Here is a 46,384-nt window from a genome sequence, read left to right on the forward strand (position 1 = left end):
TACCGAACCGCTCATATACACGGTGGAGCATGTTAGGATTCAGATCCGCCACTACAACGTTCATCGGCCGCTCCAGCAGAAAATCGGTAAAACGCCCGTAGCCAGACGGGACATCCAGAACGTTATCGTTTATCGCGTAGATCTCTTCGATAAAATTGGTAACGATTCGGTATTCAAGGCTGTGAACCAGACGCTGATCTAACCCCTTATAACGGGTTTTTTCGTACTGTCGGATGTTACTTAGAGAATCTTTTTTTCTCCCCATAGTTTTAATATTACACAATTTTTAAGCCCACTACAAACAGAACTACCGCTGTCACGTGAAATATTGATTTGTCTCACGGGTTATTTACATCATCTGGCTTGGTGTTTTCCTGTTTATGCTATATACTATGCAATTATGCGTAAAAATGTTTTTATCAGTTGTCTGTTTGTTCTGCTTGTTCTGGGCCTTTTTTCCCGCGCAGCCGGACAGGAATTTCACACCGGTGAGAAGCTCACCTTCGCGCTGAATTACGGGTTCATCAACGCCGGAACTTCTACTATGGAAGTGGCCGGACTCGATACAGTACACGGGCAAACCACCTATCGTCTGGAATCCCGCACCAAATCCAATAATTTCGTTGATGCATTTTACAAAGTACGGGATCAGCTCACCAGCTGGATAGATACCTCAACATTTGCCACAATTCAGTTCGAGAAGTCTTTAAACGAGGGAAGTTATAATAAAGACTACTCCGTCTGGTTTGACTACGACAAAATGATGGCTTATTCCAGTGAAGATACACTGGCCATCGAAACGTACATGCAGGACGTCCTCTCACTGTTCTATTATATCCGGTCACTGGAGTTGAGTGTCGGCGATACCATCAGAATGTCCAGTTATGATAACGACAAGGTGTCCCCGTTTCTTCTGGGCGTGAAGCGAACGGAATCGGTGAGAGTTCCAGCCGGAGATTTTGACTGCTACGTGGTGGAACCGTTCGTAGAGTCGGATTTTCTATTTAAGTACGAGGGGAAACTTCAGATTTGGTTGTCCCGGGAAAAGGGACATATTCCCGTTTTGATGCGGAGCAAAGCGACAATCGGATCGATGATTTTGAAGTTGGAAAAGTATAAGCCCGGGAATGGGGACTGAGACATTATGCACTGGAATGAATCACTACGGTGAATCCCAGGCTGTAAAAGTGAGTCTCGTAATTTGATTGCGAAGCGTGCGTATAATTTACACTGTCTACGACTTTTGGAATTGATCTACTTTACGGATTTCTCAAAAATCTCGAACACAACTCCATCCCCTTGGTCCCCTCCATTTTCAAAAGAGGAAGGGGAAAGCATCACTAAGTGTCAGAGAGTTCTTTTTCCCTCTCTTCAGAAGAGAGGGAAATCAAAAAGGAGAGTTGTGTTGTCAATATAATGGTAGAAAATATGCGCTGAATCGGAAGAAAATTTACTCTACGTAATATTCAAAATCGCGAATACCGTATCTCAACATCCATTTCGTCCAATACTTCCTCAAGGTTTACCAGGAAATCCCGGATATCCGTATGATCGATGGCGCCGAGCACTGAGAGCCGAAAGGTGTCTTTATCCGATACTTTGCCGGGGTAAATGGTAAATCCCCGCTCGTATAGCCGGTCGTGCAGGTCGTTGAAATCATAGTTGGGATGGTCCGGCTCGTAGATAGTGGTGAGAATTCGTGAGTGCTTTACATCATCACCAAGCAGAAACCGGAAACCCAATTTAGTGAGTCCATCGATGAGCGTCTTGTAGCTCTTACTGTACCGGTCCCAACGATTGGATTCGCCCTCCTCGAAATATTCGTCGATGGCCTGGCGCAAAGCGTAAGTCACCTGCACCGGCGGCGTGAAGCGCATCTGCCCGGTGCGCTCGAAGTAGTCGTACTGCTTGTAGAGATCCAGATAAAATGTCCGGCCCTTGAACTTGCTCAACTTTTCCAATGATATATTTTTGCAGATGACGAATGCCAGTCCGGCCATCCCCTGGATGCACTTGTTGGAGGTGGACATGAGGAAATCCACCGGCGTCTCCCGGAGATCGATGGGAATCCCCGCATAGCTGGAAATGGTATCCGCAAGCGTGGTCAGATTGTACTTTTTCGATATTGCCAGAAACGGCTCCAGCGGATTCAGGATCCCGGTGGTGGTTTCGTGATGCACCATGGCGATATGACTGATGGTTCGATCATTGGAGAGCATCTGATCCACAACCCGCCAGTCCAGCGCCGTACCCCATTCCACCTCGTAGACGGAGGTTGCGATATCGTAAGTCTTGGTAATTTGCTGCATCCGCTTGCCATACGCACCGTTGATGAGCAGGAGTATTTTTCCGTCCGGCGGAACGACCGACGCCAGCGTCGCATCCATCGCCGATGTTCCTGAGCCGCCGAACAGCACAGACGCATAATCGGTGCCGCCGTGAACAATTTTTACAAGGTCTTCACGGATACCGTCCATGACCACCTGAAATTCCGTTTCCCTGGGACAGATATCCGGAACCACCTGCGCCTGCTTCACGGTATCGGTTGTGGTTGCCGGTCCGGGGTTTAACAAAATGTTGCGTTTGATTTTTTTCATAGAAAAAGTAGTATAGTGTTTAGGTGTTCAAGTGTTCAAGTTGAAAAAATGTGTTTCTGTGTTACAGTGTTTCTGTGTTACAGTGTTATTGTGTTATGGTTGAAAGCGTCATGCGTCCGGAGTCTTGGGTCAATTATTACGGTTTTTTTGTTCGTTGTTTGTAGTTTGTTGTTAGTTGAAATATACGCAATAAAAACCCTTTCTAAGGTTACCGATCCTTTCCTGCAGCAAACCAAAAACGACAAACAACCAACGGTTTTAAATGGTTTTTTAAAAAGGTATAGCAGAGTTATTCAACAAATTGGGCGACTTCGACCTCGGTTCCATGACCAATAGCTCGTTCGGCATGGTTTAGTACCTGCTCTGTAGTCTCATCATCTAAGTAAAACTCACCACAGTTGTCGCAAATCTGTGCAGGAACATTTCTAAGAACGATAACCGTTCCTTTTCGTTCAAGGGTAACGGTTGTTTTACCCCATTCCGTATCACCTTCCTTATGAAAAATTTTAGTAAATAATATTACCTATTATCACCGTTCATGAATCACCGGAAAAATCTCCTCCCGGGCACGCCGGAGGTTTTCAGCCTTGTCGATCTCGATCCACGCCAGTTCCGGGAGTTTCAGGCATTGCAGCGGCCGCTCGTTCTGTGCTACCCGGACGATGACCTCCTCGTAGTGCAAGTTCTCTTCGCCTAATTCATAATCGTATTCCGCATATTCCCAAACCTTTTGCAGGTAGGGATACGAGAGTTTAGTGATGCCAACCAGCTCACCGATGGCTTGATCTTTCTCCGGGATATCTTTTCCGAGATTTGTCAGGTGATTCTTCTCATCCACGGTGATGTATACTTCGTCCCCGGAGCCGGAGAGTGGTGCCACCAACATTACGTCTTTCGACTTTTCTTCCAGAATCTCCGAAATCGCGCGCTCCTCGTAGAGCAGATCGGATTCCAGAAGAAGAATTTCTCCATTGATCAGGTTTTTCGTCTGAGAGAGGGAATACATGCTCCCGGTCTCTTGATACCGGGGATTGTGGGCATATTCGATGTTCAGCTTCCCATTGAAGGATTCACCAATTTCAATATGAAACCGTTCCTGCAGGAAGCCGGTGACGATGACCACATCGGTGATGCCGGATTCTGCCAGGTTTTCCAGGGAATAGTGGATCAGCGGTTTTTCGTCCACCGGCAGAAATGCTTTCGGTAGCTCCTCGGTAATGGGATGAAGCCGTGTGCCCATTCCGGCAGCAAGGATGACGGCTTTCACGAGAGGCGCTCCAGGTGCTCCATGAATTTGCGTTTGATCTCCAGCGGCTCCTCCGGCCGGCTCAGATTCGCCCGTGATCCGGTGCGGATTTTTACGACCAGCATGACAGGACCGTCGACTTTGGCAAATTCCGGAAATACGGCGCTCAGTTCATCTTTGGAATGAACGATCAATGCACCTTTATATCCGCAGGATTTTGCAAGGGACCGGAAATCCACGGCGCCGGAGTTGTTGATCTGTCCGCCGGTGGACTCGTGTGCGTGATTATCGAACAGAATGTGGTGAAAGTTCGCCGGCTGCTGTGTGCCGATGGTGGCCAGTGCCCCCATCTGCATTAGCAGAGCGCCGTCGCCATCCATGGTAAAAACTTTGGAAGTCGGTTTTTGCAGAGCAATGCCAAGAGCAATGGACGGCGCGCATCCCATCCCGCCTGGATTATAGAATCGGTTTTGGGCGGTGCGTCCGAGATCCTGGCAGGCCTCGTGGAGTTCGCGGGAGGTTTTCCCGGTGGTGGAGACCAGGATATCCTCGTCTGTGATATGCTCCAGGATGGCAAAGATAGCCTCCTCGCGGGACATGAGGTCCGACTCCCGCTTCGGTTTGGCTTCCAGCGGTTCAAATACGCCTTTCCGGATTACGAGAGCGTAAGGGAGATTTTCAGTTTTCATATAATTCACAGCTTCCCTGACCTGTTCCCGGGCTTCGTTCGTATCTTCGGATAAAATGGCGTGGCGGACGTCCAGCAGGTCGAGCAGGTCGGTCATAATCCGGCCGATCTGGCGGTGCTGATGCGCTTCCGGCTTCCCCGGTTCCCCGCGCCAACCGATCATGAGGAGCGCCGGAATCCGGTAGATGTCCGGCCCACACAGCGAGGTGAGCGGATTGACCGTTTTCCCGAATCCGGAATTCTGCATATAGATAACCGGATATTTCCCGGTGGCCAGGTGATAGCCGGCTGCGACAGCCGTGGCTTCGCACTCGTTTACCGTTGGCACGTTCGTAAATTCCGGGTGGTCTTCTTCCAGAAAACTCATCCAGGATTTGTAGGTGCTGTCCGGTACGCCGGTGAAAAACGTCAGTTCGTTGTCCCGGCAGATGTCAGCAAAATTTGAACACTGGAGCATTAAATAATGATTCCCTTGAAATGAGTAGAGACGTGCCATGGCACGTCTCTACAATTTAATAAAACTATACTCCCGTAAGCATCACTTCCGCCGCCTTCTTATCCTCGGGGTTGTGAATCTCCAGCCAGCCCTTGTTGACTTCAAGAAAATGAACATCGTAACCGCGATCAATCATCTCCTGGAGCATATCCGTCATGGACGCCTTTTTGAAGCTCTCCGCTTCGTGGAATTTTCCTGTGTTATCCTTGCAGTCGTGATACACCGTCTTCAGATGTTCCGCACCGTCCTCTGAGAAATACGCGATGCCAGTGTATTCGCCCTCGGCCTGCTCCATGTCCAGCTGCTTGCCGATACGCAGAACCTTTTGATCAATTGGACTAATTAAGCGACGCGGCGAATCGTCGTATGAGGATTTGGCCACCACCAGATCCAGCACCTTGTCCTGCATATGTTTGTGATATTTGTATGTGCCGTCGATGGCGATAACGATATCAAGATTCGTGTCCACGAGGTTTTTGATAATAAATTCGTTGAAGAGCACGTCGGAGTTCACAAACAGCAATTTCCCGGAGATAGCCTCTTCCGCATGAAAGAGAGAGTCCACCGAAAAGCCGGTATCGTAATCGGGATTGTCGTAATAGGAGATATTCAGATCGGGAAATTCGTCCCGCTTGTAGCCCCGGATCACCGCAGTTTTCTCCACGCCACAGCGCTTCAGGGTTTCCATCTGATGTTCCAGAACGGTCTTGCTGTTCACGGAAATCAGCGCCTTGGGATCGTCGAAATCCCGGCTTTTTCCGGCAGCCGGAATGATAGCGGTCAGTCCGGCCTTTTGTGAAAAGGCGGCATCCTTTTCCTTCACATCGGTAAATCCCACCAGATTGAAGATCTCCTTCACCGGCGTGCAGTACGGATCGGCTTCCAGCGATCGCTTATTAATCAGGATGTTCTTGGCCACGTTTTCCATGGCTTTTACCGACGATCGGAGCATATGATTCGCGTGGATGATCACGTTAAAACCGCGTTCGACCAATTCCTGTTCCGGTACGTGGTTGTAGGCAGTGGGAACGCACACCAGCGGCTTGCGTTCACCGAGTTCACTGCTGAGTTTGTCGTATTCTTCTGAAAACCGGAATACGTCCGCCGGATCTTTGACTTTCGAATGAATCATAATGCCGTCGGCTCCGGCCTGCAGGTACTGTTTCGCCCGGCGGACCGCATCTTTGACTCCGTGGCCGGCGATCAGGCTTTCCAGCCGGGCGATAATCATGAAGTCATCCGTGGACTGAATGGCTTTCCCGCGCCGGATTTTAGTGGCGAAGGTCTCCGGATCTTCCAGGTCCTGCTTGGCGTCTCCGGACAGGGAATTCCGCTTGGGAAAGACTTTGTCCTCGATGATGACCGCGGAGATACCGAGCGCCTCGAACCGCTTCACCATATACTCGAAGTGGGAAGCGTCTCCGCCGGTGTCGCCGTCCACGATGAGCGGCTTGTTGGTCACGTCCAGGATCTGGGTGATGTTCATCAGCCGGGAGTCGATTCCGACGATTTCCGCATCCGGATAGCCCTTGCTGGCGGTGTCCGTCAGGCTGCTCTCCCAGAGCCCGTCGAACTCCTCCCGGTAGGTTTCGTCGTCCTCTTCGACTTCGATAAACGAGTTGTTTCCAATGAGTGCGCTGATGCCGTTGTGAGCTTCGATGATGCGAACGAACCCCTTTTCAGCGATTAGCTCCTTCAGTCTGCTCCGACGTTTTTCAGGGGTGATGATGTTACGGAGAGTCAATGCGGTATCCTTTTATCTGGTCTGACCAATTGACGGACAAATGTAACATTATCGGTTGAACAAAAAAAGAAGACAGATTGAAAAACACCGATGGAACACGGGATGACCATAACATAATATGAATAAACTGTCCACTGATAACGATCGGACCGGAAATAATTGAGCTGCCCCGGCAGGGGCTCCTTCCGGAGCGAAGACACGCGAAGGGGCACAAATATAAAATAGAGAGAACATTTATCAGTCCCGAAGGGACGACAAGATGAATAGCACCGGGCTCTCCTAAGGGAAAGGTGCTTGACAGTTTATCCTCGGAGATTACTTCACGAGATTCCTCGACTCCCCCAGCAGGTCGGGGTCGCTCGGAATGACTGGAGGTATCGATACCGTTACAACTCATCCTCTTATTCTTCCGCTACCCGAAAACAACTCGGAATTTCCGATTGCTGCGAGCGGGTGAGACGTATCTCCGAAGCATGTGAACATCCGTACTCCTTCCTCTTCCGAAGAGGATGGAGTGGTGTCTTATTGCTTTCCTCCATTAGATACTTAGCCTCACAATCTCATTGCGAGGTGAACTAGGATTTACCGTCGCCGATTCCCGTCTTGACGGGATCGGTGACGGTGATCCGGGAAAATGGATATGAGTGGATAAAAGACAAACAACTAATCAAAACCACTAAAGCGGTTACTACCAACAGCGGGGAATCAATTACTCCTCTACCGCATCCTCCGGCGTTACATGATTCGCAAACTGCATATCATAGAGCCTGCGGTACACGCCATCTTTGGCAAGCAGTGTCTGGTGATCGCCGGTTTCCACAATGCGGCCGGCTTCCATGACCACGATCTTGTCGGCGTGGGTGACCGTTGAAAGCCGGTGCGCGATCACCAATGTAGTGCGATCCTGCATCAGCTGATCGATGGCATTCTGCACCAGCTGCTCGGATTCGGTGTCCAGGGAAGAGGTGGCTTCGTCCAGGATCAGGATGGGGGGATTTTTCAGCAGCGCCCGGGCGATGGAGATACGCTGGCGCTGTCCGCCGGAAAGTTTAATGCCCCGGTCTCCGATGTTGGTTTGGTATCCTTCCGGGAGATTTTCGATAAAGTCGTGAGCATTGGCTGCCCTGGCGGCCTCTTTGATGTCATCCAGGGAGACCTCCTCCAACCCATAGCCGATGTTATAGGCAATGGTATCGTTAAACAGGATTGTCTCCTGGGTCACAATCCCCAGCGACTGACGCAACGATTGAAGATCGTATTCCCGGACGTCAATGCCATCTATGGTAATTTGGCCCTTCTCCACGTCGTAAAAGCGCGGCACCAGATCCACCATCGTCGATTTCCCCGCGCCAGAAGGTCCTACGAACGCCACGATGTCGCCTTTATTTACTTCCAGGTTAATATCCTGCAGCACCCATTCGTCATCGTATTTGAAAGAGATATCGTCGTACACAATGGCCTCGGAGAACTCCGTAAACTTCACGGCGTCTTCCGGCTCGGTGATCTCCGGTTCCCGGTCCAGGATACCAAAGATGCGCTCCGCCGCGGCCATCCCGGACTGAATAACGTTATTAACGCCGCTCATGGCCTTCAACGGCTGGAGCAGCGCGAATAGAAGGATTATAAACCGGATGAAGTCCTCGGCGGTGAGGGCTTGCGCCTCCAGTACCTGGAGGCCGCCATACCAGAGAAGTACGACGCCGATGGTCACACCCAGGATCTCGTTCAGCGGTGAACTGACGACCGAGAGGCGCTGGTGCCGGAACGCTAATTCAAAATGGCGATGAGTTGCGCTTTTGAAGCGCTTATTTTCGTAATCCTCGGTGGCAAATGCCTTCACTATCCGGATGTTGTTCAGCATTTCGTGCAGGATACCCATGACTTCCGCAATCTGCTGGTACGTGCGGCTGCTCTTGCGTCGGAGCGACTGGCCGATCTTCGTGATCAGGATGGCGCTGATTGGCAGGATGATGATCGCCATGAGCGTAAGCTGCCAGCTGATAATAAACAGCAGCGTAACCATCACAATAATGTTAATCGGCTCCACCAGCAGTTTCCGGAAACTCTGGCTGACGGCGCTCTTCATTTCGTTTACGTCATTGATCAAGATCGATGAGATATTCCCCGCCCGGTGCTTGTCAAAAAAGGACATAGAGAGAGTATGGAGTTTAGTATACAATTGGTCTCGTACGTCCCGTATGATGCGAAAATTGACGAACCCGATCCCCAATCCCTGCAAATAGTAAAAGATATTTTTCAGGATGAAGGTAGCCAGGATGACAAAGCAGAGCACCTTCAGCGTATCGATGGGATCATCCCTGTAAATCAGCTTTTTAGTGTACTGTTTCAGGTGCTGGTTCAGGTTAAGTTCGGCGGGTTGTGTGTTATCGACGACCTCTTCTGCCACCGGCCGGTCCTCGAATATGGTATTGACCAGAGAAGCGGTCAGCCAGACCGAAGCGGAGTTAAACAGCACATAAAAAATGGAAGCCGTTGTGGCCAAAAGCATAATGGCCAAATACGGCTTGACAAAAGAGAGGATACGAAGATATAGTTTCATACGGCGCTACTGGAGGGTGCGCCAGATGGAGAATTCGGAAATGGCGCCTTCCCGGAGAACCACCGGTTCTTTTTCTGAGACGTCAATTATGGTGGAAGCGATACCGCCGGGACTCGGGCCTTCGGTGATAATATAGGCGATACCCTCGCCAAAATACTCTTCAATCATCCCCGGATTTTTTGCGGCAGGTTGGTTGGAGAGGTTAGCGCTCGTGGTGATAATCGGCTGACTGAAATCGTCTAGCAGCTCCAGGCAGACCGGATGATTGGGTACCCGGACGCCAATGGTGCCGTTGGTATACCGCGTCATGACCTTCGGGAGTTTATCGCCAGCGTTCATGATGAGTGTGATCGGCCCGGGGTAATACTTCTCGGCAAGTTTTTCTGCCGCCGGATTGATGGACCGCACCCAGTCACGCCAACTATCTTGCGGTACCATGATGCTCATAGGTCGGTGTTTGCTCCGGTTTTTCAATACATAAAGTTTATCGATAGCGTCCTCATTCAGCGCATCAACGCCGAGTCCGAACAGCGTGTCTGTCGGATAGGCGATAATTTCGCCATCATGGAGAAATTGCACTGCCTGTTGAATTGTTTCGTTGCTCATCCTGCTGCTCCTGCCAAAGATGGTGCCACAGAATCTGTGGCGGATTGTTTGGCCGGTTGAGTTTTCCACCGGCGGTGAAACCAAAAGTATTGCTCCGGATGCTGGCTCACGTGAAATTGCAGCCGTTTCATATACTGCTGAAGAATGTAATTGACCGCATTGCCATTTGTAATCCCGGAATATGTCAGTTCTTCAAAGATAAAATGGTAGGTTTTGTCAGGCCTCATGATAGGAAACACCAAAATCACCGGCGCTTTCACCCGATGGGCAAATACGGCGGCTCCCCTCGGGGTGGAGCTCGGAATATCGAAAAAGTCCACAAAGGCACCACGCTTCCGGGCATCCTGGTCGGCGAGCATCATCAGCACTTTGCCATCCTGAAGGACAGAAAGGAATGAGGCTGTGGACTCGAAAATAGACATCATATTCAGATTGCCGACTTTGCGTTTCGTCGTAATAAAATCGCTGACAAAGGGGTTGTTTTGCGGGCGTTCCAAGGCCACGCTTTGAAAATCTTGCTGAAAACCCAGCCAGCGCCCGAAGATTTCCCAGTTGCCGAAATGTCCCAACAGAAGGACGGCACCGGAATCGTCTGCAATGGCGTTTTCGAGCAATTCCCGGTTTTCCATGGTAACCATTTTTCGCATTTCCGAAGCCGAATAGCGATCCTGTCGGACGAAATCAGCGATCATGCGTCCAAAGTGTCGGTAGGTATTGATTGTTAGCTTGTTAATTTCACGGGGGGATTTGTGGGGGAATGCTCTGCGCAGATTGGATTCAACCACGCTCCGGCGAATGGGAAGTATGTGCGCCACAATCCATCCCAGGGCACTGCCCAGCGCCAGAGAAATCTGCCTGGGGAGATAGTACCACGGGACAACGATGAAGAGTAATCCCCAGTATTCCAGCTTATATCGAATTGTGTTAGATGTCTTCATCGGTGTCATTATGCTTAAGTCGAAAAATCTTACTCAGTTGACCTTCTAAAATCAAGGGTTTTCTCCAATATAGTTGGTGACGGAGAGCTGATGGAAATTCCCGGTTCTGACGGATATATTTAAAAAAAGAATGAGGGAGGTTCACATGTCAGGAGTCTACAAAAAGATTAATCTAGTCGGAACGAGTACTGACAGCTACGAAGAGGCAATTGCGACCGCCATCAATCGCGCGGAGCAGACCCTGAATGACCTGGAGTGGTTCGAAGTCGAGGAATTCCGTGGCGGCATCTCTGCCGACGGTGACCTGGAATACCAGGCGGTCATCCGGGCAGCCTTTAAACTGAAGTAATTCCAGGAAAAGCAGTTCAGTTCCGTCGCCCCTCTGATTATATTCGGAGGGGCATTTTTATAACGAAAAATACATACCAATTCCAATGAAGTTGAGACACCTGCGATGGAAAACGTACTGAAACGCATCACCTTCCCGATTATTAACGCCTGGGGCCAACGAAAGCTGGACAATCAGAATTTCTCCAAAGAACCGATCCTGGTCGGCGGCTGTGCCCGGTCGGGGACAACGCTGCTTATTTCGATCCTATCGGCGCACCCCTCCATATTTACTTTTCCCAAAGAATTGATGGCGTTCATCAAGTGGAATAACCGGGAGTCGGAGAATCCGGCTCCCAGACGAATCGACCGGCTCCACCGACAGGTTATTATCACAAATTTTCCGGAGGAAGCCAAGCGCTGGTGCGAAAAGTCGGCGCAGAACTGCCGTCACTTCGGGCAAATCCTCAATTATTTCAATGAGCAGGTCAAACTGATCCATATTGTTCGGGACGGCAGAGATGTCATCACCTCCCGGCATCCGGATAAGCCGGACAACTTCTGGGTGGAACCAGAGCGCTGGGTCTACGATGTGCAAAGCGGACTGGAGTTCGTCGATCATCCGAACCTGGTCACCGTGAAATATGAGGATATCGTCCAGAATTACGACGACACCGTACGCAATTTATTCGATTTTCTCGGGGAGGAATACCACGAAAACCTGCAGGAATATCATAAACACGCGGACATCAAAAAGGCGCGGGGCTGGTTCCATCCGGTAAAAGAGGTACACGGTAACTCTATTGGCCGCTGGCAGAAGGAGGAGTACCGAGAGCGGTACGAACTAGCCAGGGAAATACCAGGATTTTTGGAAACGCTTGAGAGGGCGGGTTACGATACTGGGGCCGAATAGGCCGATATTTTTCTTAATCTTACTCTTACTCCTAATCGTAATCCAAAATTTTACATAATACATATTGCGGAAAAATCATGGAGAAGGGATATGAAGTTTGGTCTCCCGCTTAAAGTCCGCGATGTGGGTTTAAGTGGGGGATTATCAGTGATTCGCTTCCGGGATCGTTGGCAATTCATATACAAAATAATGAAAACCGCCATCAATCCCGTCAAGACGGGTATCGGCGGCGGGAGCATCGAATTACCTCGCCTTGGAATGAGATTCCAAGGCTCCGATATTGATCCTCGCAATCTTATTGCGAGGCGAGGCCGAATTCCAAAAAAGTGATTAAAGGGAAAGTCATCCCGAACGATGTACCGAGGCGTCAGGACGGAGTCGTCCCAAAGGGATCCCTTCGGGGAGGGAATTTGCCAGTTTATACCGGAGGTTACTTCACGAGATTCCCCCGCTCGTCTCTGGAGAGGCTCGATCGGAATGATTGACGTTCTGTCGGAAACCGCCCAGATACTCGCACGAGATTTCCGACTTCATGCGTCGCCGCCGATTTTTTTCGTTCCTACAGCCTTGGAATCTCATTCCAAGGCGAAACCGTCTTTAACAAATTATATATGGAATCAAAACCGCCACCGACGCTGTTAGCGGTCGGCGGCGGGAAAATATAAAAAAAGGGCGCCGGTTTTCCGGCGCCCTCTGCATGAGGCGTGGTGTAAATCGTAAACTACACGATACCACTCATGTCATAACTTTGCAGCGCCTTGATATAGTTGGCGCGCTCGAAGTCGGCCGGATTTTTCACCGATTTGTGGCTCATGCTTCCCTGTAACTGCCTTACAGACTCGTATTCGTATACTTCCATCCAGTGTTCCATGTCCACTAAAACGCTCTTGATCCGGGAAATCCCGTGCTTCAGCAGTGCCGAAGCCATCATGGCCACGTTAGCGCCAACCATCAATACTTTGATGGCGTCTTCGGCGGTGTGAATCCCGCCGGTTGCCGCCAGATCCAGCTTTACCTGGTCGCGGAGAATACCGATCCAGCGCAGCGGCAGCCGGAGATCCATGGGAGAACTCAGGAGTACATTCGGCCTGATGTCCAGTTTTTCCAGGTCAATGTCCGGCTGGTAGAACCGGTTAAAGAGTACGAGTGAATCCGCGCCGCCCATGTCCAGGCGGTGTGCCATCTCTGCCATAGAACTAAAGAATGGCGAAAGTTTCACCGCCACAGGAATGTCTACGTTGTGCTTTACCTCTTGCAGAATATCGATATAGTTGTCTTCGATATCCTGAGCGCTGACTTCCGGATCCGTGGCGAGAAAATATATGTTCAGTTCCAGCGCGTCGGCGCCGGCTTCTTCCATCTCCTGGGCATATTTCAGCCAGCCGCCCTTGGTGACGCCGTTCAGGCTGGCGATGATAGGAATATCCACGGCTTCTTTGGCTTTGCGGATGTGCTCCAGATAGGTATCCGGTCCGGTGAGGTAATTCTCATGTTCCGGATAGTACGAGAGTGCTTCGGAGAAGACTTCCGTGCCCCGTGTGGTGTGGAAGTGCAGTTCCAGTTCCTCGTGTTCGATCTCTTCCTCGAACAGGGAATACAGCACGACCGCCGCCGCTCCATTGTCTTCCATGGCCTTGATATTATCGATCTTTTCAGAGAGTGGCGAGGCTGAGGGCACAATGGGATTTTTAAGGTCAAGTCCAAGATATGATGTCGTGAGATCCATACGATTACTTCCTTTCTTCCTTGATCACACACCGTACGGCGGCTCGCAGAGAGCCGTCGTACGGATATGTTTGATTCGTTTCGACAGTGGTGGAATTACCAGAGAGCAAAACCAGTTACTCTCCTGACCCGTTACTGTAATCGTAAGAGGCCATCTGTTCGTACGATTCCCACTGTTTTTTCACATCTTCCTGCGCCTCTTCCATCAGGCGTTCGGCGCGTTCCGGATCCACCTTCTTCAGGATCTTGTAGCGCGTTTCGTTGTACGCGTAATCCTTCAGCGGAATCTTCGGAGCCTTACTGTCCATCTGTAACGGGTTCTTGCCCTGTTCCTTGAGGCGCGGATCAAACCGGAACAGTGGCCAGTAGCCGCTCTCCACAGCCAATTCCTGCTGCTCGGCGCCCTTTGCAAGATCGTAGCCGTGTTCGATACACGGGCTGTAGGCGATGATGAGCGACGGGCCTTCGTAAGCTTCCGCTTCCAGTAAGGCCTTGACTGTCTGGGCATCTTTGGCCCCCATGGCGATTTTGGCAACGTAGACGTTACCGTAGCTCATGGCCATCTTGCCGAGATCCTTCTTGGCGGCAGGTTTTCCGGCAGCCGCAAACTTGGCTACAGCCCCTCGCGGTGTGGCTTTGGACATCTGTCCACCGGTGTTGGAGTAGACTTCCGTATCCAACACCATAACGTTGACGTCACGACCGGAGGCTAACACATGATCCAGGCCGCCATAGCCGATGTCGTACGCCCAGCCGTCGCCGCCCATAATCCAGACGCTCTTCCTCGCCAGAGTATCGGCAACTTCTTTCAGGTTCCGGACGTCGATGGTTTCATCCATCTCGTCCAGTTTTGCCTTGAGCTGCTCAATGCGCTTCCGTTGCTCGCTCAGTCCCTCTTCATCCCGCTGGTCGGCTTCCAGAATATCGCTTACCAGGTCGGAACCGAGTTCAGGCTCCATCTTCTTCAGTAGTTCCGCACCGAATTCCTGCTGTTTATCCAGCGCAATCCGGAATCCGAATCCGAACTCCGCATTATCTTCAAACAGGGAGTTGGACCAGGTGGGTCCCCGGCCATCCTTGTTTTTCGCCCACGGTGTGGTCGGCAGATTTCCTCCAAAGATGGAGGAACAGCCCGTTGCATTTGCTACAATCATTCGGTCGCCAAACAACTGGCTGGCCAGTTTTACGTATGGTGTTTCACCACATCCGGCACATGCGCCAGAGAATTCAAACAGCGGTTCCAGATACTGCGATTCTTTCACCGTCTGGATCTTGAGTTTGCTGCGATCGTATTCAGGCAGCTCGAGGAAGAAGTCCCAGTTTTCAGCTTCCTGCTCGCGAATCGGCGGCTGTGGTTCCATATTAATGGCTTTGAGTCCGGTCTGCTCCTTATTCTTGGCAGGACAGACTTCTACACAGAGCCCGCAACCGGTACAATCTTCCGGGGCGACCTGGAGTGCATATTTGTAATCGTCAGGATAACTACGTCCGCGGACGTCAACGGATTTGAATGTTTCCGGGGCGTTCTCGAGTGCGCTTTCCGGGAAGACCTTCGGTCGGATGGTGGCGTGCGGACAGACGATTGCACATTTGTTACACTGGATACAGACTTCTTCGTCCCATACCGGGATTTCCAGCGCAATATTGCGTTTTTCCCATTTGGTAGTACCAGTCGGGAAAGTTCCGCCGGCCGGAAAAGCACTGACCGGAATGGAATCGCCTTCTTTGGCCAGAATTTTGGCTTCGACCTCGCGGACGAATTCCGGCGCCTCCGGCGAGACCGTCGGCGGCATTTCCTTTACGCTGGTGACTTCGGACGGGACATCCACCTGGTGCATGTTTTCGACCGCCTTATCCACGGCGTTGAAGTTCATGGAAACGATCTTTTCGCCCTTCTTGCCATAGGTTTTCTTAATGAAGTCCTTAATCTTCTGGATGGCTTCATCCTCTGGCAGAATTTCCGAGAGGGCGAAGAAACAGGTCTGCATAATTGTGTTAATGCGAGTCCCGAGTCCGATTTCCTTGGCGATCCGGTACGCATCGATCACGTAGAAGTCCAGCTCTTTTTCGATGATCTGCTCCTGGACCTTCTTCGGCAATTCGTCCCAGACTTCCTCAGGGCCGTACTGGCTGTTTAACAGGAAGGTGGCGCCTTTCTGTGCGGATTTCAGTATGTCGTACTGATTCAGGAACGTCCACTGATGACAGCCGACGAAATTCGCCTGCTTAATCAGGTAGGTCGACCGGATCGGCTCCGGACTAAACCGGAGATGGGAGACTGTCTGCGCCCCGGCCTTCTTGGAATCGTACACGAAGTAACCCTGTACGTAATTGTCAGTAGTTTCTCCAATGATTTTGATACTGTTCTTGTTCGCGCTAACAGTACCGTCGGAACCGAGTCCGTAGAACATGCTCCGGTGTACCTGTTCGGATTCAGTGGAGAAATCTTCGTCCCAGTCCAGGCTGGTGTTGGTGACGTCGTCATAGATTCCAACGGTGAAATGGTTCTTCGGTACGTCTTTTTTCATCTCGTCAAAGACGCCCTTGATCATTGCCGGGTTAAACTCTTTGGAAGAGAGCCCATAGCGGCCACCAACGACCTTCGGCATGCTGCCAGCCCAGCCGTTACCACTCATCACGGATTCGGCGATAGCGTTGACTGTATCGAGATACAGCGGTTCACCGCCGGCACCCGGCTCTTTGGTGCGATCCAGCGCCGCAATGACTTTCGCCGATTTCGGCATCGCTTTGTTAAAATGATCTCCGGAGAAGGGCCGGTAAAGCCGGACTTTCAGCAGACCGACTGATTCGCCCTGGTCGGCGAGATATTCCACGGTCTCCTGGACAGCCTCGCTGCCGCTACCCATCAGGGTAATAACCCGATCGGCTTCCGGATCACCCACGTAATCAAACAGCTTATACTGCCGGCCGGTGAGTCCGGCGAACTTGTCCATATATTTCTGGACGATTTCCGGTGTCTTCATATAGTACGGATTCACTGTCTCCCTGGCCTGGAAGTAGTGATCCGGATTCTGGGCAGTTCCTCTGAGCACCGGATTATCCGGCGACATAGCCCGTTCCCGGTGTGCCTTCACCAGCTCCGGATCGATCATTTCCTGCATTACTTCATTTGGAATCAGTTCGATCTTCTGGATTTCATGGGAGCTGCGAAACCCATCGAAAAAGTGGACAAACGGTACCCGGGCTTCCAGTGTGGCCGCCTGGGCGATCAGTGCGTTATCCATAACTTCCTGGATGGAATTCGATGGCAGCAGTGCGAAACCTGTCGTTCGTGCGGTCATCACATCGCTGTGCTCAGCAAAAATCGTGAGTGCGTGGGTAGAAACCTGCCTGGCAGCCACGTGAAAAACGGTGGACGTTAATTCGCCTGCTATTTTGAACATGTTCGGCAGCATCAGCATCAGGCCCTGCGATGCGGTAAATGTTGTGGTCAGTGCACCCCGTTGCAGTGAACCGTGAACGGCACCCGATGCGCCACCTTCACTCTGTAGTTCGATGACCAGGGGCTTGGTACCCCAGATATTTTTCTGCCCCCTGGCTGACCACTCATCGGCGAGTTCCCCCATAGGGGATGAGGGAGTGATGGGATAGATAGCACAGACTTCGTTGGTTCGGTGCGCGACGTATGCCGCGGCTTCGTTCCCGTCGATAGTCGCCATCTGTCCGTTATACTTTTTGTTATTCATACAATCTCTCCGTCTATCGTGTGATTCAATTTACACTCACATTCATGCGCAACTACTGTTACAGATTCCGTGCCAGATAGCGGGAGCCCTGTGTATCAAGGGCTAACAGAAATAAAGGTGATGAAAATTCTCACATTAAAGAAACTCCGACTGCAAAATCGGGAAATGAGTATCAAAGATTAGAAATTTGCATAGAAGTTTTATCTGATTTGATAAAGTTCCACCATTTTTCACCGACATTAATTTATAAACGCCACTTTTTTTGTGAGATTAATGGAAAGGTCGGTGGAAATCGGGAAAAATGGTATTTTTGGAGGAAAGAGAAAAGCCATTTCTCCAGGTTTACGTAAATACCTTATCCAGGATCCAAAAAGATTTTCTACTGGGAAATTCTATAAAAAATTGGAGAGAATATTTGTTACGAAAACACCAGTCGTAAATGTCAGAAGAGAAACTTCATCTCCAACACTCTTTGCCCGTTTTTTCTTGATAAAAAACGGGCAGAAAAAATCAAGGAAACTCAGAACTCGCACTCATATTATTATGAAAGGGTCTTTCACAATAGTTTACGGAAAACACCGTAAGGTTTTGCGGTATTTATTCGGGTGCTCAGACACTGAGTTTCCGAGCAAGAAAAGAGTATGTTGTTACCTGTGGCATTGATCCCCCCCCCCTTTTTTTCCGGAAGTGTTCCCCAAGGGATATCAAGGAAAAACGGGCAATAAAGGTTGGGAATACTGGCCTTGGAAAGTGAGGAATAGATATGATTATATGTGAAAGAATTCGAGACACAAGACTAACAATACAGGATATAAAACGCCGGACACTCACCGCATAATTTCATTATACACCCGATCTACTTCCCGGCGCAGATCTTCTTCGGTCCCGTTATTATCGATGATAAAATCCGCCAGTTCCATCTTCTCTTCCTCCGGCATCTGGAGGTCAAGGCGTCGGATGATCTCATCGCGGGAGAGAGTGCCGCGTTTTTGAGCGCGCTCCAGGCGGAGTTTCAACCGAGTATAGACTAAAATATTATAGTCGTTGTGCATATCCATGCCGGACTCGAACAGCAGCGGAGCGTCGACTACGTAGAGATCCACGTTCCCGCGCTGCCGGACTTGTTCAATCTGTTCATCGTTGGCCCGGAAGACATAGGGATGAATTATCGCGTTCAACATCTCCTGGTTCGCCTGATTGGAAAAGCCGATCCGCGCCAGTTTGGATTTGACGATATTACCGGCATCGTCGATAATATCGTCCATGAATTCGTCAATCAGCTCCTGCTGGAGCTCTTCATTGGAATCGATAAGTTCCTTGGCAACCGTATCCGCATCAAAGATATACGCGCCCCGGTCTTTCAGCATCTGTGAGACCGTGCTTTTGCCGCTGCCGATCCCGCCGGTGACTCCCACGATAAACATTGCTGGGTTCCTTTGCGATCTTTGTTAGATTATATTTTTTATACCCGGTGAGACAAATATCGCCGATGTTATGACTCCAGGTCCTCCCGGATGCGCTCCTGGACTTCGTTTATGGAACCGGAACCGTCCAGACGCGACAACACGCCCTTGCCAGAATAGTAATCGATAAGCGGTTCTGTCTGGTTCTTATAAATCTCGATACGATTGTGGATGGTTTCCGGCTTATCATCATCGCGCTGAATCAATTCACCACCACATTTGTCGCAGACGCCCTTTTCGCTGGGCGGATTGGTTTTCAAATTATAGATGGCGCCGCAATCAATGCAGCTCCGGCGGCTGGATAACCGGTCAACAATGACGCTTTCGTCCAGATCTAATACGACAACCTCATCCAGCGCCAGATCGTGTCGATCCAGAATGCAGTCCAATCCTTCCGCCTGGGGAATCGTACGGGGAAAACCATCCAGGATAAATCCGTCATCGTGCTGGTCCTGCGTCACAGTTTCTTCAATCAGTTCCAGTACCAGGGCATCCGGGACCAGTTCACCGTTGTCCATATACTTCTTGGCTTTTTCTCCCAGACATGAACCTTCGGCAACGGCTTCCCGGAGGATATCACCGGTGGAAATTTGGGGAATTTCGTATTTCTCGGCCAGCATTTTAGCCTGGGTGCCTTTACCGACACCAGGGGGCCCAATTAAAACTAATCGCATAACATTACTCCAATTAAGAATTCATCATTAGGCTATCATATTTGTTATGCAATCATTATTCCAGCGATGGTGGCTGTCATCCAGGATGCTAACGCTCCGCCAAACATGGCTTTCAGGCCGACCTTCGCTAAATCGGAACGACGATTCGGCGCAATTGCGGAAATTCCGCCGATTTGAATTCCAATAGATGAGAAATTCGCAAAACCGCATATGGCATATGTCGCTATGATTTCTGCCCGTGGACTCAGTGCTTCAGCGCTGATCTCTTCCGCGAGGGTGGCGAACGCCACAAATTCATTCAACGAAATTTTGATGCCCAGTAGATTGCCTACCTCGTCTGCGTACTCCCAGCTCACGCCCATAATCCAGGCAATCGGCCGGAGGATGGTGCCAAAGAGTGTTTTCAGGCTTCCGGGGAAGATACCGGCGAATTCACCGTTGTTCGGCGAAAAGCCGACGCTGCTGTACTTAAGGTATTCCCCGTTTAGCAGATTCCCATCAATGAGTTTATCCGCCCAGTTCAGGATAATATCGATAAACCCGATGAGCGCGATGAACGCGATGAGCATGGCACCCACATTCACGGCGAGTTTCAGTCCGTCGGATACGCCACTGGTAGCGGCATCCAGGAGATTCGCCGAGTCGGAGACCTGCGGCATCTCGATTTCGCCGGCAGTATCCGAGTGCTCCGTTTCAGGGTAAATAATCTTTCCGATGACCAGTGCTGCCGGTGCCGACATTACGCTGGCCGCAATCAGATGACCGGCATCAACACCGAGTCGAATATAACCGGCGAGTACACCACCTGCAATCGTAGCAAACCCGCCAACCATAATGGTCAGAAGTTCGGACATGGTCATCTTGTCTAAAAACGGTTTAATCAACAGCGGTGCTTCCGTTTGACCCACGAAAATATTGGCGGAACAGCTCAGGGTTTCGGCGCCGCTGGTACCCAGGGTCCAACGCATGAACCGCGCCATGGCCTTCACGATAATTTGCATGATTCCCAGGTGATAAAGAATGGCCATGAACGCCGCAAAGAAAATGATAGTCGGCAGTACCCCGAAGGCAAACTGGAAGCCCCAGGTCTCCTGAAACTTTTGGCTGACAATATCGCCGAACAGGAACGCGGAGCCGAGATCTGTCAGTCCGAGAAATGCATCCACCTTTTCGCTGAGCGCCTGGAAAATGACCCGGCCGTAAATCTGTTCGTGAATCAGAATGCCTAAGGTTGATGTAAGCAGTCCGCCGACGGCATAGGGTTGAAATCGGTACTGTTTTGTGTAACTATTTACTGCAATCCAGAGAACAATGGCAACCAAAAGCCAGACAGTGACACCCGGCCCCTGGAGGAAATAAAAGAGCGCCGTGGCCATACCGCTGCCAACGGTTATTAGGCCTGCTATCTTTAATTGATCCAACAGGTCGGATTCTTCCGGACTCCGGCTGATAAATACGTAGAACAGTATCCAGGTGAAGAAGATGAACAGACCGATGAACGAGACGATACTCTTGGTCAAAATAATGGTGGCAAACAATATCTGAAGACCAACCCCCCAGAAAATGACGCGCCACGGGATGATCCTTTTATTGTTGGACATCAGATACCCCACAAACATCAGTGCAATCAATCCGAAAAAGCTGACAAAGCGCATGGAAACCTCTCAACGACAGTGTTAGAGTGTTTAGGTAACGACGTATTATAGTATTATTGTGTTAAAGTATTATGGTTAAAACCGGTCAGACCTCTGGTGTCCACAGTCCTGTGTTGCGTGTATCGCACTTGTTGGTAGTGACCGTTTTAGCGGTTTTCGTCCCTTCTTTACCGACAATACAACTCCACTCCCTGGCCCTTCCTCCTTTGTCCCTGCTTACAACCCCATCGCGGACTTTAATCGGGAGACCTAACCTCGTCTACTTATTTCCTTATGCAATATACCTATTTTTTTCCGGTCTCACGTCTCCTCCGCCGCGACGGACTACAGTCTCCATCCGTTTTTTCCCTTCTCCGTTTTAATACGCAGTCCGTAATGTGCAATACATCATCCGTTTCTTGGGGGTTCGTAACACCGGCGGCATCGTGCTTCATATACGTCCGACGCACCGACCACCACCCGTTCCTGGGATTCCGTGAGCCGCTGGGTGAAACTGGCGGGATTTCCGCACTTCATACAGATCGCCAGCGTCTTGGTGATGTATTCTGCGACCGCCAGCAATTGCGGCATCGGCTCGAACGGAACGCCCCGGTAATCCGTGTCCAGTCCCGCAACGATGACCCGTTTCCGGGCGTTGGCCAGTTCCTGGCAGACCTCAATTAAATTTTCATTGAAGAACTGGGCCTCGTCGATGCCGAGCACCTGGGCATCCTGGGCAAGATCCAAAATCTCTTCGGCATCGTCAACAGTGTGGCTGGCAATACGCTGCTGGTTGTGGCTCACGACGTAATCATCGGCGTATCGGTTATCGACGAGCGGCTTGAAGATCTCCACGGCCTGCTTGGCAATCTGCGCCCGGCGCAGGCGCCGAATCAGCTCTTCTGTCTTACCGGAGAACATGGAGCCACAGATGACTTCAATCCAGCCGGATTCGTACGGAACGATTGTGGGTGGGGTCATTTCTCTCCCTGAAATTAATTGTCCATTTGATCGATCAGTGCGGTGATTTTGGTTTTTAGCAGGTCGATGGCGACGGTATTGTGACCCCCTTCCGGGATAATAATATCCGCGAATCGCTTGGTCGGTTCCACGAACTGGAGGTGCATGGGACGAACGCTTCGCTGGTATTGCTCGATGACCGACTCCATACTGCGGCCGCGCTCCCGGATATCCCGCTGGAGACGTCGGATAAAACGGATATCGTCATCAGTTTCTACGAACGCTTTGATGTCCATCATCTCCCGGAGCTCGGGATCGGCCAGAACGAGGATACCTTCCAATACAATAATATGGTGGCCAGAGATGGTGCGGGTCCGGTCGCTTCGTGTGTGGGTCTTGTAATCGTAGACCGGAATCTCGACGGTTTTACCATTTAGAAGATCCGCCATGTTTTGCTTCATCAGGTCCCAGTCGAAGGCTTCCGGATGGTCGAAGTTGCGTTCATCTCTGGCCGACTTCGGAATATCAGCGAGATCCTTGTAGTAGGCATCCTGTTCAAGGATTGAGACTTTGGAGGAATCGATCTGCCGAAACAGGTTTTTAGCTACCAGGGTCTTCCCTGACCCGGAACCGCCCGCCAAACCGAACAGGATCGCTTTTTTCATGATCTTTCATCACCTCCCGGTAGGTGTGACGCATCAAACGGATGCGGAAAGAAATCGCTCATGGTGTGTTCCTTGAGATGCTCATTGTCGTCGACAAGATAGACCGGAATATCTCCGGCGAACTCCCAGAGAATTTGTCGGCAGGCGCCGCACGGGGAGGCGCCGTTTTCCGTGGCTATTGCAATGGCGGCGAATTGTCGGTGCGACTGTGCCAGGGCGGAAAAGATGGCCACGCGTTCCGCGCAAAGCGTCAGTCCGTAGGTACTGCTTTCGATATTTCCGGCTGTGATCACTTCCCCGGAATCAGCCAGGAGGGCAGCGCCAACCTGATATCCGGAGTAGGGGGCTATGGCTTGTGCCCGGGCTGTGATGGCTTCTCTGGCCAGGACATCTTTGGAAACGGAGGTATCAGTCATCGACTAATCGGAAAATTCAATTCGTATGTGATAGAGTAAATTAAAAAATACGATACCGGCAACGAATCCACCGATATGAGCAAACCAGGCCACGCCACCGCCGCTGGCTCCGATAGAGCCCAGCCCGGAGAAAATCTGCATAGCGAACCAGACGCCCAGTACCAGTTTGGCCGGCACCCAGATCACCTGGATAAAAAAGAATAAAAAGAGTACCGCGACCCGGGCGTTGGGAAAGCGCAGGTAGTAAGCGCCTAAAACACCTGAGATTGCACCGCTGGCGCCGATGATGGGGATGGTCGAGTTCCAGTCGATGGCAATCTGGGTAAGTGAAGCGCCAATTCCGCACAACAGATAAAAGAGCAGAAATTTCGTGTGGCCCAGTTCGGATTCGATGTTGTCGGCAAAAATCCAGAGATAAAGCAGATTGCCGCCCAGGTGAAAAAGCCCGCCGTGCATAAAAATAGAGCTGAAGAACGGGACGATGGAGCCAACCATGCCAAGTTCGTCGAACAAAAATCCCGGTATCAGTGCAAAATGGGTCATCATATACTGATACGCGGCTCGTCCGCCTGCCGCCGACATCAGCGACTGGATCAAAAATACCGCGATATTCAGTCCGACCAGACCGTATGTCACATACGGCGTCCTACGGACCGGATTGTCGTCTTTAAACGGGATCAGCATCGATTAGCGGACTGTAAAAGTATATGATTGCTCATTTTTGTTGCCGGCTGCATCAACGGCAGATACTTGGATTGTGTGTTTTCCGCTCGCCAGAGGATGACGTAACCGGTAGGTCAATATCTTCGTTATCGGATTGAATTCAAATATAACCGCCTCCCCGTCGACAAGCAATTGGATACTCCTGCTTCCAGGGATACCGGCCTCTGCATCCCGCAGCGTCATTTCGATGCGGTCCAGGGAAGAGGCGGCCAAAGATTTGCTGGATGTCGGTGTGTTAAGATAGATTTCCGGGGGCAGACTGTCCCGGCGAAGGGTAAACGCCTCCAGGCTCAGAATTTCACCAATTAACATGCTGTCGGCGGAGAATTCAGCGGGCAGATAATTCCACTTCTCGCCGTCTTCGGAGTAATAGATGCCCAGTTGATGTTTAGGGAAGGACACCTTTGGCGTCCGAATGCGAATTTGGGCAGTGTTCCGAAACGGAACTGTTCTGGGGCCGAAAGCCCAAATCGGCGAATGGAATTCTTCGTTCGGTGCATCCTGGTTGTGATACCAGACCAGTGCCGGATAGTAGAGGGAATTCTTTTGGGCGTGGAGTTCGATGGCGCCGTCCTTGCTCCGCAATACCGATTCATTTCTCTGCCTGAAGACGGTGTGATTATCCTCCAGCATTTCAAGTACCTGCGTCGGGGTACCGAGGACATATGTCCCGTTCATGAGGATATCTGTAGGAATTGGTTTCGTGTACCAATCTTTCAGGTCGGCTGTCAGGAATTTGATAGTGGTATCGGATTTCTGAGTGATAATGTTTAGCTCCAATGGTTCGAACAACGGTTGAAATGTTTTGACCCGGACTATCATCCCTCTGGGCGTGTAAATCCAGTCAAGTGTATGCGGAATTGCCGTGGTATCGGCACGGGGAGCGAACGGGTATAACATATCTTTGCCTGGTGTAGGATTCTCAATCCGGAGGACAGCTGGGTTGCCTTCATTCGCGGGGACAGCATTTATTCTCAACGTGTCATTCATGAAGGACGTAGTATCTGTTTCAAGCGATGCTAAATGGCCATCCTCGGTGACCTGGTGTAACTTGACTGCAGGGAGCAAACCCGGATCGGCCGGAAAAATTCTTGCCTGGATCCCGCCGTCAATCGGCTTCCACCAGACGGTGTAGTTATCTCTGGGAATGACTGTGACCGGAATTTCCACGGTTGATTCATTGCCATTAAAATCTCTGAGTTTGAGCGTCAGCCGGTGGTCGCCTGGAGGCAATTGGAGGTGTCCGTCTAGCTCATCCCGATAGAAAGGTAATCTTTGAGTATATTCCGTTTTGTATAATCGCTGAAACCGGCCGATATCCTCCCTGTCCAGGGCGTAGTTTCGTTCGATCATAATCAGGGGGGAGACGTTGAAACTGAACTGATCGTACTGGAATCGGAAGAGAAGGGAATCATTCTTGAGGACTTCTGCCGAGTAAATGCTGTATTTATTATAGACAGCGCTGACGCCATCGTAGGCCTGGATCTCCAAGCCAAATGTGCCGGAGACGGTGACTTTCTCTGTGAGGTAGCGGGTATTGTCGATCTGCTTGAGCCGGGGCATCTGAATAAATGGTGTCCCGTTGACGGTTGCCTCGTTCTCCAGGGGAGTGACAACAATTTGCTGAGGCGTCGGGGCGATAGCATCCTCAATGGAGAGGCCCAGGCTCAGAGGGTTTATTGGTTCATTATCCGCACTCCGGATCTCAAAGTGAAGGTGTGGATACCGCGTCCCGGTATTGCCGGTATAGGCAATAATATCACCCTTTTTTACGGGAAACCGGTCAGATTGCGGGAAGAAATCGGTATTATAAGATCCCGTTTCCATTTGGCGTTGATATACGGCATCTTCAATAAAACCCTCGAATCTGTCCAGATGAGCATACACCGCGATCCGGCCGTCGGACAACTTTTGATACAGAACTTTTCCGTATCCGGTGTTGGACGTTCGAATACGCCAAAGGTAGCCATCATCGACGGCAAAAACCTTATACCCGGCCGTGTTCCATGACTTAATGTCGAGGCCGGCGTGAAAATGTCGGCTCCGGTATTCGCCAAAACTTGAGGTTAAATAGGGGCTGGCATCTGTTGGCCAGAGATAAGATTGGGCACCGAGCAAGCTCGGGAGCGTGAGGAGTAAGAAAGCAATTATTCGGGACATCTATAATTCCTGAGATCGTCTGCACATTAAACGGAGGGAAATATAGCTGTCCGGAAATGCAGTCGCAACCCTCTTTAAAGGATAAAATTTTTTTAGAGCGTTAAATGAGGTTTACATGCGTAATATAAAATTTACAGCATCGCCTGAGCAAGCTACTGCTTCCTAGTTACATCATTGAAATACTAACGAGTGCGTAACTCAGCCCCAAGCCGATAATAAAAACGACAAGATATACCCAGGGGTTATCCTGACGGAAAAACGGTTTATCCTTGTTATGCGGCTTATAGCCATATTCGTTAACTTTTTTCCGGTTGAATAAGTTGTAAAATAATTCCAAAACAGATTCTGCCTCGTTTCGATGATTGATATAAGCTTAGACTCTTTGATAAATTCAAATACTATGCCACCAGTTCCTGAATAAGTAAGAATTCGGCATTGGTTGGAATGTTTGTATAACATGAGTTTAATATTCATAAATGAATAGTATGTAACTATTTATAAGTTATATGGGTTCCATGTTTTACATCATTGATACGCTCACCAGTGCGTAACTCAGCGTGAGGCCAACTACAAGAACGAAGACATATAGCCATGGATTATCCTGGCGAAAGAACGACTTCCGCTTCTTGTGCGGATTGTATCCGTACTCGTTTACCTTTGGTCGGGAGAATATCTTTAAAATTGCCTGAAACATACTAGTACCTCCTGCTTGGCTTACTGTTGCTTCCTACTCATTTTACTGTGTTACTTTGATTGACAGTCAATGATACATCCAATTTTCATGCCAAATTTAGAAAAATGCCATAGAAGTCTGTGAGCAGTTATCAGTTTTCTGATTGAATGCAATTTGGATATAGTCTACAGTGAATGAATAGTTCAAGCGTATTCGGTAATGTTTTATATGATTTATTTTGTGCTCTCATATTGTCACCTCAACTGCAATTAAGGAAATCTCGGCGCACCTGCCGTGATAGTTATCACTGGCGATTTTGTCGGAAATTTTTACCAAATCAAAAGAGATAGGGGGAAAAAATGTATTTAATTATCACGATTGCTGTTGTCGGATTGTTAGGGTTTTTGCTGTATTTTGTTGAGCATCGGTATTCGGAATTCAAATAATATCCGAATGGTCTCTGTGTACATCTTCCGGGGATTTGGTAATTCTCCGGGCAATTCTCCCAAATGATTCTCTTCCCGTTCCCAAGAGATATTCACAATTTGTTCAGAAGTGTTTAAACTGTGATTCTATCAACAGGATGTTGTCAATATTGAAGGTGAATAACAAAAATTGTTGAGGTAAAAACGGATGAGTTTGAAAAAGCAGTATTTAAAAACGAAGCCGGTGTGTAAGGTGACCTTTCGGTTACCGGCAGAAGCCGCGGAAAATGCCAATTCTGTATCTTTGGTTGGAGATTTTTATGATTGGGACCCCTCCAAAACCCCTATGAAAAAGTTAAAAAACGGGAGCTATAAGGCTGTTCTGGATTTAGATCCGGATCAGAATTATGAATTTAGGTATCTGATTAACGGCGACGAATGGGAAAATGACTGGGAAGCAGACGACTACGTTGGAAATCCGTACGGCGCCGGTGAGAATTCGGTGGTTTCAGTTTAAAGGTTAATTCGGGAACGATTTCGGCAACTGGTACCGTGCCAATTCCCGTTGTAGTTCTCTGGAAAATTTCGGGTGGGATACTCCCTCATCCCCGGTTATGTGACATGGAGTTCCCGCCATGAGCGAATTGACTGCAGGTAGATCTTAACCAGCAGATCACTGGGAACAGATAAATTCTTCATGAATGAATCCTCAGTTGTATTGTTAAAATGTGTCGGAGTATACATCACTGATATAATGGAGATTTAACCAGCATGTAAAAACTCCGTAAGGCCCACATCCGTTTAAATTAGAGAATTGATGTTTTGATTTGGAAGCGACGGGATATTACTTTACCAGCGATACTTACAATACTCTAAAAGCGATTATAATTCAGAATTACAAAACAATACCCGCATATGAATTCTAAAGAAAAAATCTTTGTTCTGGATACCAACGTCATCCTCCACGATAGCGGCTGCATTTATCACTTCCAGGAGCACAATGTTGTCATTCCCATCACGGTATTGGAAGAACTGGATTCATTCAAAAAAGGAAATGAAACACTAAACTTTCACGCCCGGGAGTTTGTCCGCGAACTGGACTCCCTGAGTGGTGATCATCTGTTCAACGGCGGGGTAAATATCGGCCCGGAGAAGGGGAATATCAGTATCTTCCTGGAGAAGGAATTCCACGATGATCTCAAGTTCAATTTTTCGCCCCGGAAACCGGATCATCACATTTTGAATACGGCGTACCAGTTGGCGGAGGACCATCAGGAGAAGGAGATCATCCTGGTCTCCAAAGATGTGAATCTCCGGATGAAAGCCAAATCGCTGGGACTCATGGCGCAGGATTATATGACGGATCAGGTCAAAGATATTTCTGCATTGTACACCGGGCTCAGGGTGGAGGAAAATCTGCCGGAAAACGTCATCGAACAGATGTATCAGGTACCATTCGAGGTGGAGGCGAGCGCGCTGCCGGTAAAGAATCCTCTCAATCCAAACGAATATCTGATTATGCGGAACGGCCGGAAATCAGCACTTGGAGTGTACAATCCATTTACGCTCAACGTCCACCGGGTGGAAAAGACCTCAGTCTACGGCATTACTCCGCGAAATGCCGAGCAGACCTTTGCGCTGAACGCGTTGATGAACACAGACATTCCACTGGTCAGTATCTCCGGTAAGGCCGGTACCGGGAAAACTTTGCTGGCGCTGGCAGCAGCGCTGGAGAGACGGAAGAACTACCGGCAGATTTATCTTGCCCGCCCCATTGTTCCACTCAGTAATAAAGACATTGGCTTCCTGCCCGGGGATATCCAGTCCAAACTCGATCCGTACATGCAGCCGCTCTATGATAATCTGGGTGTCATCCAGAACCAGTTCCCGAACTCCAATTCCAGGAATCGCCGCATTAAGGAGATGCTGGAGGAAGAAAAACTGGTTATCTCGCCCCTCTCGTATATCCGCGGCCGGAGCCTGGTGAATATCTATTTTATCGTGGATGAGGCACAAAATTTAACCCCGCACGAGATTAAGACGATTATCACCCGCGCCGGCGAGGGCACCAAGGTGATTTTCACCGGCGATATTTATCAGATCGATCACCCGTATCTGGACAGCCAGTCCAACGGTCTCAGCTATCTTATTGATAAAATGCAGGGCCAAAAGATCTACGCTCACATCAATCTGGAAAAGGGTGAACGGTCCGAGCTGGCGGAATTGGCGAGTAATCTGCTGTAAAACTGTCCGGGAATACCAGGGATTCCGTTAAAAAGGAAGCGGTAAAACGCAACTGTACTTCGATGAATAAGTGAACATTTTTTCAGTATTTGAGAAATTTTACAAAGAAATTGTGCAGTCGGAGAAATTAAGGAGCGATTACTGTCTATTCCGATATTTTCAAAGAAATGTGATGAAAATTCTCACTAATAAAAAAAACGACTATTGAACCTTTTGGGTATTTTCAGCAATCTTAATGATTTTCAATTGCACTAGATTGGAATCACTTCCTCATGGCAAATCTGACAGGATCTACAGGTTGGACAGGATAAAAATAATCCCGGGACAGATTTAGGTTACGCTTTTGGCAATTTTTTGTTTGTAATCCGGTAAAGCCTGTACCTCCTGTCGAGTCTTTGAAAGCATCAAACCATTCATCATCTCACCAACATCTCTAGAAGTTTATCGCGTGAAAGCTTGGTGGCGATCCGGCAAGCTGATCGCGGGACTCTACAAAACCGAATTCAGCGGATTAAGGAAACGGATTTAGCACCAAAGAATTCTTTATAGTATACTATTCGCTGACACCGTTCGATGTTAGACAGGGGAATCAAAATCGCACCAAGAGAAAGGAACTGCTCCCTATGGGTATCGCTGGAGACATAGTCATTATTGTGATTGCCGGGTTTTTCGGCGGCATCCTGATGCGGCTTTTGAAGCAGCCGTTTGTGCTGGGATACATTCTTGCAGGTATTATTATCGGTCCGTATACCGGCCTGTTCACCATTACCAATATTCACGAAATCGAGATGCTCGCAGAGATAGGCGTCGCACTCCTGCTGTTCGCTCTGGGGCTGGAATTCTCGTTGAAGGAACTTAAACCAGTACGCTCAATTGCTCTGGCCGGTACCCCGATTCAGATCCTGCTGACTATCGCGTTTGGATATGGTGTAGGTCGGGTTATCGGGTTGGACTGGCACGCGTCTATATGGCTGGGCGCATTGCTCTCCCTGTCAAGTACCATGGTCGTGCTCAAAACGCTGATGAGTCAGGGATATATGGGTACCCTCTCCAGCCGGGTGATGATCGGGATGCTGCTGGTTCAGGATCTGGCAATTGTTCCGATGATTATCATTTTACCGCAGCTCCATGACCCGCAGGGAGGACTAGCTACTATTGGCTTTGCGGCGCTCAAGGCAGGGCTGTTTCTCCTGGGCATGATTTTTCTTGGCACGAAGCTCATTCCAGTAATTTTGCGGCGGGTTGTCCGCTGGGAATCCCGGGAACTGTTTCTGCTGACCATCACTGCCATTGGACTCGGTGTAGGCTATGGGACATACCGGTTCGGGCTCTCCTTTGCACTCGGCGCCTTCGTAGCCGGACTGGTGATCAGCGAATCAGAATACAGTCACCAGGCGCTATCCGATATTATTCCGCTCCGGGACCTCTTCGGTCTCCTGTTTTTTACCTCGGTGGGCATGCTGCTCGATCCCCGGTTTCTCATGGCCAACATCGACAGCGTGCTGTTATTACTCTTTCTGGCCATGGGAATGAAAAGCCTGATTTTCGGTACCGTGAGCTGGGCGTTTGGGTATCGCCGGGTCGTACCGCTTGCCGTGGGATTTGGGTTGGCGCAGATTGGAGAGTTCTCTTTTGTCCTTGCCCGGGTTGGACTTCAAACCGGCTCAATCGACCAGGATCTCTACTCGCTCGTGCTGTCTACAGCGATTATCTCGATGTTTTTTACGCCATTTGTCTCACAGCTGGTCTCGCCGATGTACCGGATACTGCAGCGGTTTCAATCGTCAGAACCCGCGTACCAATTCGATTTGCCGGAGGGGGAATTTACCGATCATGTGATCATTGCCGGGGGCGGCCACATTGGCGAAAATATCGGCCGAATTTTGCGGAAACTGGGGTTACAGTTTGTGATAATTGAGTTCGACATCAACCGCGCAGACCGAATGCGTAAAGATGGGCTGTCAGTCATGTACGGTGATGCCTCAGAGTCAGTTGTACTTGAGGCCGCGGGACTTCGCGACGCCGCACTTTTGATTGCCACTATGCCTGCGGCGATTGAGATCAACAGTATCGTTGCGCATGCCACTGTCCTGAATCCCGACGTGGATATCGTGGCGCGTGCTGATACGCTGGAGCACTTGCAATACCTCCAAAAGCAAGGGATATTCGAAGTCGTGCAACCGGAGTTTGAAGCCAGCCTGGAGATGACCCGACAGGCATTGACCCATCTGAATGTGCCGGAGGAGGAGATCAGTCAGTTTATCCAGGAGACCCACGTGGAATTCTATAAACAACTCCAGGAGGCGGCATCTCCGGAATAGTACGATGAGTGGGCAACCGGGTTCCCCGGAGTTACTTATGAATCGGAATCGTGATTGAGTAAGTAATCTACTGCCTCTTTTTCACTGGTAAATTTTGTTACGTTGAAGCCTGCGTTGCGGGAGACGGTTTCGATGAAATCGTGAGAATCGTCATCCGGATGAGTTAGCAGTGCAACGACAGCCGATTCATCTATAGTCGGATTGTCCAGCATATCCTTGTGGGCGAATTTATATGATTTCAGGACCGGATCTTCGTTTCTGGCCTCCCGGACATCCACTAAATAGCGATGAATCCCTTCCTTCCGACCAAGAGCGTGGGCTTTCATATTCTGCTCCATTCCCAGCTCCCTTGTCATCGTACCCTGAACAGTGAGGATGATGTATTGGCCATTTTCGGATACATATATAGTATAACTCATTAAGTGCCTCCAGCCAGAAAGTAGTATCGACCCTACAAGTGTGGGTCCTCCATCAACGATGTAATAATTAATTAGGTTTTATCCCGCCATCCAGAAAACCATTCCGTCACGGCGGGACTGATGAATGGTTTTTTGGGCGGGATTCCGCCCAGACTCCGCTCAGTGACGGAGTCAAAGCGGGAACCCCGGCTGTAAAGCCGGAGGGCTCCATATTACGGCAAATATTAAATAAATCAAGATATTTGAGCGTTTATAGGCATATTTAGGTTCCGGAGTAAACCAGGTGCTCAACTGTCCGCTGTCGATCTGTAAATTTTGCTACGTTCAATTTGGCATTGCGTGCGACGGTCTCAATAAAATTTTTGCCGTGATTGTCAGGGCTAACCAGTAACACCACTAATATTACTGACACAAAAATATTATAAGTAGGACTGAACCTGGTTGGGAAAACTTTATCCCATTATTGCAGGATTCTCATTTCCAGGTAAATTTGCCCAGGGTGCCCAGGAGTCCTGCAACGGTGACGATCACCGGCTGACCGAAGAACACAGAGAGAAATCCTCGCCAGAGAGATTTATCTTGCAGAGTACGGGTAATCTGTTTGGCCATGAGCAGATCGGCAATCAGCTTCACTCCCCAGATGGCTGCGGCGACCGGCCAGGAGACCAAAAACGGCGCGGCCACAAATGCTACCAGTGAAAGGTAGAGTAGCACCAAATACCCACGAATCCAACGTTTGGGGTAGACAATTCCTGTTGAGGCCCAGCGAGCCCGCTGGTTTATCATCCCCCGGAGGTTGTCCACCGGTGCAGTATAGACAAAGCTTTTCGGTGTAACCAACGGTTTAATCAGCCACTTTGTGTATTTATCGATTCGCTGGAGCAGGAGATCATCAGTTCCGGCCCGGATGTGAAGATGGCCGTTATACCCGTTGGCATCTTCGTACGCCTGGCGCCGGAAGGCCATATTCGCTCCGGAGCAGGTCACAGCGGTTCCGTTGGCGGCCATTGCTGCGGAGACGAGATTCAGTGTGCCGGTGTCCAGTGCCTGATAATGATCCAGCGGATGACCGTTTCCCTGGAAAACCGTCATCCCGAAAACCACGCCCGTACCTGGTTCAAAGGAGGATGCCATTTCCCGGACCCAATCCGGATTATTCCGGGTATCGGCATCCGTCGTCATCAGGATGTCTCCCCGGCTGGCTTCTACACCCAGCGCAATGGCACCCTTTTTATCCGCGGAGCCGGTTTGACTCGGGACGACATTCATGGCGGTGACGTTGGGATGCTTCTCTGCATATCCGGAAATAATTTGGCTGGTCTGATCGCTGGAGCGATCATTCACTAAAATGATTTCGTACAGCTCCGAGGGATAATCCTGCATGAGTAAATGATCGATGCAAGTAATCAGATTGGACTCTTCATTCCGGGCGGGTACTATGACGCTGACAGATGGCAGCGAGGCGGTTCCATGCATCTTACCGTTTAGGCGGACAGCTTTTCGAACACCCATCATATAATAGATAGCATTCAGCACGTAAAAAATCGCCAGGGCCAGAAACAGTACGGTCACCTTCGGGAGGACTCCTTTTTGTTTGACGCAAACAAATTATCGAATGCAATAATAAGAAACATTTATCAAATACCCCTATTGATTTCCACAATTATAAAACGAATATTTGTTTTGACGCACATTATGATCCGGCAGATGCATGCTATAGACAGAAAAATGTATCAAAAAAACACACTGGGAAAGTTATTTGTCCTCACTACTGATTGCAACCTGTAAACCTGGCCAGACCACCCCGATAACTTAATAGGGGTAAAGAATAAAACTGCAGGGCGGTTTAAATCGCATTATTGATTCCCGCCAATCCGAATCGTATAATTCACCGAGCTACTTTATACTGACCCTTTAGCCTGAATTCGGGACATGAGTTTCCAGAGATGGCATTCCTCCAGAATATTGACATTTCCATAGTATCCCAGTGGATTGTGGGAGCGGCCGGAGCAGTGTATACCGGATTTTTGCTTTTTATAATTACGGGAGTTCTGCGGACCAAAAATACGAAAGCGCAGGCGCAGCCGAGCGTGTCTGTTATTGTGCCGGCACACAATGAAGAAGCAGAGATTGGTAAATGTTTACAGGCATTACTCGCCCAGGATTACCCGGAGGAGTTAACCGAATTAGTTATTGTAGTCGATCGATCCATAGATGAGACCCGTGAGATCGCAGAGACGTTCCGCGAGCATGATGATCGCGTTCAAATAATTACAATCGATCATGTGCCGGATGGATACAGTCCGAAAAAGTATGCGCTGAGCCGTGGAATTGAAGAAAGCACCGGAGAAATCATTTTAACTACAGATGCCGACTGCCGGTCCGGTAAGGATTGGATTACCGGAATGGTGTCCCATTTCACTGAAGATACAGGGTTTGTTGCGGGAATTGTCTATACAAAACCCGTAGGTGGACCAGCGAGTTATCTTGCGGGAATAGATGGGGTAGTTACTAGTATAATCGGAGCGGGCACCACCGGCTGGAATCGCGGAATAGCCTGCCGGGGCGGGAACTTCGCTTATCGACGCTCAGTGTATGAGGAAGTAAACGGATTTCAGGGGGTAGGGATTCAACAAGTCCTGTCCGGCGATGATGATCTGTTCCTCCAAAAGGCGAAACGCAAAACAAGGTACGGCTTCCGGTTTTCTACCTTACCGGAAACGGTAGTACAGGAGGATATTCCGGACAATCTCGGGGATATCTACAGACGCAGACGCAGACATATTGATGCTTCGAAGCATTTTAACCGAAATGTACAGGTTGGATATCTTGCGTATAACGTTGCCAATATACTGATTATCGCCGGAGCCCTTGCCATGGTCTGGACTCGGATGCTCTTCCCGGTTGCTCTTTGGGCTTTTCTGGTGAAATTCTTGCTAGATACGACCGCTGGATATTTGATCCTGAAGCCTGTCCGAGAATTTCGGATACTGGCTATTCTACCGGTATGGGAGTTCTATAATGTGTTCAAAGAACTTTTCATTAGTCCGCTGGGATTGTTCGGTAAGATTCGCTGGTAAGGAATCAGACTATGAATAAGTTACGGAACCATGAACAACGCGTTGGCTGGATTACCCGCATAAAGTCAAGACTGAAGAGCCTTTTGCGCTTCCAGCCGTTTCGATACTTTCGGGTATCCCGGAAACAATGGAATGAACAATACCGTGAGGGAGAATGGGAATATCTCTGCAGTCCGGAACAATCAGCGCACTACGCGGTAATTGCCGAATTCGTTCATTGGTATGCGCCTGATGGTAGCGTGTTAGATGTCGGATGCGGTGAAGGCATTTTGCAACCAACTTTGGCTCGCTACGGCTACAGTACATACGTGGGAATCGATATTTCCGATGCGGCAATCAGGAAAGCAGAGGAGAGAGAAAACGCCGCCACTTCCTTCAAAGTCTCCGCAGCGAATGAATATGTACCTGAGCAACAATTTGATGCTATTCTCTTCAATGAAGTATTGTATTATTTTAAGAATCCGGAAGAGATAGCCGAGCGCTACGCCTCCTACCTTCTTGAAGATGGAGTAATCATTGTGTCAATGTGGAAGTCTCACGGAACGGGACGTATTTGGAACATACTCGATTCGCGCTTTACGGTGCTCCAGGAGGTTGAACTCAACCCCGGGAATGCGTTGGCCCGGACGGTGAAAGTACTGCGCGGAAAGGGCAACTAGTTTTTTGTTTGAATGGGGATAATTTGAACTTGCCTTAATCAGCATTCACATTTTTTCGTTGTGCATAATCTTTACCTGACCAAATTTTACCAAAAAATATTTCGTGGGTCAGGCCAAAAATAACATGGCCCAGAATTACAAGGACAATTCCCGTCCAGAAACCGGGATCCAGGGCGACTACTGCCGCGGAGAACCAGAGCGTATGCTTGGTGAATTTCGCTACGTGCCAGGCGTCGCCAAATGTGATTGCAATCCAGTCGATCCAGCTGCGAAACGGCTCCGGGCCAATCCCGGGCGGTATTCGCATCTCCAGCCTAATACCCCGGCGTTTCAGCATCCGAGTGAGCCATGCTTCCGAGCGGAACATGATGGTATCCTGGATGTCATCACCGAGTGCGGTACCCAGTGACCAGAGCGTGAATACCACACCCCATCTGAGATCGTAGGTGTAGATACCGGCGCCGAGTCCGAGTAGCAAAACGCCGTGGATCAGGAAGAACAGTCGTCTCGATAAAGGTTTGGATTCGCTCATTGTGTCTCCCGGGAGGTTAGAAAAGACAATAAAATAGGTGCATCCAGGATGAATACCAAATATCTGATCCGGGATGTCCCCACTTCATAATTGCATCGGAATATATTACTTTCCCCAAAATGATCATAAGGCACATGGTTCAAAGTAACACCGGACGATGAAAGACATGAAAGAAAATATTGAGGGGCAGGCTGAGCAAACTTCCGGTAAAAGTAAGACGCCGGAAACTGCGACGGCAGTCCGGAGTGGCCGGAGGTGGTTTTGGTGGATTCTGAAGTTGGTAGTCGGAATCATCCTCCTCGCAATCATCATAAATTTCGTCCGAAAAGAGGAAAATCTCTGGGCGGGATTTCTTGATGCCGATCTGCGCTGGATCGGTCTCGGGCTTTTCGGTGTATTACTCCATTTTTTTCTGTTTTACGTCCGGTGGCGATTTACGCTGAATACAATATTTATATTGTCGGCAACACCCCGCCAGATTTGGCGCTCGCTGTTCGGGGGCATTAGCCTTGGGTTGATTACTCCGGGCAGTTTGGGGGAACTTGCCAGAGGTATCTTTTTTCCCAGGGAAGAGTTTTGGCGGGTATCCGGCGCCAGTGTCATTGATAAATTATATGCAAATCTCACCAGCCTTTTCCTAGGGAGTATCGGGATACTGGTGTTGGGAATGGATGTACTTTCCCTCTCAGGCAGTTGGAATTATTTGTTTGTTGGTTTAATGGCGGCTCTGATAATCGCTGGGATAGTTTTTCTGTTGAGGCCCAGAATTTTGGCTGCCTCATTACGCTACCTGAGTCGATATCTGCCGGATTCCATCAGCAGGAAACTCAGTACCTTTAGCGAATACCTGCAACGACTCGGTCCTGGTACCAGCTGGAAACTGGTGGCCGTCTCAGTGGCGATTAATGTAGGCATCTTTCTGGAACTGTACTGTTTTCTGAGAGCATATACTCCTGCACCCTTCTGGCAGACATTCTTCGCCTTCGAAGGCTCGTATCTGGCGTCGACGCTCCTGCCATTAACGCTTGGAAACCTTGGCGTGCACGAAGGCTTCCGTATTCTGTTCTTTTCCGCAGTCGGGGTGGCTGCTGCTCCCACACTTCAGGCCTCCATGATTATCTTTGCGGTGAACGTATTGATTCCCGCCGGGGTCGGTTTTTTCTTTTTGCCAGACGGAAGGCGGAATTTTGGGATCCAGCGGCGCACTGTGCCCTCACAAACCGTAGGGCGCCAGAGATGAAATTCAGAAATCCCATAATCAGGCCGCCGGCTTGGATCCGGAGGATGTACACGCAGAGCTTGTGGCGTTCCGACGCTCAGGAATCCGTGGCGGTGACCTTTGATGACGGTCCGGGACGAATTACCCGGCAACTTCTGGACTGGGCGACGCAACGAGAGGCGCAGTTCGCATTTTTCCTGATGCCGGAAAACTTGTCCGGCCATGAACCTCTGGTCCGGCAAATGACTGCGGAAGGACATATTGTTGGCACCCATTTCCTTCATCACCGTTCTTACCTTTTCAGTCACAAATCCGGGTTTCAGTCGGACTTACGCCAGTCCGGTGAATTAATTTCCACGAGAGCTGATTCACCTGTCAAGATATGCCGGCCGCCCTATGGTCGCATCTTTCCGTGGCAACAAAAGTGGATTCGGGAATTAGGTATGACGCCGGTTATGTGGACGCATAATACGGCCGACTACCGCCCGCAATCTTTGGAGGAAACATGTGCTCAGCTACGAGCCTATCTCCGGCCCGGCGATATTGTGGTGATGCATGACGGGCGAAAGTATCATCCGGAAGCGCTTAGTATTCTGGATTTTATCATCGACGAAATGCATCTGAAAATCCGGTTTCCATTGGGATGCCCCTGAGGCACTTAGTGAGTATTGCACCGCGTGAGATTACCTCCAGATAAATTCAATATTTTTTTATATTAAGTAGCAATCATCCCGGTCTCGCCTGAGTACTCGCCCTCCGGGATGATTCTCCACAATTCCTGCGAATAAAAAAGGAGCAATCCAATGGCAAAAAATGAGTACATAAATATCGGCGTAAAGGAACAAAAGGTAAGATTAGTCCTCGGCATCCTCATGGGTATTGTGGTGGTAGTAATGGCCGTAATGATGGCGCGAAACAATCTGACGGGAATCTGGGGCGGTATCCTGTTTATTCTCACCTATCAGGCTGTCCGGTTTTACTTCGACTATCGCACGGGGACCTGTCCGTTGAAAGCCGAGTTGGGACAGGAAAAGCTAGAGGGCTGGATGACCACCATCGGCGATCCGATTTCCGATCAGGAGAAGAGTAAGCGCATTCGTACCAAGTCCCGGAAGGCGTTCGCATGGTCGTTCGGAGCTGCGGTTGTGGTAACGGCCGTCGTGTTGTTTATTTAAGAATCCTCTTAGTAAATGATCGTTTAAAACTTTGCCCAGCCTTTAAACAGTAGACACTCAATTCCATGGAGGATTGCTTACAATGAAAATTCAAAAAATGGCGCCCGAGGACTGGCCGGACGTTGAACGCATTTATCTGCAGGGCATCAAGACAGGAAACGCCACTTTCGAACAGGAGAGCTCTGGCTGGGAGGAGTGGGACAAAACGCACCGTGAAGACTGCCGGCTTGTGGCAAAAATCGACGGTGATATTGTCGGATGGGCGGCACTGTCAGATATCTCTGACCGGTGCGTGTACGCCGGGGTAAGTGAGGTAAGTATTTACGTGGACCCGAATTACCAGGGAAAGGGGATCGGCAGCCGGCTGATGGAGAAATTAATTACGGAATCCGAGTCCGCCGGCATCTGGACGCTCCAGGCGGGTATCTTCCCGGAGAATAGAGCGAGTATTCGCCTCCACAAGAAACACGGATTCCGGGAATTCGGCACCCGGGAAAAGCTCGGCAAGCTGGACGGCGAATGGCGGGATGTGGTGCTGCTGGAACGCCGAAGTTTAGTGGTTGGGACAGACTGACGGACCAGTTGGTAGTAACCGCTTTAGCGGTTGTTCAGTAGAAACTGTGTTCTTGTGTTAGAGTGTTATTGTTGTTTTGCCCCGCAGGGGCGGTCGATGTTAGCCTAGGGTGACGCCCTGGGAAAAAAACCAGATCCAAACCAGAGAGCCCTTTAAGGGTGAAAGATTGAGTCAAAGTATTATTTGATGGGCAGGAAAAGCGAAAAGAACAAAATCGCCCATCCCCATTCCGGGGAGGAGATCCTGGAGCAGCTCCGGCGGTTCGGCTCCGACGTCAACCGGAAACACGAAATGACCTTCTGGCTCTATTACCCTTCCGAAGATCTGGCAAGCCGGGCGGCGGTTAAAGCGAAATCGAGTGGTCTGCACCCCGAGATTGCTCCGCCCATTGAAAATTCTCCCCATGACAGTTGGCTCTGTCTGCTATACTGTCCGCATGTGCCGGACGAACTTATTCTGGACGGCGTCATTGAGTTCTGCGAACAGTTGGCGGAGGAATTTAGTGGCACATACGACGGATGGGAGGCCCGGCTGGAACTGCCGGATGGGGCGGATCCTGATATTCCGCCATTTGAAAATACGTAGCCCCGAATTATCATTGAATAAGTCGACAGGATGTATAACGGTGATGAAAAATACCCGAACGCGATAAATCGCGTCCACAAACTGGATTCGTAAAAAAATATTTCCGTTTGGAAACACTCTCCACTCCTGTTATAATAAGAGCGAATTATCTTATTAACGAACGGAGCAAAAGAATGATTGCCCCAAACGATGGTCTTTACAATTGGATGGCTAAGTACCCATCCCGCCATATTCTCTCATCTCATCCTTCCGTTCTTTCTTCCCGATGTTGTTGCTGTAAATAACTTCTTTCGTTTAACACTTTATCCTGACATCGCTGGCTAAATAAGTCCGAACAGAGGACCGATTCGTTAGTGGCCGCGATATCTGTGAAACCGGCAGGTTGCGGTCAGCCTGATTTGTAACAAGGCATGTGTCAGGAAGAATACTTTTCCCGAAAATTTATCGCACAGAAAAGGAACAACAAATGACAGGCATATACCACATACCGGAACGAGTGTACAGAGAAACCGAGCAGCATTCCAAAGATGTTACGGCGTATTTGGCTGGTGACCTTTCTGAGGAGATGTTCAAATCCCGCCGGGTACCGAGAGGTATTTACGGTCAGCGTCAGGACGGATTGTATATGGTGCGTGTGCGCGTCGCCGGCGCCACACTCACCGCGCCTCAGTTAAGACGACTGGCCGGACTCAGCCGGAATTATGGGAGCGGCAAACTGCACCTCACCACCAGGCAGGACGTCCAGCTCCACGAGGTGTACATTCGGGAGACACCTGAAGTGCTGGACAAATTGCTGGAGGTCGGACTGACCCCGGCCGGAGGCGGTGGCAATACTATCCGTAATGTTACCTCCTGCGCCCACGGTGGCTTAACTGCGGACGAGGTCTTCGATCCACGGCCATACGCAGTGGCGGTGACCAACTACTTCCTGCAGTTCGACAGCTCGTATCACATGCCCCGGAAGTTGAAAATTGCATTTTCCGGCTGCGGGGAAGATTGCGCCCTGGCCGGCATCAACGATTTAGGCTTTATCGCACGTGAGCAGGACGGTCAGCGCGGTTTCCGGGTATTCGTCGGCGGCGGACTTGGCGCCAACTCCCGATCCGCTGACCTTTTCCGTGACTTTGTGCCGGCGTCCGAGGTTCTCCGGATTGTGGAAGCGGTGAAACGCCTGTTCGACCGGCACGGCGACCGGCGGAACCGTCACCGGGCGCGGCTTCGATACGCCGTGGAACGGCTGGGCGTCGAAGCATTCCAGCAGGAGCTTGAGAAGGAGTGGGAACAGGCCCGCATAGATGGAATCCCCGACTTGAGTGTGCCGGATTTGTCTGAAAGGTTACCATCCGAGAGCAACGGAATTACCGGTGGAGAACCGACAGAAGGCAAATTCCATCAGTGGAAAGAACGAGTTGTCCATCCCCAGCGACAGGACGGATATTCCCGGGCGGAAATCATGCTCATTCGTGGCGATATTTCTTCCGGGGATGCAATCCGCCTGGCGGATCTGGCAGAACGATACGGAAGCGGTGAGCTCCGGACCGATCAGCGCCAGAATCTGTTCCTGCCGTGGATTCCGGATGAGTTTCTTGGGGAAGTCTATCGACAACTATCCAAATCTGACGGTGAACTGACCGGAGATTCAGCTGCTCCGTGGATGATCGCCTGCAAGGGCGCCGCCACCTGCCGGCTAGGACTCTGCCGCTCCCAGGATCTGATGGCGGCCATTAGCGATGAGGCTGAAGCGTCCGATCTCGATACTAATATTTTTTCGTCACTGAAAATCCACATCAGTGGATGCCCGAACAACTGCGGCCAGCACTCCATCGCCGACCTGGGATTCTTCGGCGGCGCCCGTCGGCAAGATGGACAGAGCTATCCCATGTACCACCTGGTAGCCGGCGCAGAACGGAATTCTGATGGAACTACTCTGTCGGAAATACACGACTCGATACCGGCAAAGAATGTCCCGGAGTTCGTAGTTACGCTCCTGCGTGATTACCAGGAGAACGGATTCGGCGAAATTGGCTTTTCCGAGTACTGGCAGCGGCGCGGCGAGCAGTACGCACTGAAGCGACTTCCTGAATTTCAGGATGTCCCAGACTATTCAGCCGATCCCAAGTTTTATCGGGATTGGGGACTGCTGGAGGACTTTTCCCTGGCAGATCGCGGTGAAGGCGAATGCGGCGCTGGCGTCATCGAGATGGTCGCCGCCGAACTGAAGCGATCGGAAAAGCTGTGGCGGAGAGCCACCAGAGCACGGGACGGTTCCGAAGAGCAGCAGGACTTCCTGATGAAATCGGTGGTTGCCGGCGCAGGTGGGCTACTGTTGACCCGGGGAAAGGAGAAACAAGATCCGGTAGAAGTGCTGGGAAAATTCACGGATGTTTTCATCCGGTCAGGACTCACAGACCCAAAATACGAAGCATTACTGGTTCAGTTCGGCGGTTTGCTCCACGGTGAACGCGATATCCCGCAGGCGGATCCGGAAACAGTTCGGGACTTTCTGGATCACCTGCAGGCCCTGTTCGATCGGATGGACGCCTCGCTCAACTTCAGGGATTAGGTAGCCCTACCCTTCCCTGCGAAATTAGTTGACAGGGGTTCTTAAATCAGATATATTTATCTGATTTAAGAAATTCAATAAACAATGCAAATTGAAACAGAAAGGGAGACAACACTGTCTCTTGCTGTTAAACGAGTAAACGATAACACGAGGTAATTATGTATACAATAGAGAAGGAACAGGGTAATACGGCGTTAGAAAAACGAACAGTCGGAGAGATCGTCGCCGACGATTATCGTACCGCTGAAGTGTTCCAGCGACACCGCATCGATTTTTGTTGTGGCGGAAACAAACCGCTGCGTGAGGCTTGCGAAGAGAAAAATGTAAATGTTCAGACTGTCGTTGGGGATTTGGAGCAAATTCATGACTCAGGCGGGGTGACGGAAAATTATAACGAATGGGCTCCCGACTTCCTGGCCGATTATATCGTAAATCAGCACCACGCCTATGCCAGGCAAGTTATTCCACAGCTGAATGCCTTCGCGGAAAAGGTGGCTCGGGTTCATGGTGACCGGCATCCGGAGACCCGGGAAATCGCTGAAATCTGGCTTGAAACGGGCGGGAATATGATTACCCATATGCAGCGCGAGGAACTGGTGCTGTTTCCATACATAAAGCGGCTTAGCAGTGCTGACGGTGAGGGATCCAAAGCAAAATCTCCCACATTTGATTCGGCAGAAAAATTTATTGCAGAGCTGGAGGACGATCACAATGTCGTCGGAGACAGTCTGGCGAAGCTCAAAAGTCTCAGCAGCGGGTTTACGCCTCCGCAGGGTGCCTGCAATACTTACCGGGGACTGTACGCCTCGTTGCAGGAATTCGCCGCTAAAACCAAAGAACATATTCACCTGGAGAATAACATCCTCTTTCCCAAGGCGATTCGGTTCGCTAATGCATCCTCGGAAGCAGTTATGGAATAGTCGGTTATTTTCGAATTTTGTGCCGATGGGGCGACCATACCTCGAAAGTTTAGGATAATATCCGGCCAGAAGTGACAATTTGAGTTAGAGAACCTCCAGATTAAAGGAATTAACAGAGCCTGGCTGAATAGAGGTAGTCGCCCCGCTTGGTGTGTTTTCTGCAATTTTATCTCTATATTTAAATTATCCAATGAGATATGGGAAAATTGCAAAACTTTCATATTTCTATTTTCCCCCATAACACATTCCACAGTAATCCGTCTGTACAGGTGAGACAATGAACCAGACCGTCGACGATCTGTCCAACGAGGCCCTGAGCGCGCTGGTAGATGAGGCGAAGCGAGGGACAGATGGAGCGCAGTCGCGGTTGATTTCATTGTCCTACACGAAAATCTACCGGTATATCTATTACCGGGTGAACCAGAAGGAAGACGCGGAGGATTTGACCAATGATGTCTTTGTCCGGATGCTGGATTCGCTGGAGCAGCAACGCGGTTCGTTCCTGGCGTGGCTCTACCAGATCGCCAAGAACCGGATCGTGGATTACTACCGCAAGCAGGATGTCCGCAGCGACACCAGCGACGTCGGGGAAACCATCGAATACTTCGAGAGTGAAGGGAAACCGATAGACAAGATGTTTATGCGGAAGGAGCTGCAGAAAGGCATCAACCAACTGACCGAAGATCAGCAGGACGTGATAATCCTGCGGTTCATCGAGGGCTACCAGGCGAATGAGGTAGCGGACCAACTGGACAAGTCGCCGACGGCAGTGCGACAGCTCCAGTACCGGGCGCTGAACCAGCTTCGGAAGATGATCCCGGAAAAAGAATAGCACGCAGATGACGCTGATGAAGCAGATAACCACAGATGAAAAACAAAATATTGAACATCGAAATAACTGTAATTACCGCAGAGACGCAAAGGACGCAGAGAAAACAATATTAACACCAAGTGAAAAGCACTGTAAAAATTTCAACATACAACGAACGACATACAACGAACAAAAACCGAGTAAGATTAGGATTAAGATTAAGAAAAGAAAACCCGGATACTTGAACACATGAACACTGGAACACTCTCACACTATGAATAATGAATTCAACACCATCCTGGACTACTGCATCGACGAGATGCGTACCGGGCAATCCATCGATGATCTGGTCAATCAGTTTCCAGAATATGCCGATGAATTGCGGCCGATGCTGGAGATGTCAGAGCACCTTGGCGAGTTGGAGGCCCCGGAACCGTCGGCGGAGACCATCAATAATGCGCTCTTCGAGATCGGTCAACGGGCTGGACAACAGCAGCAGGAGCCGGACACCTCCGGCCTCTTTCTGCCGGCATTCGTGCGGCAGCCGTGGGTGCGGCGAACCGTCAGTGCTGTGCTGGTGGTTGTTGTGCTCTTTATCGGGCTCTCCACCGCCTCGGCGGACAGCGTCCCCGGTGACCTCCTGTATCCGATCAAACAACTGACAGAGTCCATTCAAATAGCGTTCACGTTCAACGAAGAGGATGCAGCCGAACTGCGGTTAACCTTCTCCGAAAAACGGCTGGAGGAACTGTCGCAGGTCTACCGGGAAACCGGGGAAGTCAACGAGCCACTGATTCAGGCCATGCTGGCCGACGCCGGGAACGCGATCGAACGTGCGATGGCAACCGGCGATACGCTCTCGTTTCTGCGAACCAAGGCCCAACATCTGAACGAAACCCAGCACGAGTTCCTGCAGCACCTCCAACCGCGCGTCCGGAGACAGGCGCGACAAACCGTGGATCGGGCCATCGAAATCTGCGGCCAGCGCCGCGGCCGGATGCAGCAGATGATGCAGCGCATGATGGACGGCGACATGCCCATGCATCAGGGGCAGGGCAGTGGACATATGAACGGAATGATGGAACGACAGTAACCGAAAACAACAGTGTTCAAGTGTTCCGGTGTTCCGGTAACGACGCTTTACTGTGACAGAGCATTATCATTACTCATTTACTCCTCATTTATTTATCATTTTTTTGGCGACGAACCACACACAACGAACCACCAACATTTACCGCGAAAGCGGTTACGACCAACGACTCCGTCGGTTTGACTCGAACACTTTAACACCTGCCCCGAAGGGATCCCGTTGGGGAACACTCTCACACTGTCTTTCCCCCCATAACACTTTCCGATCTGGTTCGTCTGTGATTAGTGAAAGAAAGAAAAATGAGCAATGAACCAAACACACGGAGGCTTCAAATGAAACGCACAGCACTTATACTGATAATCGCAGGCGCACTGGCCACGCCGTTTTTTCTGGGCACCGGATTCGCCCAGGGATGGGGCGGCATGCACGGGAACACCGCCGGTAACGGGTACGGCATGATGAACGGTGGACATATGGGCGGCCACATGAACGCTGGTCACATGATGAACGGTATGCAGGGTAATCGACAAAACGTGCCCGAACAGTACCGGCTGAGTGAGAAACAACAGACCAAGATCGACGATATCCGGGACGCGTATCAGGAGGAACTTACCCCATTAATCAAGCAACTGCGCGATGCACGACGGGAATACGCCACGGCGCTCAATTCCAAAGATATCGATGCGAATCGGGTGGAACAACTCCGGGCGGACGTGAACAGCATCCAGGACAAGATCCAGGAGCAACGCGTGGAATCCCGGAAGCAGGTCAACACGGTACTGACCGACGATCAGCTGGCCTATTATGGGAATCATCACGGATTTCTGATGGGATCCGAATGGCAGAATATGC

At 50.1% G+C, this 46,384-nt stretch carries 42 protein-coding genes (1 of these 42 running past the window's edge); 19 read left to right on the plus strand and 23 right to left on the minus strand.

Annotation, left to right across the window (positions count from 1 at the left end):
- A protein-coding gene (locus K9N57_10570; protein MCF7804624.1) for a class I SAM-dependent methyltransferase crosses the window boundary here: on the minus strand, positions 1-265 show its start. 350 nt of this gene lie to the left of the window's left edge; the window shows 265 of its 615 coding nt (coding positions 1-265); it begins with the start codon at positions 263-265; the stop codon falls past the left edge of the window.
- A gap of 135 nt (positions 266-400) precedes the next feature.
- Between K9N57_10570 and K9N57_10575 the strand changes: the two genes are divergently transcribed.
- Positions 401-1,138 (plus strand): DUF3108 domain-containing protein, encoded by a 738-nt coding sequence (locus K9N57_10575; protein MCF7804625.1) that lies wholly within the window; start codon positions 401-403, stop codon positions 1,136-1,138.
- 328 nt (positions 1,139-1,466) lie between these two features.
- Here K9N57_10575 and K9N57_10580 read toward each other — a convergent pair whose 3' ends face one another.
- The 8 genes from K9N57_10580 to K9N57_10615 all read right to left on the minus strand — a co-directional run bounded on the left by K9N57_10580 (position 1,467) and on the right by K9N57_10615 (position 10,875).
- A complete protein-coding gene (locus tag K9N57_10580) occupies positions 1,467-2,597 on the minus strand; it encodes a 2-aminoethylphosphonate--pyruvate transaminase (protein ID MCF7804626.1) in 1,131 nt (376 codons plus the stop codon).
- Between the two features lie 289 nt (positions 2,598-2,886).
- Complete coding sequence (locus tag K9N57_10585; GenBank protein MCF7804627.1) at positions 2,887-3,102, minus strand: type II toxin-antitoxin system MqsA family antitoxin; 216 nt, start codon at positions 3,100-3,102, stop codon at positions 2,887-2,889.
- 24 nt (positions 3,103-3,126) lie between these two features.
- Positions 3,127-3,864: a phosphocholine cytidylyltransferase family protein gene (locus K9N57_10590; protein MCF7804628.1), complete on the minus strand. Its 738-nt coding sequence runs from the start codon at positions 3,862-3,864 to the stop codon at positions 3,127-3,129.
- Entirely contained in the window at positions 3,861-5,027 is a 1,167-nt protein-coding gene (gene aepY, locus K9N57_10595) for a phosphonopyruvate decarboxylase (GenBank protein MCF7804629.1), read from the minus strand. Before aepY ends, K9N57_10590 begins: the two co-directional genes overlap by 4 nt.
- A 25-nt stretch (positions 5,028-5,052) precedes the next feature.
- The gene (gene aepX / locus K9N57_10600) at positions 5,053-6,771 is read right to left on the minus strand and encodes a phosphoenolpyruvate mutase (GenBank protein MCF7804630.1); all 1,719 of its coding nucleotides are present in this window, start codon (positions 6,769-6,771) and stop codon (positions 5,053-5,055) included.
- Between the two features lie 709 nt (positions 6,772-7,480).
- On the minus strand, positions 7,481-9,331 hold the full coding sequence (locus K9N57_10605) for an ABC transporter ATP-binding protein/permease (GenBank protein ID MCF7804631.1): 1,851 nt from the start codon (positions 9,329-9,331) through the stop codon (positions 7,481-7,483).
- A 6-nt stretch (positions 9,332-9,337) separates the two neighbouring features.
- Positions 9,338-9,937 (minus strand): threonylcarbamoyl-AMP synthase, encoded by a 600-nt coding sequence (locus K9N57_10610; GenBank protein ID MCF7804632.1) that lies wholly within the window; start codon positions 9,935-9,937, stop codon positions 9,338-9,340.
- Complete coding sequence (locus K9N57_10615) at positions 9,934-10,875, minus strand: hypothetical protein (GenBank protein ID MCF7804633.1); 942 nt, start codon at positions 10,873-10,875, stop codon at positions 9,934-9,936. The genes K9N57_10610 and K9N57_10615 overlap by 4 nt, the downstream gene beginning before the upstream one ends.
- 145 nt (positions 10,876-11,020) lie before the next feature.
- Here K9N57_10615 and K9N57_10620 point away from each other — a divergent pair, with 145 nt between their 5' ends.
- The 3 genes from K9N57_10620 (at position 11,021) to K9N57_10630 (ending at position 12,445) form a co-directional block, all read left to right on the plus strand.
- Entirely contained in the window at positions 11,021-11,224 is a 204-nt protein-coding gene (locus K9N57_10620; protein MCF7804634.1) for a dodecin family protein, read from the plus strand.
- 105 nt (positions 11,225-11,329) lie between these two features.
- A complete protein-coding gene (locus tag K9N57_10625; protein MCF7804635.1) occupies positions 11,330-12,115 on the plus strand; it encodes a sulfotransferase in 786 nt (261 codons plus the stop codon).
- Between the two features lie 90 nt (positions 12,116-12,205).
- Positions 12,206-12,445, plus strand: a complete 240-nt coding sequence (locus tag K9N57_10630) for a hypothetical protein (GenBank protein ID MCF7804636.1) — start codon at positions 12,206-12,208, stop codon at positions 12,443-12,445.
- A gap of 391 nt (positions 12,446-12,836) precedes the next feature.
- Here K9N57_10630 and K9N57_10635 read toward each other — a convergent pair whose 3' ends face one another.
- The 11 genes from K9N57_10635 to K9N57_10685 form a co-directional block, all read right to left on the minus strand.
- On the minus strand, positions 12,837-13,841 hold the full coding sequence (locus K9N57_10635; GenBank protein ID MCF7804637.1) for a dihydroorotate dehydrogenase-like protein: 1,005 nt from the start codon (positions 13,839-13,841) through the stop codon (positions 12,837-12,839).
- A gap of 115 nt (positions 13,842-13,956) precedes the next feature.
- Positions 13,957-17,547, minus strand: coding sequence for a pyruvate:ferredoxin (flavodoxin) oxidoreductase (gene nifJ, locus K9N57_10640; GenBank protein MCF7804638.1), 3,591 nt, complete (start codon positions 17,545-17,547; stop codon positions 13,957-13,959).
- An 827-nt stretch (positions 17,548-18,374) separates the two neighbouring features.
- The gene (gene coaE, locus K9N57_10645) at positions 18,375-18,971 is read right to left on the minus strand and encodes a dephospho-CoA kinase (protein ID MCF7804639.1); all 597 of its coding nucleotides are present in this window, start codon (positions 18,969-18,971) and stop codon (positions 18,375-18,377) included.
- A gap of 68 nt (positions 18,972-19,039) precedes the next feature.
- Entirely contained in the window at positions 19,040-19,684 is a 645-nt protein-coding gene (locus tag K9N57_10650; GenBank protein MCF7804640.1) for an adenylate kinase, read from the minus strand.
- A 44-nt stretch (positions 19,685-19,728) separates the two neighbouring features.
- Entirely contained in the window at positions 19,729-21,339 is a 1,611-nt protein-coding gene (locus K9N57_10655; protein ID MCF7804641.1) for a NupC/NupG family nucleoside CNT transporter, read from the minus strand.
- A 387-nt stretch (positions 21,340-21,726) separates the two neighbouring features.
- Complete coding sequence (locus tag K9N57_10660; protein ID MCF7804642.1) at positions 21,727-22,299, minus strand: thymidine kinase; 573 nt, start codon at positions 22,297-22,299, stop codon at positions 21,727-21,729.
- Between the two features lie 14 nt (positions 22,300-22,313).
- Entirely contained in the window at positions 22,314-22,943 is a 630-nt protein-coding gene (udk, locus tag K9N57_10665; GenBank protein MCF7804643.1) for a uridine kinase, read from the minus strand.
- Positions 22,940-23,359, minus strand: a complete 420-nt coding sequence (gene cdd, locus K9N57_10670) for a cytidine deaminase (GenBank protein ID MCF7804644.1) — start codon at positions 23,357-23,359, stop codon at positions 22,940-22,942. Before cdd ends, udk begins: the two co-directional genes overlap by 4 nt.
- A 3-nt stretch (positions 23,360-23,362) precedes the next feature.
- Positions 23,363-24,043: a rhomboid family intramembrane serine protease gene (locus tag K9N57_10675; GenBank protein ID MCF7804645.1), complete on the minus strand. Its 681-nt coding sequence runs from the start codon at positions 24,041-24,043 to the stop codon at positions 23,363-23,365.
- Positions 24,044-24,046: 3 nt separating this feature from the next.
- On the minus strand, positions 24,047-26,242 hold the full coding sequence (locus K9N57_10680) for a hypothetical protein (GenBank protein MCF7804646.1): 2,196 nt from the start codon (positions 26,240-26,242) through the stop codon (positions 24,047-24,049).
- A 520-nt stretch (positions 26,243-26,762) separates the two neighbouring features.
- Positions 26,763-26,936 carry a hypothetical protein gene (locus K9N57_10685; protein ID MCF7804647.1) on the minus strand — a complete coding sequence of 58 codons (174 nt, stop codon included), beginning with the start codon at positions 26,934-26,936 and terminating at the stop codon, positions 26,763-26,765.
- Between the two features lie 612 nt (positions 26,937-27,548).
- Here K9N57_10685 and K9N57_10690 point away from each other — a divergent pair.
- From K9N57_10690 to K9N57_10700, 3 genes are all read left to right on the plus strand, one after another.
- Positions 27,549-27,857: an isoamylase early set domain-containing protein gene (locus K9N57_10690; protein ID MCF7804648.1), complete on the plus strand. Its 309-nt coding sequence runs from the start codon at positions 27,549-27,551 to the stop codon at positions 27,855-27,857.
- Positions 27,858-28,255: 398 nt separating this feature from the next.
- On the plus strand, positions 28,256-29,584 hold the full coding sequence (locus K9N57_10695) for a PhoH family protein (GenBank protein MCF7804649.1): 1,329 nt from the start codon (positions 28,256-28,258) through the stop codon (positions 29,582-29,584).
- Between the two features lie 623 nt (positions 29,585-30,207).
- Complete coding sequence (locus K9N57_10700; protein MCF7804650.1) at positions 30,208-31,905, plus strand: cation:proton antiporter; 1,698 nt, start codon at positions 30,208-30,210, stop codon at positions 31,903-31,905.
- A 35-nt stretch (positions 31,906-31,940) separates the two neighbouring features.
- Here the strand turns inward: K9N57_10700 and K9N57_10705 are convergent, their stop codons facing one another.
- Entirely contained in the window at positions 31,941-32,324 is a 384-nt protein-coding gene (locus K9N57_10705; GenBank protein MCF7804651.1) for a hypothetical protein, read from the minus strand.
- Positions 32,325-32,798: 474 nt separating this feature from the next.
- Positions 32,799-33,896 carry a glycosyltransferase gene (locus K9N57_10710; protein MCF7804652.1) on the minus strand — a complete coding sequence of 366 codons (1,098 nt, stop codon included), beginning with the start codon at positions 33,894-33,896 and terminating at the stop codon, positions 32,799-32,801.
- Between the two features lie 374 nt (positions 33,897-34,270).
- Between K9N57_10710 and K9N57_10715 the strand changes: the two genes are divergently transcribed.
- The gene (locus K9N57_10715; protein MCF7804653.1) at positions 34,271-35,404 is read left to right on the plus strand and encodes a glycosyltransferase; all 1,134 of its coding nucleotides are present in this window, start codon (positions 34,271-34,273) and stop codon (positions 35,402-35,404) included.
- A gap of 11 nt (positions 35,405-35,415) precedes the next feature.
- Complete coding sequence (locus tag K9N57_10720; GenBank protein ID MCF7804654.1) at positions 35,416-36,063, plus strand: class I SAM-dependent methyltransferase; 648 nt, start codon at positions 35,416-35,418, stop codon at positions 36,061-36,063.
- Between the two features lie 34 nt (positions 36,064-36,097).
- On the opposite strand, the gene K9N57_10725 is transcribed toward K9N57_10720, so the two are convergent.
- Positions 36,098-36,595 (minus strand): hypothetical protein, encoded by a 498-nt coding sequence (locus K9N57_10725; GenBank protein MCF7804655.1) that lies wholly within the window; start codon positions 36,593-36,595, stop codon positions 36,098-36,100.
- Between the two features lie 166 nt (positions 36,596-36,761).
- On the opposite strand from K9N57_10725, the gene K9N57_10730 reads away from it, so the two are divergent.
- From K9N57_10730 to K9N57_10775, 10 genes are all read left to right on the plus strand, one after another.
- Positions 36,762-37,835 carry a flippase-like domain-containing protein gene (locus tag K9N57_10730; GenBank protein ID MCF7804656.1) on the plus strand — a complete coding sequence of 358 codons (1,074 nt, stop codon included), beginning with the start codon at positions 36,762-36,764 and terminating at the stop codon, positions 37,833-37,835.
- 44 nt (positions 37,836-37,879) lie between these two features.
- Positions 37,880-38,467, plus strand: a complete 588-nt coding sequence (locus K9N57_10735; GenBank protein ID MCF7804657.1) for a polysaccharide deacetylase family protein — start codon at positions 37,880-37,882, stop codon at positions 38,465-38,467.
- 150 nt (positions 38,468-38,617) lie between these two features.
- Positions 38,618-38,989, plus strand: coding sequence for a hypothetical protein (locus tag K9N57_10740; protein MCF7804658.1), 372 nt, complete (start codon positions 38,618-38,620; stop codon positions 38,987-38,989).
- 82 nt (positions 38,990-39,071) lie between these two features.
- Positions 39,072-39,563: a GNAT family N-acetyltransferase gene (locus K9N57_10745; GenBank protein ID MCF7804659.1), complete on the plus strand. Its 492-nt coding sequence runs from the start codon at positions 39,072-39,074 to the stop codon at positions 39,561-39,563.
- A gap of 186 nt (positions 39,564-39,749) precedes the next feature.
- A complete protein-coding gene (locus tag K9N57_10750) occupies positions 39,750-40,148 on the plus strand; it encodes a ribonuclease E inhibitor RraB (GenBank protein MCF7804660.1) in 399 nt (132 codons plus the stop codon).
- Positions 40,149-40,614: 466 nt separating this feature from the next.
- Positions 40,615-42,711 (plus strand): nitrite/sulfite reductase, encoded by a 2,097-nt coding sequence (locus tag K9N57_10755; GenBank protein MCF7804661.1) that lies wholly within the window; start codon positions 40,615-40,617, stop codon positions 42,709-42,711.
- Between the two features lie 158 nt (positions 42,712-42,869).
- Complete coding sequence (ric, locus tag K9N57_10760) at positions 42,870-43,631, plus strand: iron-sulfur cluster repair di-iron protein (protein MCF7804662.1); 762 nt, start codon at positions 42,870-42,872, stop codon at positions 43,629-43,631.
- Positions 43,632-43,908: 277 nt separating this feature from the next.
- Positions 43,909-44,463 carry a sigma-70 family RNA polymerase sigma factor gene (locus tag K9N57_10765; protein ID MCF7804663.1) on the plus strand — a complete coding sequence of 185 codons (555 nt, stop codon included), beginning with the start codon at positions 43,909-43,911 and terminating at the stop codon, positions 44,461-44,463.
- A 253-nt stretch (positions 44,464-44,716) separates the two neighbouring features.
- Positions 44,717-45,535 carry a DUF5667 domain-containing protein gene (locus K9N57_10770; GenBank protein MCF7804664.1) on the plus strand — a complete coding sequence of 273 codons (819 nt, stop codon included), beginning with the start codon at positions 44,717-44,719 and terminating at the stop codon, positions 45,533-45,535.
- Between the two features lie 329 nt (positions 45,536-45,864).
- Positions 45,865-46,384 (plus strand): Spy/CpxP family protein refolding chaperone (locus K9N57_10775; GenBank protein ID MCF7804665.1); only part of this gene is annotated, 520 nt, incomplete at its 3' end.

It is taken from the genome of Candidatus Neomarinimicrobiota bacterium (genome assembly GCA_021734025.1).
GTDB lineage: Bacteria > Fidelibacterota > JAANXI01 > JAANXI01 > JAANXI01 > JAANXI01.

Bases quoted from the DNA above. Each gene is read 5' to 3' on its own strand.
- K9N57_10575 (MCF7804625.1), top strand. From the start codon at position 401: ATGCGTAAAAATGTTTTTATCAGTTGTCTGTTTGTTCTGCTTGTTCTG.
- K9N57_10580 (MCF7804626.1), bottom strand. From the start codon at position 2,597: ATGAAAAAAATCAAACGCAACATTTTGTTAAACCCCGGACCGGCAACC.
- aepY (MCF7804629.1), bottom strand. From the start codon at position 5,027: ATGGCACGTCTCTACTCATTTCAAGGGAATCATTATTTAATGCTCCAG.
- K9N57_10605 (MCF7804631.1), bottom strand. From the start codon at position 9,331: ATGAAACTATATCTTCGTATCCTCTCTTTTGTCAAGCCGTATTTGGCC.
- K9N57_10610 (MCF7804632.1), bottom strand. From the start codon at position 9,937: ATGAGCAACGAAACAATTCAACAGGCAGTGCAATTTCTCCATGATGGC.
- K9N57_10615 (MCF7804633.1), bottom strand. From the start codon at position 10,875: ATGAAGACATCTAACACAATTCGATATAAGCTGGAATACTGGGGATTA.
- K9N57_10620 (MCF7804634.1), top strand. From the start codon at position 11,021: ATGTCAGGAGTCTACAAAAAGATTAATCTAGTCGGAACGAGTACTGAC.
- K9N57_10625 (MCF7804635.1), top strand. From the start codon at position 11,330: ATGGAAAACGTACTGAAACGCATCACCTTCCCGATTATTAACGCCTGG.
- K9N57_10630 (MCF7804636.1), top strand. From the start codon at position 12,206: ATGAAGTTTGGTCTCCCGCTTAAAGTCCGCGATGTGGGTTTAAGTGGG.
- K9N57_10635 (MCF7804637.1), bottom strand. From the start codon at position 13,841: ATGGATCTCACGACATCATATCTTGGACTTGACCTTAAAAATCCCATT.
- nifJ (MCF7804638.1), bottom strand. From the start codon at position 17,547: ATGAATAACAAAAAGTATAACGGACAGATGGCGACTATCGACGGGAAC.
- coaE (MCF7804639.1), bottom strand. From the start codon at position 18,971: ATGTTTATCGTGGGAGTCACCGGCGGGATCGGCAGCGGCAAAAGCACG.
- K9N57_10650 (MCF7804640.1), bottom strand. From the start codon at position 19,684: ATGCGATTAGTTTTAATTGGGCCCCCTGGTGTCGGTAAAGGCACCCAG.
- K9N57_10655 (MCF7804641.1), bottom strand. From the start codon at position 21,339: ATGCGCTTTGTCAGCTTTTTCGGATTGATTGCACTGATGTTTGTGGGG.
- K9N57_10660 (MCF7804642.1), bottom strand. From the start codon at position 22,299: ATGACCCCACCCACAATCGTTCCGTACGAATCCGGCTGGATTGAAGTC.
- udk (MCF7804643.1), bottom strand. From the start codon at position 22,943: ATGAAAAAAGCGATCCTGTTCGGTTTGGCGGGCGGTTCCGGGTCAGGG.
- cdd (MCF7804644.1), bottom strand. From the start codon at position 23,359: ATGACTGATACCTCCGTTTCCAAAGATGTCCTGGCCAGAGAAGCCATC.
- K9N57_10675 (MCF7804645.1), bottom strand. From the start codon at position 24,043: ATGCTGATCCCGTTTAAAGACGACAATCCGGTCCGTAGGACGCCGTAT.
- K9N57_10680 (MCF7804646.1), bottom strand. From the start codon at position 26,242: ATGTCCCGAATAATTGCTTTCTTACTCCTCACGCTCCCGAGCTTGCTC.
- K9N57_10685 (MCF7804647.1), bottom strand. From the start codon at position 26,936: ATGTTTCAGGCAATTTTAAAGATATTCTCCCGACCAAAGGTAAACGAG.
- K9N57_10690 (MCF7804648.1), top strand. From the start codon at position 27,549: ATGAGTTTGAAAAAGCAGTATTTAAAAACGAAGCCGGTGTGTAAGGTG.
- K9N57_10695 (MCF7804649.1), top strand. From the start codon at position 28,256: ATGAATTCTAAAGAAAAAATCTTTGTTCTGGATACCAACGTCATCCTC.
- K9N57_10700 (MCF7804650.1), top strand. From the start codon at position 30,208: ATGGGTATCGCTGGAGACATAGTCATTATTGTGATTGCCGGGTTTTTC.
- K9N57_10705 (MCF7804651.1), bottom strand. From the start codon at position 32,324: ATGAGTTATACTATATATGTATCCGAAAATGGCCAATACATCATCCTC.
- K9N57_10715 (MCF7804653.1), top strand. From the start codon at position 34,271: ATGGCATTCCTCCAGAATATTGACATTTCCATAGTATCCCAGTGGATT.
- K9N57_10720 (MCF7804654.1), top strand. From the start codon at position 35,416: ATGAATAAGTTACGGAACCATGAACAACGCGTTGGCTGGATTACCCGC.
- K9N57_10725 (MCF7804655.1), bottom strand. From the start codon at position 36,595: ATGAGCGAATCCAAACCTTTATCGAGACGACTGTTCTTCCTGATCCAC.
- K9N57_10730 (MCF7804656.1), top strand. From the start codon at position 36,762: ATGAAAGAAAATATTGAGGGGCAGGCTGAGCAAACTTCCGGTAAAAGT.
- K9N57_10735 (MCF7804657.1), top strand. From the start codon at position 37,880: ATGTACACGCAGAGCTTGTGGCGTTCCGACGCTCAGGAATCCGTGGCG.
- K9N57_10740 (MCF7804658.1), top strand. From the start codon at position 38,618: ATGGCAAAAAATGAGTACATAAATATCGGCGTAAAGGAACAAAAGGTA.
- K9N57_10745 (MCF7804659.1), top strand. From the start codon at position 39,072: ATGAAAATTCAAAAAATGGCGCCCGAGGACTGGCCGGACGTTGAACGC.
- K9N57_10750 (MCF7804660.1), top strand. From the start codon at position 39,750: ATGGGCAGGAAAAGCGAAAAGAACAAAATCGCCCATCCCCATTCCGGG.
- K9N57_10755 (MCF7804661.1), top strand. From the start codon at position 40,615: ATGACAGGCATATACCACATACCGGAACGAGTGTACAGAGAAACCGAG.
- ric (MCF7804662.1), top strand. From the start codon at position 42,870: ATGTATACAATAGAGAAGGAACAGGGTAATACGGCGTTAGAAAAACGA.
- K9N57_10765 (MCF7804663.1), top strand. From the start codon at position 43,909: ATGAACCAGACCGTCGACGATCTGTCCAACGAGGCCCTGAGCGCGCTG.
- K9N57_10770 (MCF7804664.1), top strand. From the start codon at position 44,717: ATGAATAATGAATTCAACACCATCCTGGACTACTGCATCGACGAGATG.